Raw genomic sequence first — 56,223 nt, forward strand, 5'->3', positions numbered from 1 at the left:
TACGTCCACACCTTTTTGAATTAAATCTTCAACATCGTTCGTTTGCTTTGCTGCATCGTTTTGTGCATCAACAGCAATCAATTCAATGCCACTATCTTTCGCTTTCTTTTCTGCACCTTTTTTCAAAGTCACGAAAAATGGATTGTTTAAAGTTGAAACAGAGAATCCAACTTTAATAGTTTTATTTCGACCTTTATCGCTAGAATCCTTTGCCCATTCTGGTGGTTCCATTGAACAACCAGCAGTAATGACCATAATACATGCAACGAGTATAAGTAACCATTTCTTCATGAACTGCCCCTCCATTACGCTTCTTTTCGACGATCAATTAATACAGCTAGTAAGATTACAAGTCCTTTTACAACTTGTTGGAAGAAAGAAGATACACCTAATAAATTTAAACCGTTATTTAGTACACCGATAATAAGTACACCGATGAATGTACCAACAATCCATCCTCTTCCTCCAGAAAGACTTGTCCCTCCTAATACAACTGCTGCAATTGCATCTAATTCGTAAGAAGTACCCGCAGTCGGCTGTGCTGAATCTAATCGTGATGTTAAGACAATACCTGCAAGCGCTGCCAAGATTCCGGAAAGACCGTAAATCATTACTTTAATTCTCGTAACATTAATACCTGATAGTGCTGCTGCTTCTTCATTTCCACCAATTGCAAATGTACGGCGACCAAATGTCGTTTTCTTCAAAATGAAGTACAGCACTGCGAAAGCGATCATCATTGTAACAGCTGGTACCGGAATACCAAGAAAATAACCGCGGCCAAACATTTGGAACATTAAATGATCACCAAGACCAGTGATCGGACGTCCGTCCATATAAACAAGCGTCAACCCACGAAAAATAGTCATTGTTGCTAAAGTCGCAATAAATGGAGCTACTTTTCCTTTCGCAATGATGATACCGTTTACAATTCCCATTACAAGACCAGCAAGTAGTCCAACTGCCATTGCAAGGAACGGGTCCATGCCACTTGCCATCATTCCAGCAACAAGTGCACTTGATAATGCTAAAATAGAACCTACCGATAAGTCAATACCCCCTGTTAAAATTACAAAGGTCATTCCGAATGCAATAAGCGCATTAATCGATACTTGACGCAGTATATTAAATAAATTTGGAATTTCAATAAATGCTGGATTTAAAGCTGTAATTACGACAATAATTAATACTAAACCGATTAAAGAACCGAGTTGTTGTAATACATTCCCCTTCTTAGCCATCCTTACTCTCCCCCTGTAGCTAGTGCCATTATAGACTCTTGTGATGCCTCATCTTTCCCTAAAATACCGCCGACTTTTCCTTCATGAATAACAAGAACTCGATCGCTCATCCCTAAAACTTCGGGAAGCTCAGATGATACCATAATAACGGCATCTCCTTGTTCAGTAAGCTTATTCATAATAGAGTAAATTTCTTTTTTCGCTCCAACATCCACACCTCTTGTTGGCTCATCTAAAATGAGTAACTGCGGATGAATACCTAACCATTTCGCAATTACAATCTTTTGCTGATTTCCACCAGAAAGAGATTTCACCGCTTGCTCTCCACTAGATGCTTTCACATTAAGAAGTTTCATCATGTCCTCTGTAAACTGTTGTTCTAGTTCGTTACTAAGGACACTTCCCTTTGAAAGACTTTCTAAATTCGGTAACGCTAAATTTTCTCGAATTGAGAAATCTAACACTAATCCTTCAGACTTTCTATCCTCTGTAATGAAAGCAATTCTTTGTCTAATTGCATCTATCGGACTATCAATCTTTACTTCTTGTCCGTTTATAAAAATTTGTCCAGAGTCTAAAGGTTCATATCCAAATATCGCTTTCATAATATCTGTGCGACCAGCTCCCATCAAGCCAGCTACACCAAGAATTTCACCTTTTCTAACTTGAAACGAAACATTTTCAAATTTCCCCTTTTTCGTTCCGTTACGCATTTCAAAAATTACTTCACCAATTTGACTATTTCGCTCTGGGTAACGTTCACCAATGCTGCGCCCCACCATCATACTCACTACTTCATCAAATGACGTTTCCGGAATTAATCTTTTCCCTACATATTCTCCATCACGCAAAATTGTAATAGCATCACATATTGAGAATATTTCTTCCATGCGGTGTGAAATGTAAACGAATGAAACCCCTTCTTTACGTAACTTATTTATAACTGTAAAGAGCGTTTCAATTTCACGATCCGTCAGTGCCGCAGTTGGTTCATCCATAATAATAACGCTTGCGCTTGTCATCAATGCTTTCGCAATTTCAATAATTTGCTGTTGTCCAACTGATAGCTCTCCTGCTAACATAGCACCTTTTACATGTAATCCTAGCTCCGCCAATTGCTGCTGCGCAATCGCGTTCATTTGACGAGTACGTAAAATACCTGTTTTCCCATACATTAACTCTTTACCGAGAAACATATTTTCAGCTACTGTTAAATTTGGCAATATGTTCAGTTCTTGATGTATAAATGCAATGCCGTACTCTTCCGCTTCTTTCGCATTTTTAAAAGTGCGTTCTTGCCCATCAATCGTGACTGTTCCACCATCTTTTGTATATACACCTGTTAAAATCTTCATGAGCGTCGATTTACCCGCTCCATTTTCCCCCATCAATGCATGGACTTCTCCTGCTTCAATCATAAACTGTGCATTCTTCAAAACAGGATTTCCACTGAACGCCTTTGAAATGTTTTTCATTTCAATACGCATTCTCATCACTTCCTTTTATTAAAAAATCACGCCTGCATGCAAAATTACATTGGCATAAGGCGTAGCCTCTCCTGTACGGATAATTGCCTTCGCTTTTTTTGTATTTTCTTTAAATTGTTCATGTGATACATATTCAAATGCTGGTTCTTTTAATTGCAGCTCAATCTCTTTATTTACTTCCGCATTATTGATAATGACTTCTTCTGCTAACGTCACTTTTTCAATTGCCATATCATCAGCTACAACTTGTAATACATCTAAAAAACTCGGCTTTCCAAGTTCAACAGCTAAATCAATTCGCTTTACTCCATCAGGAATCGGTAATCCGCAATCAGCAATTACAAGAGTATCTGTATGTCCGAGTGAAGCCAGGACTGCCGCAATCTCACTGTTTAATACACCGTGCTTTTTCATCCGACAATCACCTGCACTTCACGTACTCTATCTCTCGTCGGCATACCGCCTTGTGCCCCAAGTTTTGTTACAGAAAGGCCTCCAGCAATATTCGCAAAACGAATTGCTTTTTGAAGCGTTTCTCCTTCAGAAAGTGCAACTGCTAACGCACCATTAAATGTATCACCAGCTCCAGTCGTATCCACTACATCAACAGCAATGCTAGGAATATGTAGAATCTCCGTACCATTATGGAAACGAACACCGTTAGAACCTTCTGTCATCAATAGTTTATTTGGATATTTCGCCAGTAAATCTTCAATTGGTGATGTAAAATCATCTAATACAATGCGGCACTCATGTTCATTTGGCGTAATATACGTTGCCTTTTCTAATATGTCTTCTGATAACACTTGTGCTGGCGCTGGATTCAACATAACTGGAATTTTATGTTCTTCGCAAATAGATAGAACATACTTTACTGTTTCAAGCGGAATCTCTAATTGTAGAACAACCATATCAGCTTTTACGAGAAGATCTTTTGAACGATCTACAACCGATTCATTCACAAGAGCATTTGCTCCTTGTACGACAACAATACTGTTATCCTCTTCTGCTAAAACGATATGAGCAATTCCTGTCGTTCTATCTGTAACCGGTACCACATAGTCGATAAAAACACGTTCGTTCTCTAAATTTTTTCTAACTACTGTTCCGTAATCATCATTTCCTACTGCTCCAACCATTGCTACATTGGCACCTAATCTAGCTGCAGCAACTGCTTGGTTCGCCCCTTTCCCTCCTGGGATCGTATGAAATGCTTCACCAATTACTGTTTCTCCTGCTTTCGGCCGTTTCTTTGAAACAGCCACTAAGTCCATTGAAATACTACCTACTACTGCAATATTTGGCATCTGTTTCATCTCCTTACTTCGTTGTATTTCTTTCTATAATTTTAATCGGTAAACGATAGTGTTTCTCTTCCAATGCATTTCCTTCCATTTGCTCTAACAACAACTCTGTTGCAATTTTCCCCATCTCATATATTGGCTGTGCAACAGTTGTAATAGATGGATACATCATTTCTGTTAAAGAAATTCCATCGAATCCGATAATTTGTAAATCGTCAGGAATAGCCATTCCTTTTTGAAGTGCAGCCTTTACAATACCAATTGCAATTAAATCATTCCCAGCAACAATACCATCAATATGCGGGTATTCTTCTAATAATTCCATTGCTACACGCTCACTATTTGCTGGGTCAAATGTACTCTCTGCAATCATATATGAAAGATTATTTTGCGTAATGATATCTACAAAACCTTCAAAACGCTCATTCGCTGTACTTACATCACGTGGTCCACGAATATATGCAATATGTTTGCATCCTTTATCTATTAACAACCTTGTCGCATCCTGACTTCCTGCATAGTTATCAGCATATACAGTAGGAATACGCTCATTAAACATACGGTCAATCGCAACGACTGGAACTGATAAATTCATGTAATTTATACTATTTTGTGGATTCGTTGCTACAATAAATCCATCTACATTATTTTGTCTAAGTACATCAATGTATTGTTTCTCTTTTTCTAAACTTTCATCAGAGTTACAAAGGACAACTGTGTAACCTTGTTTATGTGCTACATCTTCTACGGCACGTGCAACTTCTGGAAAGAATGGATTCACGATATTTGGAACTACTAACCCAATTAAACGAGATTTTTTATTATATAAAGAACGCGCTACTGTACTAGGTTTATAATCTAGCATTTCAATTGCTCGTTCTACTTTCTTTAACGTATCCTCATGAACATATCCATTTTTATTTAACACTCTGGAAACGGTCGCAACAGATACTCCCGCTAATTTCGCAACGTCTTTAATCGTACTCATTCTCTTTTCTCCTCATTTCATGTAACCGTTTACAGAAAATAATATAACGCATTTATAAAAATACGTCAATCATTTCTCACAAAAAAGCTTTTAAGGTTATACTCAAAAAAGCATCGCCTAATGGCGATGCTTTTTCATTACGAATATGATACAGTTTTTTCTTGTTCTTCTACAGCAGGCTCTTCAGCATCTTTTTTACGATCCGACAGTTTAATTTTCTGTAAGAAAATCGTAAAGATAGCGCCTACTATGATAAATACTAATCCTGTTAAGAATACAGTATGAAGTGAGTCTACTAAAGAATTTTTCAAAATTGGTACGATACTGTTAGCAAATGCTTCTGGCATTTGTTTTAATGCCTCTGGACTAAATAGCATCGAATATAAACCTTGTGGGTCTGTATGAATCATATCTTTAAATTTTGTTACCATTTGTCCCGCTTCTTTCGGGAATGTATCTAATACAGGTACTAACTTATTTGTTAATGTTGTACCTGACGTGTTATTCATAATTGATCCTAAAATTGTAATACCGAATGTCCCACCGATTTGACGGAAAAACTGACTTGATGATGTTACGACACCAAGGTCTTTTTTCGGGAAGCTTTCTTGTAACGCTAATGTTAAAGTCGGCATTACAAGACCCATGCCTAAACCGATAACCATCATATAAGAAGTTGCAGTCAGTTTAGTTGTGTGCATATCCATCGTTGTTAATAACCAGAAACCACCAGCCATAATGAGCATACCTGCGATAATTTGTGGTTTTACACCGACTTTTAATACAAGTTGCCCACCAATAATACTCATAACAATCATTGTAATCATCATCGGTGTCATAATCGTTCCCGATTCAGCAGCACTTACTCCTACAATACCTTGCATGAAGAATGGTACGAACATAATCGCACCGAACATTCCGATACTCATAAAGAATCCAATCGCATTAAGTATTGTAAACGTACGGTTTTTAAAGAAATGCATCGGTAAAATTGGTTCTTCAGCTTTCGTTTCAACGATAACGAAACTAACGATACCAATTACAGCTAGTGCAAATAAACCGATAATTTGCCAAGAATCCCATGCGTAATCTTTTCCGCCAAACGTTAACGCAAGTAATAAACTTACAACACCGAGAATCATCGTAAAGATTCCAGCGATATCAATTTTAATTGGTCCCGTTTGTTTATGTGATTTTAATCCCATTGCGATAAAGACTGTTGCTAAAATACCAACTGGTAAATTAATGTAGAATACCCATCTCCAGTTCACTGCGTCTACAATCCAACCACCAACTTGTGGTCCAATTACAGAAGCAAGACCGTATAACGCACCAAAAATACCTTGCCATTTCGCACGTTCTTTTCCCGTGAACATGTCTCCAATAATAATCATAGCCATCGGCATCATAATACCGCCACCAAGACCTTGGATACCACGGAAAATAATTAATTCTGTCATACCATTTGCCATACCACATAACGCTGAACCAATCATAAAAATAACTAGCCCTGTTATATATACGTTACGACGCCCAAGTAAATCCGCTAATTTACCTGCAATTGGTACGACTGTCGTTGATGTTAACATATAAGCTGTTGTTAACCATGTCATTAAGCTTAGTCCGCCAAGTTCACCAACGATACGCGGCATCGCTGTACCAACGATTGTTCCGTCTAACGCAGCAAATAGCATCGCAATTACTAAACCAATTAACAACAACTTTCTATTTGTATTGCCTTGTTGCTCCATGTAATCTCCTCAATTCCTCTTATTTATTCTCTTTTTTCTCTTGTGTCCCGCAAATAATGGTTTCTAACTTTTCAAAGAGGCGCAACAAATCTTCTCGTTCTTGTAATTCTAATTGTGAAAAGTATTTTGCGATATGCTCATTACGAGCTGCCATCGCCTCTTTTACTGTATTTTTCCCCTTTTTCGTTAGCTCAATGACAACAACACGGCGATCATTATCATCGTGATAACGCTCTACTAACTCATGATCAATTAAACGGTCGATCATTACTGTAATGGCGCTCGGTTTTACGTACATTTTCTCCGCCAATTGTGTCGCTCTTGAAGCTCCGTAATGATCTAAAATCTTTAAAATATAAAATTGCGGTGGTGTAAGTCCTGATGCTTGCATTTGTTCCAATAGCTCTGTTTGCATTTTCTTTCCTATAGCGAATGTAAGAGCTTGAATCTTATCAATATGAGTCATATCATTTGGCATGTTATCCACCTCTTATTTAAACAATAAAATATTTAACGTATTTAAATATTAATCCCACGAACAAAATCCGTCAATACCTTTTATTCATAAAAACGTTTACATTTTTGTCACAAAGTTGTATAATTTTCGTCGAAGTTAATATTGACAGTCACGGAGAATCGGAGTATACGGCTATGAATCATAAAAAAGGGAACTTTTTTATATTTCATGGCCTTTTTATATTCTCTCTGTCTTAAACGCTTCCAATTAATTAGGGGAGGATTTTCATTTTATGTTTTTCACACAATTATTTAAACCTGCGCCCCATGCAGAACGCTTACCAGCTGATCGCATTGATAGCGAATACCGTAAATTACGTTTACAAGTATTTTTAGGTATCTTCATCGGTTATGCAGGTTACTACTTTGTTCGAAAAAACTTTTCACTAGCAATGCCATACTTAATTGAACAAGGCTTTAGTAAAGGGGAACTTGGGGTTATCCTTTCAGCAGTATCTATCGCTTACGGATTAAGTAAATTTCTTATGGGTATCGTATCCGACCGTTGTAATCCTCGCTACTTTTTAGCAGCTGGGCTATTTTTATCAGGTATCATTAATATTATTTTCGGCTCATTTTCTTTCATTACAACGAGCATTATACTTATGTTTGTACTTCAGTTTTTAAATGGATGGGTACAAGGGATGGGATGGCCTCCTTGTGGTCGTACGATGGTTCACTGGTTCTCTATTAGTGAACGTGGTACAAAAATGTCTATTTGGAACGTCGCTCATAACGTCGGCGGCGCACTTATGCCTTCTCTCGTTACATTAGGCTTATACTTCTTTGCAAATGACTGGAAAAGTATATTTTACTTCCCAGGTATTCTTTCAATTTTAGTTGGTATTTATGTATTAATTACGATGAGAGATACACCCCAATCTTGTGGATTACCGTCTATTGAGGAACATACTGGCGAATATCCATCAGGTGAAAAAGTGAAAGATCGCGAACGCGAACTTTCGGTAAAAGAAATTTTATTTAAATACGTACTAAACAATAAATTTTTATGGTACATCGCTATCGCGAACGTTTTCGTATATTTCGTACGTTACGGCGTTGTAGACTGGGCTCCTACTTATTTAGTAGAGGAAAAAAGCTTTACTCATAGTAGCTCACGTACAGCTTACGCTCTATATGAATGGGCTGGTATTCCAGGTACACTTCTTTGCGGATGGATGAGTGATAAACTATTTAAAGGACGCCGCGCACCTGCTGGTATTTTATTTATGGTCGGTGTATTCATTGCCGTTCTTGTTTACTGGCTAAATCCTGCTGGTCACCCAATCATTGATAGTATCGCACTTGTTTCCATTGGATTTTTAATTTACGGACCTGTTATGCTAATTGGTCTTCACGCACTTGACTTAGCACCAAAGAAAGCTGCTGGAACTGCAGCAGGCCTAACTGGTTTCTTTGGTTACCTAGGCGGAGCTACTTTTGCTAGCGCAGCTATGGGCTTTATTGTAGATGCATTCGGATGGGATGGCGGATTCATTTTATTACTTGTATCTTGCGTACTTGCAATGTTCTTCCTTGCCCTTACTTTAAATACAGGATCTGCAAAGTCAAAACAAGCTTAAACAAAATATAAATATGTAAACAAACATAAAAATAGCTCTTAGCGTTTATTCTATACGCTAAGAGCTATTCTTTATTTACAGCACTTTTCTTACTAGCTATAACAATCAATTCCTTCCCTACTATAAAATTAAAAAATTTGATGAAATACCTTTATTAATACAGCTAACGTAACAGATGCAGCAAATCCCCCTAAACAAATTAAGCTTACCCCTTGACTATATGATAAATTTTGAAATGATTTCATACCTTCCATCCTCCCTATCTCCCCTTTGATACTTTTATTTTACCAATGGGAAAATTTTCATAACATCGATTTTCCTAACAACAAACTTACAAATTTGTAAGTTAACATCTTTTCAACTTATATATCTAGTATTTCCACAAAAGGATGTCATTTATACATAAAAAAAGACCTCGGGTATCCCAAAGTCTTAGTTACGTGCTATTTCATTTTATTTTATAATCATTACTGGACATTTCACTCGTTTTGCTATTTTATGACTTACGCTACCAAGCATCATTTCTTGTAATGTATTTAATCCTCTGCTCCCAGCAATAACAAGATCTATATCCCCTGTATTTACATATTGAACGAGCGTATCACCAGGATCACCATGCAGAATCGTAAATTTATAAGAAATCTTCTCTTCCTTTAATAATCCTTCAATCTCTTTTAATTTATCTTTCCGACTAGCTGATATTGTTTCAAAATCTGTTTGTCCGTGTATAATATCTGATTTTGCTGTTCTATTATCTACGACATATACAATTTCAACATTTGCTTCTTCACTACATTTCGCAATATGTATTGCATGCTCCGCTGCCCGAAGTGCATGTTCAGAACCATCACATGCTAATATGATTTGTTTGTACATATGCTGAATCCCCTTTTCATTATCTTACTCGTATTATAATACAAAAGCCCCTTTTTTGTTTTTTAAAAGGGGCTAATAAATAGTATAAGATTAAAAAATCATAGTCCTTTAGCCAGCAATCCTTTTATTATAAGCCGCTAAATTTGTAACGAGCTTCGAACTACGTTCATTTAATCCCGTTATACTTACTTTTACACCAATCTGTTCATACTTTATGATAACTTTATCAATTGCGGCCACTGCTGAATCATCCCATACGTGTGCATGAGTAAAGTTCATTTCAATTTCTTTTACATCTTCATTAAATGAAAAAGCATTTATAAAATCTGCCGTAGATGCGAAGAATAGTTGGCCATGAATTTCGTATATTTTCTTATTTTCAATATATAAATGTTTCACGTGAATCTTTGCCATGTTGAATGCAAATAAAACAGCACTAATTACTGTCCCAATAATCACGCCTAATCCTAGATTGTGGGTGATAAGAACAACGAAAACCGTTACGATCATGACGAACGCATTTCCTTTTGGCACTTTATGAATCGTCGCTACAGAGTTCCAATCAAATGTTCCAATTGAAACCATAATCATAACTGCAACTAAAGCTGCCATCGGAATATGAACAACATAATCACCTAAAACAAATAGTAATACGATTAAAAATCCGCCCGCTACAAATGTTGATAAACGCCCTCGTCCACCTGACTTAATGTTAATAACAGATTGGCCAATCATTGCACATCCTGCCATTCCTCCGAAAAATCCAGCAACAATGTTCGCAATCCCTTGTCCACGTGCCTCTTTATGTTTATTACTTTCTGTATGTGTCATATCATCTAAAACCGAAGCAGTTAATAAAGACTCTAGTAAGCCAATAATTGCAAGCATAACTGCGTATGGCAAAATAATACCTAATGTCTCAAGTGTAAACGGAACATCAGGAATACTAAAGAACGGTAATTCTTTCGGTAAGCTTCCCATATCCCCTACTGTTTTCAACTGTAATCCACTCATAAGCGCAATGCTTGTCACAATAATAATTGAAATAAGTGTAGACGGCACAGCCGTTGTAATACGTGGAAATAAATATATAATTGCAAGTCCTAATGCGACAAGCGCATACATTTGCCAAGTTGCATTTTTAAACTGCGGCAATTGCGCTGTAAAAACTAAAATTCCAAGTGCATTTAAAAAACCACTCATAACAGATTTCGGAACAAACTTCATAAATGAGCTCAGTTTGAACACACCAAAAATAATTTGGACAATACCTGTTAATATTGTCGCAGCAAATAAATATTGCAAACCGTGATCTTTAACGAGCGTCACCATTAATAATGCCATTGCACCTGTTGCAGCTGAAATCATCCCAGTTCTTCCACCAACAAACGACATGGTAACCGCAATACAAAAGGCTGCGTATAATCCAACAGTCGGATCCACGCCTGCAATAACAGAGAAAGCAATCGCTTCAGGAATTAACGCTAAAGCAACAACAATTCCTGATAGCACATCCCCTTTCACGTTGGAGAACCAATCATTTTTTATCGTTTGAAACAAAATACCCCTCCTCTACTCTTCTATCATTTGATTTTCTCCATAAGAAAATCATGCCGACTGCACGAAGGCTATTATATAACGAGTAAAGGATATTGCGCTATGTAAAAGTTTCCTAAAAAAAGACGCTATCTTCGTAGCGTCTTTTCTCGTTTCATTAATGTCCACCGTGACCTTGACCACTTTCTTGAACAATCTCTAATCTCTCATCTAATATTCCTTGTGTTTCAAATGAAATATTACTCGTACTGCCTAAAAGGAAACCATGGTTATATGGTCCCAGTGTTGGGTCAGCTTTAAACTTTGGCTGAATACTAGCAAGGAAGTCATACACTGGTTGTGAAGCTTTACCTTCTTCTAATAATACAACAGGTGCGTGTTTACCCATATGTGAAAACGGTGCTCCTGCAATTGCTAAGTCTGGTGTTTCGCTTGAAACAAATGACAAACCGTGACCTGGTTTTGTGAATCCCCAGCCGAACTTTGTTTTTTCATCTTTAAACTTCGCAAATGCGATAGAATTTTCTAGTGGAGTCTCTCCACTAATACGCGTTACTTTCCCATATTTACTTAACTCTCGTTCTACTTCTTTTGAAACGATTTTCTCTGGTCCTAACACATATATATTCGCTTTATCTTTTCTCATCTTTAACGCCTCAATTGTCGCTTCTGGCACTTTATTCTTTTCTGTATAGAGTAGTGGCTCTGGCATATGAGAAATCCAGTTTACAGCTGGTGTTGTATACAAACGTCCTTCTTCTTCAGACGAACCGACAATAACGCTATTTGGATAGCTTCCTGTTATATCGGCATATTCTTTATCAACATCTTTAGCAAATATAGCTGGATCTGTTTCTTTTATTTGCTTTACTTTATATTCTTTTAATTGCTCAAGGATAGATGCACTTACATCCCCCATCACCATAATTTGTGTTCCATCTTTCGTTCCGAGCGGATTTAATCGTTTTATTTCTTTTAACGTCATTTCAGGTACCTTTTCTTTTTCTATAAATAAAATCGGCCCATTATTCGGATGGTGAATAAGATCCGCACTCGCAATACTTAATTGCCACTCATTTACTGGTACTAAAATAATAGCGCCTGGCTGATTCTCTTTATGCGTTGCTGGCCATATCGTTTGCGAAGTTAGTACTGCCATTTGCAATGGATCATTTGTATTTAATCTCGTTACGTTTTTTAAACTTGTCGTTAATAAATCATTCGATGCCCCTTTATTCATTTCTTTCGGCGCAGTTACCTCTTGATTCATTTTCATTTCCTTTTGCTCTGTTTTCTTCTCTTTTGTAGATTCATGGTTTTTATGGTCTGTATTCGTTTGTCCGCATGCAGCAAGACCAACTGCTGTAATTATTGTTATCCCAAAAATTCGGGTCATTTTTTTCACTATACCGCCTCCGTATTAATCATTTTTGAGCCAATATGATTACCTAAAATGTAATTTCAACTCCATAATAACAAGCAATTCTGAAGAAATTATGCAGACACATCATAATCTGCACCATTTCTTCATGATTTTGCATTACACTTTAAGTAACGATTATAAATATGGAGGGCTCTCTATGATTGATATACTACTCGTAGACGATGAACCGAGAATGCTTGAATTATTAACGCTTTATCTTACTCCAATCGGATATAACTGCGTATGTGCGACGTCAGGAGAAGAAGCTATTTTACATATAGAAAACCGAAACTTTAAATTTGTTTTACTGGATATTATGATGCCAAAGATGGACGGATGGGACACGTGCAAAAAAATCCGCTCATTTAGTAACGTTCCTATTATTATGGTTACCGCTCGTGATCAAACAGTTGATGTCGTCCAAGGATTAAAACTCGGAGCGGATGATTACGTAACGAAACCTTTCCATGAAGAGGAACTTTTCGCAAGAATTGAAGCTGTTTTAAGGCGCACAAATGAACATAAACAAATCCAATATCACGGCATTCTATGGGATGAGGCGAAGCACTTTGCTTCTGTATATAATGAAGAACTTCTTCTCACACCAATCGAATTCTCTTTACTCGGATTATTTTTACGCCATGTAAATTATGTATTAAGCCGTGATCAGCTCATTGAACGAATTTGGGGATTAAACACAAATACCGAAGATCGCACAGTCGATTCACATATTCGTAATTTGCGTGATAAATTGCGAAAAGCAAATTTCCCTATTGATCATCATTTAAAAACTGTGTACGGGGTAGGTTACAGGTGGGTTGATACCGAATATTTAGGAGCGAAACGATGAAGCGAATTTCTATTCAATTCGGATTTTATTTTTTAATTGTTACACTTTTAATCGAAAGCGTCCTCTTTGTTTTGCTCTATTATAGTCTGGTAAACAATAGAGTGAATGAAGAAATGACTGCTCTATTAAAACGAGGAAATAGTCATCGAGATGTACTTGAAAAATATTATGATAAACAAACAATCTCTCACGTTGCATTAATGGAGTCTGAAGCTGAAACTACTGTTGTTATTACAAATGCAAATAAAGCAGTACTAGCTAAATCTAACGAAATAAACACGACTATAAAAAATCATATTAGTGGAATGCAAACTCGAACCGACCATAACGGAGCTATTATAGAAAATCATTGGAAAACATCTAATTATATTTGTACAGTTAGCCCCATTGTAGTGGGTGGAAAACATGAGGGCTATGTGTACATGTTTCTTGGAACTGAATCAATTGAAGAGATGGTTAATAGGCTAACAAAACAATTCATTATTGCCGGTATCATCACATTTCTACTAACAGCCATCACCATTTTTCTATTATCCCGTTTATTAACAAAGCCATTGTTACACATGAAACATGCCACTGAAAAAATGAGTAAAGGTGATTTATCCGTTTCATTAACGACTACTCGAAATGATGAAATTGGTGAACTCGCACAATCTATTCAAACGCTCGCAAATGATTTACATTATATGAAAACGGAAAGAAGTGAATTTCTAGCAAGTGTTGCTCACGAATTACGTACACCTTTAACATACGTAAGAGGTTACGCTGACATTGCCTTAAAAGACAGCACACCTCCTGAACAACGTTTACGATATTTATCTATAATAAAAGATGAGTCTGATTATATTACGAACTTAGTTCAAGATTTATTTTCACTCGCTCAAATGGAACAACATAACTTTTCTATTCAAGTAAAGGAAGTACATTTACACACTTTCCTTACTCGCATAGCCGAAAAAGTAAACGCCATGTATAAAGAAAGACACATTAAAGTTTCTTTCACTTGTCCTCCTACACTGTTAGTCAACTTAGATGAACAGCGATTCGAACAAGTGATAGTGAACATTTTAAATAACGCTTATAGACATTCAAAAGAGCATTCTCATATCAACATTTCTGTTACAGAAGAATATAAGCATATTTCCATCACCATTGAGGACGACGGTGAAGGTATTCCCCCTGAAGACCTCCCTCACATTTTCGACCGCTTTTATCGTGTTGATAAAGCAAGAACACGATCTACAGGCGGAACTGGTTTAGGGCTATCTATCGTAAAAGAAATTGTAGAACTACACGGCGGAAATATTATTGTAACGAGCGAAGTCGATTACGGGTCTTGCTTTATAATTTCATTACCATCTATAAAGAAACAAGACTACCATCAATAGTCGTGTTTTTTTATCACTTTACTTTATAATATAAATTTACAAATTGCCCAAAACGTTTCGTATCTGTTAAAGTTAAATTGATTTCCGGGTTCTTGTCTTGAAATAACGGAACTCCAGAACCTAATATATGCGGTGTAATCGTGACAACATATTCATCAATTAGATTATTCTTAAAGAACTCTCTTAATAAACTCCCTCCACCAACCATCCATATTTTAGATCCTTCCTGCTCTTTCAACCTTTTCGTAAACTCCACTACATCTTCATTTACAAACTCCACGTGTTCGTTTGAACCTTTTTCCGAGTTAGAAAAAACATAACATTTTTTATCTACATACGGGAATGTTTCCGTATGCTCTACTACATAATCGTACGTTCTTTTTCCCATAATTATTGTATCAATCGTTTCGTACATTTCTGTATAACCGTTGTCTCCCTCTCCTTCCGTTTCCATTAACCACTGTAAATCGTCATCTTCTTTCGCAATAAATCCATCTAAGCTCGCCGCAATAAATAAAACAATTTCACGTGACATATTTTTTCCTCCTTACGTTTCATCTTGATAAAATTATGATGTAAGCAATATACTAACAGTAAAACATGACAATTAATGTCATATTAAAAAGAAACAGGTGGTATATTTGTCAAAAGCTAAACGCTTATTAGATATTCTTATATTTGCTTCTGCGAAAAAAACATTTACAGCGCAAGAAATAGCTGATGAATTTAATATTTCCGTTCGTACTGTTCATAGATACATTTTAGATTTAAGTGATATGGGGTTGCCTATTTATGCTGAACAAGGTCGTAACGGAGGATATAAAGTATTAACGAATAGGGTCATTCCGCCTATTTTATTTACCGAAGAAGAAGCCGTATCCATCTTTTTTGCTTTTCAATCTTTAAGCTACTATCGAGACTTGCCTTTCAATACAGAAATCAATTCTGTTACTCATAAACTGTATAGCTCTCTTCAAAACGATGCGAAAGCGAAAGTTGATAAAATCCGCTCTTATATCGCCTTTTGGAATCCTAAGAGAACAATTGATACACCACTTTTAAAAGAAGTGTTAACAGCGGCTATTGAAAATAAAAATTTACACTTTCAATACGAATCTAAATCAGGGATAAAAACAAAACACGTTCACCCTATCGGTGTATATGCTCACGATAGTTTATGGTATTTGCCATCCTATGACTTTAGCAGGCAGAAAGTATTACTGTATCGTGTTGATCGTATTCTTTCTATACTATCCACGGAAGAAAACGAAGATACTTTTATGAATTTAGAAGAATGGTTTGCCTCTAACTCTAACGTAATAAACATTCCTACTCAGTTACATGTTTTACTCACAACCGAAGGCGTACGCCAATGTAAAAGCGTTCCTTACCTTGAAGAGTTCATTGAAGTAAACGAAGATGGGACGGGGTATATACATTCAACAATTGATAAAGGTGAAATTCATTTTATTACGCCTTTATTTTATAGACTAGGAAAAGATGCAAGAGTTTTAGAACCAAAGGAATTAATAGATGGTCTACGTATACGTGCGAAAGAAATTTTAAATATGTATGAAAATTAAAAAGCTGCTAAATATAAGCAGCTTTTTAGTCTAGTTATTCCTATTGTTTTATTATTGGCGAATATCGAACCACCAACGATTTTTCGCATTCATATTCTCCGTCCCACTAAACCCACTGTAACGGAAAGCATCAAGGAAAATTGAATCTAGCTTATCCTCATCTACAAAATAACCTAAGTTAACTTTTACCGTTTGTCCTGGTCGGATACTGCCAATATTGTAAAAGCTTTTCCCTTCTCCGTGAGGTTCTAAATAATCAACTTCGCCTGTCATAATATTTTTTTCCGCAATTCCATCTCTTTCAGCGTAGTTCCATGCATTACCTTCAGATTTAAGCAACTTTATGGATGGATGCATATAAATTTCTTCTGTCGACTTTTTCCCAATATTTTTCACTTTTGTTGTTAAGTAAACAAATTTAGGATTAACTAATTTTGATTCTACTAGTTTATCAATTGAATCTTTACCATTTCCGAGTTTATATTCATCCCGTCTGTATGGTAGCAATTCTCCTATCTGATTTAAAGCCTTATTCTTGCTTAGTATTTCTAAGCCAAGTTCATTAAAGTTTTCTTGTTTAAAATCTTTGATTGAATCGAAGACTTCAACTTTTTCTATCACATATTCAATTTGGCTGTTATCCATGATTATAGTTACTGGAGCCTTTTGCCCTATATGAAATAGTCGTTTGCTATCTTTTTTCAAAGGAATCACCTTAGTTTTTTTAGGTTCATCTGCTTTGCTAAAACGATTTTCATCATATTCTACTATATGTGATGCCTTTTCTTTTGACGTAGGCTCAAGTGAAATGCTCCCTAACACTTCCATCATTTGTTCTTCGTTTATATCGGATCCAATATAACTCTCTAACATAATCCCTTCTTTCTCAAAAAAGAGAAAGACCTTTCTGTCAAACATTACATTGTTGTTTCCTGTTTCTTTATGGACAATTACTGCTTTCCTACCATTTATCTCTTTTTCTTCGTAACTTTTCGAATACAGAGTTTGAAAATCTGTATTTTCCCCTACCCTCCGAAGAGCGAATGAAAATCCCCCCATTGCGTAGTTATCTTTAAATGAATATTTCATAGCACTGTCATCAATTGCTTCCATATTTTCTGGCAATTTACCAATCTTTAACTTATACCACTTATCACTCTTTTTCGAATCCTTATTTGTTACTGAAACATTTACTTCATAATTTTGTTTTTGGACAATCATATTATAGACTTTCACTGCACCAAAAACGGTTGTCGGCATACCAATCAATAAGCAGGCAGCAGCGATTAACATACGGTGTCTTTTACGCTTTTTCTGCGATTGTCCATCTTTCAGCTTCATTTCCTCCATAAACAATTTCTTTTTGCGCGTATATGTATGTGAAAATTCATGTTGTTCTTCGAGTTTATCAAAATCATCTAAAGCAATCTTTTCAGCAAGTTCATATATTTCTTTGGAGTTCTTTGAATTCGTCATGTTGTATACCTCCTATCATATTTTGAACTCGTTTTCGAGCGCGTTCAAACTGCTTACGGACATTGGCCTCCGTTATCCCCATGACACTTGAAATTTCTTGATACGTTAAGTTATAGAAGACTTTGTACTTAAACACCTGTCTGTTCGATTCATTTAACTCTTTTAGCAATGTATCAATTTGAACCTCGGACATTAGACGTTTTTCCCACTCTTCAATATTTTCATCTACTGCTTCTATTGATTCTCTTTCATATTCTTCTAAAAATGTTTCATGTCGTTTATTTTTCCGGTAACTATCAATCGCCTTATTTTTCGCGACCCTCAAAGTGTAGCTTTTAAGCTCTTGAGTGTTCAAGCTATGGAGCTTTTCCAAGTTCTTATAAAGAGTAATAAACGTCTCTTGAACTGCATCTTCAGCCTGCTGAATATTATTTAAAATAGAATACGCTACATAATAAACTTTTTGTTCGTACAACTCGTATAGCTCTTCCATCTTTTCATAATCGTTGTTTGTAACTTTCATATAATTCCTCCTCTCATTCTATATAACGAATGAGCGATATACTTTGTGACACTGCAGCATTCTTTAATAGATAAAATTTAATAATAGAATAAACAAAAGCCCAATTTCTCTATTTTAACTGAGAAATCGGGCTTTTGTTTATTAGAATTTTCCTGACTGTCCCCTTAAGAATATCACTCTTACGCCTTTTCGGGATGCAGTATGTTCTCTATCGCTTCTTTTAACAATGTCTTTGTTTCTTCAAAGTTATGATTCTGTTTTTCTCCAGGTTGTACCGTATAAAACTCGGCAAACGAGCGCTCTTTATATCTCGGTACGACATGCATATGGTAATGCGTTAACTCATTAAAGATTCCACCATTTTGACAAATTGTAACTCCATCTGGTTTATATAATGACTTAATCGCTTTTACAATAAGCTTAGAAGCATCCATAATCGATTTTGCTACAACATCATCTAATTCGTCCACTTCTACAACATGATGCTTTGGCACAATTAAAATATGTCCTGGATAGAAAGGGGCATGATCTAAAAAACATGTTACATATTCATTTTCATATACTTTATATATTTTTTCCTCTTTGTTTGCTAATTTACACCCTAAACATTCCATTAAATTTCTCCTCTTTCTAAAACATAAAAACGTGAGAGCCGTAGTCTCACGTTTTTATGTTTCACTTGATTAGTTCAATCGTTTCCGTAACCTTTATACTATCTTTTACAGATTGAACAATCGTACAATTTTTCACTGCAAGCTGTAACGCCTTGTCCAACTGCTCTTCTGTAATGTTTTCTGCTTTAATTTTATAATGTAAATGAACACTTTCAACTGGTTTTGATAATGCTTCACTTCTACCAATGTCAGTCTCAATTGTAAACGTATCATATGTAATACGTTTCTTTTCTAAAATTGTTCGAAAGACAATTGCACTACACCCTGCGATAGAAGAAACGAGTAATTGTAACGGTGAATACCCGTTTTCTTTTCCAATCGCTAATTGACCATATGATAAATCTGCCTCTATATCATCGTGTTTGATTGTTAGTTTCATTTGTATTTTCCATCTCCACTTTCATCGGTTTCTGCCGTTTCTTACTCATATAATAATATATGTAGCAGAAAATGATAAATGGAATACCACAGTATAACGCCATTCTTTGTTCAGGAATAAACGCTAAACTAATAACAACGATGCTATTTGTAATTAAAGCTAAAATTGGAACAATCGGGTATAGTGGTGTTCTATACTTTAAGTCCTCTAACTTTCCTCCACCTTTTATATACTGACTTCTAAAGCGAAGTTGCGATAGAGCAATAATGATCCAACTTGAAACAGCCGATAAACCAGCTATCGATAATAAGTACATGTACACTGTATCTTCTGCAAGGAAACTTGTGAATAGAGATAATCCAGCTACCGCAATCGTTACGACTAGCGCTGTAATTGGAATACCACGTTTATTTACTTTTTTGAAAGGAGTTGGTGCCATTCCTTCATTTGCAAGTGACCATAATATACGCGTTGCTGCATATAATCCTGAATTCGCTACAGATAATAAAGCAGTAATAATAACGAAGTTCATAATATCAGCTGCATACGGAATACCGATTTTATCAAATACAACTACGAATGGACTTTCAATTACGCCTGCTTCTTTCCAAGAAATTAATCCTACTAAAATCGTCATTGTTAAAATGAAGAATAACATAATGCGCCATACTGTATTACGAATTGCGCGTGGAATTGTTTTTTCTGGATCTTTACTTTCTCCTGCTGCAATCCCGATTAACTCTGTTCCTTGGAATGAGAAGTTAACCGTAATCATTGTAAGTAATACGGCAGCTAGTCCATTCGGGAATAACCCGCCATCGCTTACGAAGTTAGAGAAAAGAGGTGCCGCTTCTTTTCCATCGTATGGTAAAAATCCTAGTAATGCACTACCACCAAGTAGAACGAATGCAATAATTGTAACTACTTTAATACTAGAGAACCAAAACTCTAATTCAGCGTAACTTTTCGCTGAGATAGCGTTTGAAGCATATAAAATAACTCCGAATACGAGACACCATACCCAAACATCAACAGTTGGAAACCATCTTTTCATCATTAAACCGATCGATGTTAATTCCAGTCCTACTGTTACTGCCCAGCCAAGCCAATATAGCCAGCCGATCATAAAGCCTGTTCCTGGTCCAATAAACTTCGTCGCATACTTTTGGAAAGACCCTGAAACTGGCATTGCTACCGTTAGTTCTCCAAGACAAAGCATTGTTAAATACATAATAAATCCGCCCACTAAATATGAAAGGATGGCACCCCCTGGTCCAGCCTGATTAATAGTGTAACCTGAACCTAGAAAAAAGCCAGTTCCGATTACACCACCAAGTGCGATCATAAATAAATGTCTACTCTTCATCGTACGATGTAATTTCTCATTTGTTGGTTGCTGCATCTTAATCCTCCCCCTACAAGTACCCCTATCTCTTTTTAAAATTTTCTGATAATAAAAATATACACGAAAGCGATTACAATTTCTATATAAAATTAACACTTTTCTGATAAAATAATATAAAAAATCGAATTATTGCAAGATTTAGATACTATTTAGAGGAAAATAAGGAGAAACAAGGAAAAAACCCTTACATATATTGTAAGAGTTAACGAAGCTCTAATCTTCTCGATAAAATTGATAAACTATAATTCACTATAAAATACATACAAGCCACTACTATAAAAGTCGGAATCATATAATTTACATTTTGCCCGCTAATAATTTGAGCATTATGCATAAGCTCTGGCAATGATATAACAACTGCGAGCGACGTATCTTTTAGCAATGAAATAAACTGACTAACAAGCGGGGGGACCATTCTTCTTAATGCTTGCGGCAAAATAATATGCCAAAGCGCTTGCACATACGTTAACCCTGAAGACCTTGCAGCCTCAATCTGCCCTTTTTCGATAGATAATAGACCGCTTCGAACAATTTCAGATATCATTGCCGCTTCAAATATTGTTAAAGCAACAATTGTAGCTGTTATAATTTCTAACTTCAATCCCGCTTCTGGAAGTGCAAAATACGTAAAAAATATAATTAAAAGTAGCGGTAAATTTCGAATCACTTCCACGATAACTCCTAATATTTGTGAAACGACAGGTATTTTCGTATAGCGCAATATTCCTATTACACTACCAATAATAAAGCTAAGTACAATTGCTACGAGCGCTACCTCTAACGTTATAAGTAATCCTTTTAACAAAAAGAGGATATGATCACCTGTTATTGCTCCTTTAAAATCCATTTATACCGCCTCCTTTGCCAAGCGTTTTTCTAAATAACGCACTAGCATACTGAGCGGAATTGTTAATATTAAATAAAACATCCCGACAAATATATACACATCGAACGTAACAAATGTCTTCGTTGAAATTAAATCTCCTTGATACATTAAATCAGCACCAGCAATAATTCCAAGTATTGAGGAGTTTTTAACTAAATTGAGAAATTGGTTTCCTAAAGGGGGGATTACAATTTTCATAGCTTGGGGTAAGACGATATAATACATTCCTTGCACATACGTTAATCCTGAAGAACGCGCAGCCTCCATTTGCCCTTTTGCCACTGATAAAATGCCAGCGCGAATTACTTCCGCAATAAACGCTGCAGTATATACGGTAAGCGTAAGTGTTCCTGCTACAAAACCATTTAAAGTAATTCCTATTACAGGTAAAGCGAAATAAAATATAAATGCAATTAATACGAGTGGAATATTTCTTACAAACTCTACAAAAGCGGACCCCACCCAATTTAAAATACGAATCGGTGCAATACGCATTACCGCCAAAATTACCCCTAAAATAAAACTACCTATTAATGCGATTACACTAGACATAACCGTATATTTAAATCCTTCTAAATACATATCAATGTTATTCGTTAATATAGAAAAATCAGGCACATATTCTCCCCTCTTTCTTTACAAGAAGAGGATGAGTACTCTCATCCTCTCACTCTTACTATTTATCACGAGAAATAAAGTTTCACTTTACTTCTCTTGTTTTTGACCGATCCATTTTTCATATAATTTGTCGTACTCTCCACTCGTCTTCATATCTTTTAGTAAGTTATTAATCTCTTTCGTTAAATCATCTGCACCTTTTTGTACTGCAATTCCGTACGGTTCATCCGTAAAAATTTTCCCTACAACTTCATAATTAGCATCTTGTTTTGCCATTCCGTAAAGAATCGCATTATCTGTCGTTAAAACATCGCCTTTACCTGCTTTTAACGCTGTAAATGCCTCACTATAATTTTCAAATTCTAATACAGTCGCTTCTGGTGACTTTTGACGAATGTTATTTGTAGATGTTGAACCTTTTACCGCTAACACTTTAACGCCTTGTTTTATATCATCAATGCTCTTAATATTACTTCCTTTTTTCACAAGTAACGATTGTCCCGCTTTAAAATATACATCTGAGAAATCCACTTCTTTTTTGCGTTCTTCCGTAATAGTCATTGTTGCGATAATTGCATCAATGTCACCATTTTTCAGTAGTGGAATACGCGTTTTAGACGTTACTTCTTTTAATTCTAGTTTCTTTTCATCTCCGAGGATTTTTTTCGCAAGCGCCTTTGCAACATCAACATCAAATCCTTCTACCTGCCCTGTTGAAGGGTTTTTCAATCCAAATAAATTCGTATCATTCTTCACCCCAACTACTAATTTCCCACGCTTCTTAATTTGCTCTATGGCCCCGCCTTGCTTCGTATTCGTTTCTTTCGCCTCATCTTTTTTACTCCCGCACCCGGCAACGACAAGTACGAATAAACATGAGAATACGATTAAGGTAAACAACTTTTTCATTTTAAGCATAAAATTCCTCCTCTAATGATTTAACACTCGGCTTAAAAATAGACGCGCCCTTTCTTGTTCTGGGTTTGCAAAAAATGCTGCTGGTGTTGTATCCTCAATAATTTGGCCCTCATCCATAAATAAAATCCTATCTGCTACTTCTCGCGCAAATCCCATCTCATGCGTGACGACGACCATCGTCATTCCTTCTTTAGCTAGCGTTTTCATAACGTCAAGCACTTCTCCAATCATCTCCGGATCAAGAGCAGACGTAGGCTCATCAAACAGCATAATTTCAGGCTGCATCGCAAGTCCCCTAGCAATCGCTACCCTTTGCTGTTGACCTCCGGATAATTGATGCGGGTATACATTAGCCTTTTCCGGGATTCCTACTTTCTCTAAATAAAACATCGCTGTTTTCTCAGCTTCCTCTTTTGAAACTTTATTTACTTTAATAGGCGCTAGTGTAATATTTTGAAGAACCGTTCTATGTGGATATAAATAAAAATGTTGAAAGACCATCCCGATATCTCGGCGTAATTCATTCATATCCGTTTTCTTATTGTGTACCTCTGTATTTTGTACAATTAATTCCCCATCTGTAATTGTCTCTAATTGATTTATACAACGAAGCAATGTACTTTTCCCTGACCCTGAAGGTCCAACAACTACTACCACTTCACCCTTTTGTACTTGCAGATTAATATCTTTTAAAACTTGGAAGTCACCATAATATTTATTTACATTACGAAACTCAATCACCATACTCCCCCCTTCCTCTAACAAAGCATGTACATTCTTTTTATATTCAAAAATAGGCAAAAAAATAACTTTCAGCTTCATTTTGTCCATAAAAAAAAGAGCAAAGGTCGTTCCCTTTGCTCCTTCGTTCCTATCCTATTAAGATACTTCTTCTTTTTTATCTTTCCCATATTCATGCTCCCAGAAATCAGCATTTTTAATTCCTAATTCCTGCGGATCAAATACTGGATCTTTCCCTTCTTTTTTCTGCTTTTCATAGTCTTTTAAGGCGATCAATGCTGGTTTTTGTAGTAGTAAAATCGCGATAATGTTAACCCATGCCATAATTCCTACACCGATGTCACCTAAAGCCCACGCTGTTGCAGCTGTTTTTACACAACCATAGAATACGACTCCTAAGAATACAAACTTTAGTACGATGGACATCCAAGGACGGTCTTTATCACGATTTAAGTATGCAATATTCGTTTCTGCAATGTAGTAATACGCCATAATTGTTGTAAATGCAAAGAATAATAGCGAGATTGCGACGAAACCGTTTCCAAATCCAGGTAAAACAGATTCTACTGCTGCCTGTGTATAACCAGGACCCGGCTGTGCACCGTTTAATTTATTGACGATAAAGTTTTTTCCGCTTGCATCAAATACGTTATACATGCCTGTAATAATCATCATAAATGCTGTTGCTGAACAGACGAATAATGTATCAATGTAAACGGAAAATGCTTGTACTAACCCTTGTTTAGCTGGGTGTGATACTTCAGCAGCTGCCGCCGCATGTGCCCCAGTTCCTTGCCCTGCTTCATTGGAATAAATACCACGTTTTACTCCCCAAGAGATTGCTAAACCAATAATCCCACCAAAAGCTGCTTCTAATGCAAATGCACTTTTTAAAATTAACATGAAAGCATCTGGTAACTTTTCAATATTCATAGCTACAATTACACAAGCTACTAAAATATAACCAAGCGCCATAAACGGCACTACAACTTGTGCTACGTTAACAATTCGCTTAACTCCACCAAAAATAATAAGCGCTAATGCCGCTACTAATACCGCTCCAGATACAGAAATATTAATACCGAAAGCTGTTTCCAAACTTACAGCAATGCTATTTGCCTGAACACCCGGTAACAGCATCCCCGTTGCAAGAATTGTTGCCGCAACGAATACTAATGCATACCATTTAACTCCTAGCCCTTTTTCAATGTAATAAGCCGGACCACCACGGAATTGCCCTTGATGCTTCGTCTTATATATTTGTGCAAGTGTTGATTCTACATAAGCAGAACCTGCTCCTAGAAAAGCTACCGCCCACATCCAAAAGACAGCTCCTGGACCACCAAATGCAACAGCCGTTGCAACACCCGCAATATTTCCTGTTCCAACGCGCCCTGATAATGAAAGTGCTAACGCCTGGAACGAAGAAACACCAGCATCCGATTTTTCTCCTTGAAATGTAAGCTTCACCATTTCTCCTACATGCCTTACTTGTAAAAACCTCGTTCGAATAGAAAAATATAAACCTGCTCCTAAACATAAATAAACAAGTGCTGGACTCCAAACAATATTATTGATCCAACTTACGATTGCTTCCAACATTCCCCCTCCTCATTTATAAAGAATATTCAGAATATAAATAAAATTATACGTGCATACCGAATCTATAACAATATTATTTTAATAAAATAAACATATTTTTGTATAAAAAAACAAAGTATATATTTATTTTATATACTTTGTTTTAACATGAATGTATTATATATTCACAATCGCTTCTCTTTTTATAATTCTTTCATAGAGTTGTTCAGCTAATTCTCTGAAATGATCTGGCATATCTTTCCCTTTAAATTTCTTTTGGAGCGTGCCATACAAACCTATATCACGTAAACGTAAAAATAAAGGTAACGATTCATACCAACTATCCGCCAGCCTGTGCTCATATTCGTACCCTTTTCTTAACACTTGTAACTGTTTACGAGCGAATGTCGTCTTTTCTTCCACTGTCCACGGTGTAAAAAGAACAGAGTAATAAAGAACCATTGCCAAATCATGAATGAAGTAATTATAGGCCGCATCATCAAAATCAAAGATTGTTAACTCTTTTCCATCATAGTGAAAATTGCCTGGATGAATATCACCATGCATAAGGCCGAATGTTTCTCTTTCAATTGGAAGAGCATTTATTTCCTCCATTAATACAGCTGCAATTTCTTTCACGTTCTCATCTTCTAATTCATTAACAATACTACTTTCATCCTCTTCCCACGTATCACGGTAGTCAGTTTTAGGGTAATTCATTGTAAGGCGGTGCAATTGTCCAATCGCTTTTCCCCACGCTTCAAAGTAAGCATTTCCCCAATATGGCGATCCTTCTCCTTTTACTTGCTCACCTTTTGCGTATGTAAATAAGGAAGCAAAAAAGAAAGTTCCATCCTCTACTACAATTTCTTCTACAAGATTTTGAGATGTTGAGTAAAGAGGTCCCGCTACCTTTGCACCGTTCTCCGCAACATATCGTAAAAAATCTAGTTCAGCCTCTACCTCTTTTTTAGAACGATGGGAAGAATGCGTTAAACGTAATACGTAATCTTCATCACTATCACCCTTCGCCTTAAAAATGTAATTTTCAAAATCTCCAAGTGGCTTTTCTTCCACCGTTACATGAAACAAACTTGCAGCTCTTGTTAAAATCTCTTTTGTAAAAACTCGTTCTACAGCTATTTCCATATGTATCCCTCCTATATATCTTCTTAATTCGACATAAATGTTAGAAGTACTGCTATGAATGTGAAAAGTACCGTTATGCCTACTATAAAAATGCAATCTCTACACATAAAGAAATCTAAAAACAAAAAAGGCTGATTCACTAAATCAACCTTTACACTATTAAAAATACTATTTCTTAATTCTTCATCAATTCATTCTTATATATAACATTTACCTTTATTTCTCTTCACCGTTTGTCTGCATTGAATTGAAGGTCCAATTTAATTTCAATGAATCTCCTTGAAATACATTTTGTTCTTCATCATTATCTACAAATGTGAACATTACATAGAAAGTATCATCATCACCAGGAGCAAGTCCATTTCCTTCTCGGTCTACAACACCTTTTTGTACAAGATCAGGAATACTTCCATTTTGCGTAGCTACCTTTAACTCAGATAATGTAGTAGACCAAATTGGAACCTCATTTTTATCCAAATTCCATAAGAAATCAACACGGATATAATCACCAAAATCAGCATTTCCATTATCTCCTTTAGCATCAATAACACTATAATCTGTAAGAAGTTTCACGTCTCCTATCGCTAAGGTTCCTTTGTTAACTAATTGAAAACCGCGCTCCATTTCATCACCCGGTTTAATATTGTCGACATTAATAACAACTTCAGGATTAACACTCAAATCTAAAGTACCCGCTGCAAACGCGTTTTGTGATACTTCTTTATCACTAAAATACGCATATGTTCCCCCACCAATTAAAGATAGACCAAGCGCTGCAGTTACAACACCCATACCAAGTTTTTTCTTAATACTCATTTCACAAGCCCCCCTATTTTAAAGTTCAAACAACAACCTTATTTTCATCCCACAAACAATATTAATTAAGCAACTACCTTGTCCCATAACGAAAGCAAACTAGCTTTAAACTATTTTCTTCATGTACTCAAATAGCTATTTTTTAAATAACCGGTAATGTTACAGTGAATCATTACCGGTTCGTTGTTAGCAAAAACCATTTTTTCTGTGTTCATTGCTTTATCGTTTAGTTTCCCTTAGAAGTATATCCCCTTATTTTTTTGGCTCTAAACCAATCGAGCGTAAGATTTTCTCTAACGTCACTGGCCCTACATTTTCTTTCGGTTTCTGATTTTCTTTAGCATCTGGACCCTTTTTCAAGAAGTTTTTCTCGATAAAACGAATATCTGTTTCATCTACAACACCATCTTGATTTATATCTCCATCTTTTACAGATACTTTTCCTTTTCCATACGATAAAGCTGCTATTCTAGCATCTTGAATATCTACCATTTTATCGCCGTTTACATCACCTGCAAGGTTATCATCCATATCAGCTCTAAAGTTTTGTCCCACTAATTCTCCGTCTTGCATTTTCCCTATTTTGGTTGTCAGTTTACTATTTAAATGACCTGGCATTTCTACGAAAATATCGTATTCTTTATCGCTTACTGGAACACTATGAATCTCAAATTGCCCATTTTCATTAATCGTTCCTGTATATTTCTTTCCATCCTTGCCAACTGCGTACACTTTTGCTCCTAGTTTTGTATAGTCTTTCTTACCTAAATACCCCTCTTCATTCAAGAAAGCTTCCGGGCCAATATATCCTGTAACCGTTGAATGTTTCGAAACAATAGCAAAAGATTTATCTTTAAACGCAGGAATCTCAATGCCTTCAGATGCACCAGCTTTTGTATAAGAGAACTTATCTACTCCAAATGCAGTTAAATCATTAAAGTATTCATCGTTCGCCATCTCGAATGTAACATCTAAAAATGGTGTATCTCCATCTAATCCTTTAAATTCTTTTCCTTCCAATAATGCGCCAACTTTCACCTTGTTTTCCCAAGCTCCTTCTTCACTTATCTTCGGATCTTCTAATTTAAGGTTCAGTCCATGTTGTTTTACATATTCCGTAAGTGCTGGATTTGGTTTCACATCTGTAAATTTAAATAGCTGCTTGTAATAAGGAATTTCAAATGTACCTGACATAAGCTGTTTTACATTATTAAGATTCAAAGTTAACGTAATTTTCTCTCCTAATTTGATTTTATCTTTGTCATAACTTGGAACAGCGTATTCTGTCCCTTCCTTTACAAAGACGTAATCTTTATATCCAGTTGCCATATTCCCCGCAGTTGCAAGATCATATCCAAATAATTTTAGATTTAACGGCTCGTTTATTTCCTCTGGAAGTACTCCAAATTTAAAATCACCATTTGCTTGAATTGTATTCAGCCAACCTGATGGAAAGGCTGAGTTTTGATAATATACAATTTGGTTCGCTTTTTGATCATACTGCAAGCCTTTTGCCTTTAATGCATCTACTGTAGAATCATAAATATTACCATGCACCCATAATGCACGCTGGCCGTCTTCTTCTTTAAACATAGAATCATTGACTTCGTGTATACCAGGTTGTACATCCTTAAATTTCATTTCAGGTATTACATTATCAATGATAATGCTATCGCCTTTTGTATAAGATTTTCCTTCTTTATCATATCCAACGAAGTTCAATTCGTAATCTCCATCAGGCAACATAACAGGTTTATCCGCAATTGGATGAGCTGGATCTCCTGTGAATGGAAGTACATACCCTCCCATACCAGAAAACATCATATATTCAACATTCGGTGTTAGACTACTTGCATTAAGTGTACCAACGACTCCTAATGCCTTCCCTGTCTTTCGGTCCTTCACAACTGCATCAATGGTTTCAAGAGGACTATTTAATTTAAATGTCAACGGCGAACTTGGTCTTTCCATAAATGGATGGAATTTAGAAGCATCTGTTGCCATTGCATCTCTCAGTAAATCTACAGACGCAATCCCTTTTTCTGTGAATTTAACTGCAAATGGTACTTGATATACTTCTTTTTCATTGTTTTTATTTGAAATATGAATATAGCCCTCATATCTACCAAATTCAGCGTTTTCTGGAATGATAATTTCAGGACTAATTTCCTCTGATGCACCAGGAGCTACTTTAATAGAATCTGGTACGTTTAGCTTCACACCATTCTTCGCTGCATCTTGCACACCTACACTTGTAGGTGAAAATTCCACCTCTAATTTAAACTCTTTCCCATCTGTTTTACTGCTGTTCTTAATTAAAACTTTTCGACTATCTTTAATAGGCCCATTTTCAATTTGATTTTTATACCCAAATGCAATAGAACCTGTTTTTTCTTCAATTTCTACTTCTTCATCACCTACAACGTTTGATGTTTTATCAACAACCTCGATAGATGTATCTGCATGAACTGCACGATATGCATCAATTCGCCCTGAGCCCACCTCAAATACAGAACGCTCTTCTTTTAAGTCAACTGCGGTATTCATGAGTGCTTCTTTTACTTCAAATGGACTATAGTTTGGATGTTCTTGTAAAATGAGTGCCGCTACCCCTGCAGTATGAGGAGTTGCCATAGAGGTACCTGACATACGTCCATACGCTACCGGATAATTTTCTCCATCTTTTGGATCATTAATATATTCAGGAACAGTTGAGAAAATAGACACACCTGGTGCTACAATATCTGGCTTAATATCATCTGTCTTAGTTGCAGGACCACGGGAGCTGAAATCAGCTAAGTGATCTCCCTCTGTTTTTATATTACTTAGTTCCCCAAACGCTAACGACACATCTCCTTGTACAGCTTTTGCTTGTAATTTCTCACCATCTACTTTTGTTAGGCGGAACGATGGAATAGATGAAGTACTTTCCCCAAGATAACTTGTAATTTCACCATCTACATTGTTATATACGATTACCGCCTTTGCGCCTGCTTCCTTAGCATGCTTAATTTTCTCATCAAATGTAATCTCACCGCGTTGGATAAGAGCTAATTTTCCTTTTACATCTTTTCCTGTAAAATCATCTGATTTCCCGAGCCCTGCATATACAACTGATACGGATTGACCTTTCAAATCTTCAATCTTATCAGTAAAGCTTTTTCCAAGTAGCATCATCTTATCCACATGTAAATCACCTGCATCGACGGAAAACGTTGGGATCTTCATTGCAGCGTCACTGGCTCCAACTGTAATTGGAAGTGCCGCTGCACTAGGTGATCCAATGGTACCTTCTTCCGGACCACTATTACCTGCCGCTACTACTGTAACAACACCAGCTAACATCGCATTGTTTACTGCCACAGAAGTAGGATATAAAGGATCATTAATAGACGCACCTAGTGATAAATTGATAACATCCATATCGTCTTTTACTGCTTTATCAATCGCAGCAAGAATACCGCTTGTTTGTCCGCTTCCATACGGACCTAATACGCGATATGAATATAAGTCTACATCTGGAGCGACTCCCGTAACCGCGTAATCAACATTATTCTTTTTGTCTGCAGCGATTGTCCCAGCTACATGAGTTCCATGGGATGTATAATATGCACTTCCATCATAAATTTCAGGATATCCCCCAGAATTTTGCCAATCCTTATACGTTGTCTCCATTGGATCAGCATCATTATTAACAAAATCCCATCCTTTTATTGAGTTCGGATCTATTTTACTTGAATCTTCACCTTGTTTTGCACGATATCCTTTATATGCATCTTTCAAATCCGGGTGGTTGTAATCAATACCTGTGTCCAGTACACCCACCTTAATTCCTTTACCTGTTATTTTTTCAGCATGCAGCTTGTCCACACCAATTTGTGGTACGCTATCTGCCATTTTTGGTTCAACAGCCGCCTTAGCTGTTTCTTTCGGTAAATCAATTTTAACCTCATGATCTTCCCATACGCGCTTAACAATACCAGTGCGAACTAAGTCTTCAATCATATTCGCAGGCAACGAAATCGCCACACCATTAAAAGCACTCTTATATTCTCTTGTTATTTTGGCAGATTTAAAATTCTTCCCTTTATCTTTATTCTTTTGAAGCTGTTCAAGCTCTGCTTTAAATCCTTTATGGGATGCCTCTACCTTTTGTTCCGCATTTGAAAGAGCTAACTTTTTCCCTTTAGCCGCTTGTTTTAACACCTCAATCTTACTAGGTGCTTGCTTAAATTCTATAATCACATTCACATTATTAGGACTTGCTGTATTGATACCTGGTGAAATAACAAAACCCGGTTTTGTATCTAACGTTTTCAAAGCATTACGTTGTTCCTTTGTAAGACCTTTCAAGATAGCATTTACATCATCAATTCCAGTTAAATTAGATGTATTTACCTCTTCAGCTAATACGTTATATGGAATTCCTTGGGACAATAACATTCCAACTGTTAGTGTTCCAATAAGAACCTTTCCAAATTTCCCTCGTTTCATATTGCATCTCCCCACTATTAAAATTATTTTTCTAACCAAATTGCTTCTTAAGCTCCCATTTAGCATTGAAAATTCTATTAATCTTAAACTTTTATTTTGCATCATTAAGAATTTTCAACACTACTACCATCCCTATATAGCTAATCACTTACTTTACTCTCTCTATAAAAGCCCCCCATCATTTATTTTCAATAAAAGATTTTCACAAAATGAATTATTAATAGGATTAAAATATAATTCTATATTTATTATTTCACGTTCTGACTTTTCTGAAAATTGAACAAAAGGAGTATCTTTTTTCTAATGATTCTATACCTACATAGTACAAAAGAACTATCTTGCTCTTTATTCTTTGTAATAAAGAATAAATAAACATGATAGTTCTTTTAAACATTTCTTATTTAATCCAACGGAACCAATTGATTTCGAACAGCATAAATCACCGCTTGCGATCGACTTTTCACATTTAGTTTTTTAAAAATTTTATTGATGTGAATTTTAACTGTTTTATCACTAATATATAGAGCTTCAGCGATTTCTTTATTACTAAGTCCCTTTACTAATTCAAAAAGAATTTCCTTTTCACGTTCCGTCAGTTCATTTTCATTTGATTCTAATTTCATTTTTTGCTGATGATATGTAATTAATTTTTTAGTCATACGCGGATGAATAACTGAATCCCCTCGATATAACATCCGAATTGCTGCTACTACCTGCTCCGATGATGAATCTTTCAATAAATAACCATCAGCACCAGCCTGGAGTGCATCCATTAAATATTCATCATGCTCATACATTGTAAACACAAGTACTCGGCAATTCGGATAATTTTTTTTCACCAACTCAGTAGCTTCAATCCCATTTTTCCCCGGAAGATTAATATCCATCAAAATACAATCTGGTCTGCATTCTTCTACTTTTCCCAATACTCCGTCCCCAGAGCTAGCTTCTCCAACCACTTTCATATCAGATTCATCCTCTAGTATGTTCCGAATTGCGTCTCGTAAAAAAGCATGATCATCCACTACTAATATTTTAATCATTTTACGCACCCCTTGTTTGTGAATCTGGAATTAATAGTGTAATTTTTGTCCCTTTCCCTACAGAACTATCAATCTGTAAAGTAGCCCCTAATTGTTCAGCTTGTTCATTCATATGTAATATACCATAATGTGGCTCATTCTTCGTTTTAACCATAGACTCAAATAGTGAAAAACCAACCCCATTATCCTTAACCCTTAAAAGCACGTGCTCACTTTGATAGCTAAGTAAAACATCAGTCTTGTCTGCTTGTGCATGTTTTACAATGTTTTGCAAACTCTCTTGTAATGTATCAAAAATAGCTCTTTCTTTTGAAAAGCTAAGCGCACGTGCATGACCTCTTTCATGATATGTAATATCTAGTTCATATTCTTGTTTTAAAGACTTTATTTTACTTGCTATCGCCTGCTTTAGCCCTAATTGTTGTGTCGGATATGGTTTTAAAGCATAAATAGAATAGCGAACTTCTCCTAAGCTTCCTCTTAAATCTTTTATACTTTTCTCTACTATTTGTTGCATATCTATTGGTTTATCACGATATTTTTTCTGCGCGGATTCTAGTTGATATATCACCCCTGCCAATGTTTGCGCAATACCATCGTGAATTTCGCGTGCGATTCTATTTCTTTCTTCTAAAATCATTCTTTTTTCCTGTTCAGAAATCAATATCCTTGTTTTAACTACGTTAGCTAATTGATTAGAAAACGTAGCTAAAGACTGTACATCTTCCGGGAAAAAACCCGCAGTTCTACTTTTCCCTGCAACAAACATTCCGACTAGTTCATCATTTACAATAAGAGGAAAATATACAAGGGAGCGTATGACACTATCAAATATTTCATCCCCAGGAGCCGTACCAGTTTTCCAATCATTAAACACAAGATTTTTAGAGATTTCTTCAAATGACTCAAACTTATCTGAATGATCAGAAATATCTAGGTGAACTTTCCCATCTTTCAATAGGAGATTCCAATTTCCATCATCTTTTGTCCATATTACATATGCTTGTATTCCAAAAAAACCTTTAAGTGCTTGTTTAATATGTTTTAAGTTTCCTCCGGTTAATCCACGACTAATTTCTGTCGTAATAAGAAACAGCTCATATAATCGTTCCTTCTCCATCCTTATCCGTACAGAAAAAGAGCTAATAACTGAAATTGCTACAAGTGGAAAAAAGAAAAACAGTACTGTAATCTCATTTACTTCCACACTATATGTACTAATTAATACATGCATCAAGGCCGCATAAGAGAAACCAAAAGTTTCGCAAAGGAATACCGTTACAGTTTTTTTATACCACTGATAGATTGAATATGGCTGTGGAAGGAGTATCATTAACAAATCGTAAAAGCGGTTGTTGAAAAAACAAAAAAACACGCAAAATAATAACAAAGATATTAAATTTTCATACAGAACTGACATATCTATATTGTTAATTAATAAGTGCATACATTTATTTGAAAACCATTCGGCCAAGATCAAACTAAGCGCATGCTGAGTACTATTAAATAACATTCTTTGTATTGGTGAACGACGATGCAGGTGAATAATTAACGTTACGAGTACAATAGCAATAATAGTTATATGGATTCCAAACTGCCAACTCATAGCGTAAATTATGGGAAAGGTAAGCGAGCTCGTTCCTCTCCAAAATCGTACAGGAAAATACTCTGCAATCCCCATAAATATTAATAACAATATTAGTATTGTTGAATGAGAAGGGATTTTAATTTCAAGTAAAGATATAGTTATAGTAATCAAACCAAGAAAAGAAATAAAATAAAGATAAGAACTAGCAATCTTTTCTCTTATAAAAATAGAATTTACATCCTTCAAAACAACCCCTTCTTTCTTTATAAAACTTCATTTTCTCTATTATCCAATAAAAAACCGGCACTGGCAAAATGGAAGAACCTCCACTAGCCAATCACCGGCTGTGTACTGCACCTAAAAAGGCAAGACACAATACTATTATTATAAATCGATTTTCTTAAATTTCCTATTCATCGAATGATGTAATTATATGTGCCGCTAGGTTTACCCTCCTATAGTACAAAAGATTTATATCAACACCGCTAATCTAATATATACTTTCTTTCCATCCCCTACTTTTCATTTTCTTTAGTATAAAAGATGACGTAACATAACTTTCAAGCTACTTATTTTCAAATAATCCAAGCATAAATTTCTCACAAAAAGCAAAAATTAACAGAAGCGACTTTATTCTAAAAGAGGTGGAAATTATGACAGAGCAAAAAGAACAGCAAAAGAGTGAAAATCAAAAGCATATGTTTCCATCGCTTCCGGAAAATATTAATTACATTGAAAATAAACTCTGTCATTCAGATGATATAAAAAAATTAGATATCCCTTTTCAAAACGGAAAAGGAACGATTATATATATCGAATCTTTAGCAGACCCAAATTTAATTCATCAATTAGCTCTTGAGCCATTATTAACTCGATCGGATCTGTCTTTAGATAAAGCTTTTGCCACATTAAATATGAAAAAAGAAACAAATTTAAATTATAGTGTGCAGCTTTTATTACAAGGTAAATCTTTATATTTTCATGAACACGTCGACAGTTTTTGTATTTTCGAAACAGCTCTATCTTTAAAGAGAGATATAACAGAACCTGATAATGAAGGGATTGTCCGTGGACCGCATACTGGTTTAGTAGAAGATTTAGCAACCAATTTAGCTTCTATTCGTAAACTCATAAAAAGTCCACATGTCGTCGTTAAATATTTCACACTCGGTGAAGAAATGCATACGAAAGTGGCAATTGCTTATATGCAAAACATAGCTAATGACGATCTAGTTACAGAAGTAAAAAGAAGGTTAGAAACGATTAAGACAGATGCACTTATGCCTCCAGGATATATACAAGAATTTATAGAGGATACGTCTTTCTCACCCTTTCCGCAACAATTAAATACAGAGCGTCCAGATAGAGTCGCAGCAAATTTAATGGAAGGACGAGTCGCTGTTTTATCTGATGGAGATCCAACTGCACTTATCGTTCCTGTTACGTTATTTGCTTTCTATCAATCACCAGATGATTATAATAACCGCTGGATTGTCGGTTCTTTCATCCGAATGATTCGCTTAGTCAGTTTCTTGATTGCCTTTCTCTTACCCGCTATATATATCGCAACAGTTGCTTTTCATCCTGATGTGTTGCCGCTCGAACTTGTTTATACGATTAAAGCTTCATTAGAAAAAGTGCCACTTCCTCCTATTTTTGAAGCTCTCTTAATGGAATTAATCTTTGAATTATTACGGGAAGCTGGTATTCGCTTGCCAAGCCGAGTTGGACAAACAATCGGTATTGTAGGTGGTTTAGTAATTGGTGATGCAATTGTAAAAGCCGGTCTCGTTTCTTATACAATGATTATCGTTGTAGCTTTAACTGCAATCTCATCTTTTCTTGTTCCATCAAATGATATGAGTTCCGCAGTTCGGATTCTTCGTTTTCCGTTAATGCTCCTTGCTGCCATATTCGGCTATGTAGGAATATCATTTGGTCTCATTATAACTTTCGTTCATTTATGCCAGTTACATTCATTTCATACCCCCTATCTTTCTCCTGTTGCTCCGATGCGGATAAAAGATATGAAAGACTCTTTTGTACGACTACCAATTTGGTCGTTTTGGGAACGACCACATGATTCAAAACCGAAAAAAATGCAACGACAACATGTAACGAGAGAGGATGAGAACGGTGACAAACACGCAAAGTAAAATTTCACTTGTTCAATTTACCTTTTTCGTTATTCAATGCCAAATCGGAGTTGGTATACTTTCTCTACCAAACCGTCTTCACCCAATAGCGAAAGGTGGCGGATGGATTTCTGCTCTCATCGCTGGTCTTGCAATTCAACTTATTATTTTACTTATGTGGCTTTTCTTAAAACGATTTCCTGATGCAGATATGTATGAAAGTGTTTGTATGCTATTTGGGAATAAGTTTGGAAAACTATTAGGTTTTGCTTATGTTTTTTATTTTACCCTTATCGGTATGACGGTTATGTTAAATGCTTGTAATGTCATTAAAGTTTGGATATTACAAGCAACTCCTTGGTATGCCACCCTCATGCTATTTACAATAGCTTGTTGTTACATAGCTTATAATACGTTCAAAGTCATCGTACGGTTTTACGTCATGGCTTCTATTCTCATTTTACCAATGGCTCTTTTAATTGCCCTAGGGCTTACACGAGCTGATTTTTCTTACATTCTTCCAATTACAGAAGCCGGATGGTGGAATATTATTCAAGCATCAAAAGAAACCATTACAGCTATGTATGGTTTTGAGATTATTCTTATCGCTTTCCCAAAAGTAAACGGGAGTTCTGTGGCAAAACTGAAAGCAATTTCTATCGCTAATGGATTTGTAACTCTTTTTTATACTTTTACTGTTTGGATTTGCTTTGTCGTATTTAGTCCAAAACAAGTTGAACTTATTCCAGAGCCAGTTGCTTACTTATTGCGTTCTCTGCATATTGGGATTATAGACCGCACCGATTTACTATTCATCCCAATATGGATGATAACTGTTGTAGCTTCTATTGCTAGTTATTACTGTGCTGCTTCTATAGGAATTGGACATATCTTCAATCTGGCTAATCATAAAAAGGCTGTTCCAATCGTTGGTATTATTGCTTTTAGTGTAGCCCTATTTATAGATACACCTGAAGAATTAAAAGTAATTGCAACTTTTACTGATAAGTTCACGTATATTTTCATAGTTGTCCTCCCTCTTTTATTTCTACTTTATTCAGTAATAAGAAATAAGAAAGGAGAACAGTATGTTCCAAAAAAGAGTTAAATTACTTTTTATATTATGTACTAGTGCATTCCTTTCTGGCTGTTGGGATCAAGAACCATTAAGAGAAGCGAGATTAGCTTATAGCATTGGATATGATATTACGGAAGAAAATAAACTTCAGCAAACGCTTGAACTCGTAAAAAGTTCAAGCGGAGAGCAATCTTCATTCGAGAATGAAATACATTCAGCAAACGGGCATAACATAAGGGATACAAGCGACGCCCTAAAAAAAAATGTGACTGGGAATATTCGCTATTTTAAATATGGTGTTCAATTACTAGGAACCAAAATTCTAAAAAAAGGTATACTCCCCTATTTAGATGTCAGCTTTCGGGACCCAACAAACCCAACTGCTTTAGTAAAACTTATTGCAGTAGATGGTGAAACATCCGAGATACTAGAAAAAAAGAAGGTAGGAAATTTACTAATTGGAGATTTTCTAAAGAAAAAAGTGAAAAGCTTAGAAGATATGAGTGTATTTCCAAAAGAAACTTTAGAAACAGCTGCTACAAAAATGTTAGATCCCGGTAAAGACTTTACCCTCCCTTCTATAAAAATAAAAGGAAAAGAAGTAATTACAAACGGGTTAGCTTTATTTAACAATGATAAATTAACTGGGCATTTACCTTTGAAACAATCTGTTTTATTCGTATTATTAACCGGAAAAATGGGAACTAGTGCCCGTATAACCCAAAAACTTACTAGCGATGAATCAGAGAAGACATCTGATTATTTAACAATGGAAGTTAGTAATCGAAAGTTAAAGCGAGACTTAAAAATAACAACAGATAAAAAAGGAAATGTATATGCTCACATTAAGCTTCAACTAAAAGTTATAGCCCTTGAGGCTCCAAGAGATAATATTTATAAAATGGGAGAACGAAAAAAACTAAATAAAGACTTATCGAAACAACTTACGAAAGAAGCGAAAAAAATAACAAACAAACTACAAAAAGCAAATTGTGATGCTTTCGGTATCGGAAGACATCTTATCGCATATCATCCTGAATTATGGAAGAAAAAAAATTGGAATAAAGATTATGCAAAAGTAAAATTCAAACCAGAAGTAGACGTAAATATTTTGTATAGTGGTGTCTTAAAATAAAAGGTTGTATGCCGCGTGGGCATACAACCTTTTATTTCGTATATCGATATATAATTGATTCATATGGTCTTAAGTTAAGTTTTGTAATATCCTTGCTGGAATCTTTATAATTCGACAGTAGTACTTCTTGTTTCATTCCATCTAATTGAACATGGGCTGGTACAGAATACGTTATTTCTTCTCCATAGAAGTTATTAATAATAAGTAATACTTCATTATTTACAGTACGTGTATATGCCCAAATCTTAGGGTGATTTTCATCTAAAATAGCATATTCTCCTTCTGTAATAACATCGTAAGTTTTTCTAAGTTCAATTAACTTTTTATAATGATAAAATACAGACTCCTTATCTTGTAATGCTTTCTCTACGTTTATTTCTTTAAAGGTTTCAGCTACTGAAATCCAAGGAGCACTTGTTGTAAAACCACTATTCACCTCTTCATTCCACTGCATCGGAGTACGAGAATTGTCACGAGATTTTTGTTTTAAAATCCCTATAATCTCTTCTTTTAATAAGCCTTCTTCCTGCTTTATATCATATATATTTAACGATTCCACATCCCGATACTGCTCGATGGATTCGAATTTAGGATTCGTCATACCTATTTCTTCTCCTTGATAAATGTAAGGCGTTCCTTGCAGCATGTGCATAGCTGTCGCTAACATTTTCGCAGATTCATTTCGGTACTTCACATCATCACCGAAGCGTGACACGATGCGAGGCTGGTCATGGTTACACCAGAATAATGCATTCCATCCCCCGCCCTTTTGCATTTCAATTTGCCAGTTAGACATAATTTCTTTTAATTTAATAAAATCAAAATCAGCTTTCGTCCACTTATCACCATTCGGATAATCTACTTTCAAATGATGGAAACTAAACGTCATACTCAGTTCATTGCGCTCAGGGTTTGAGTATTTAATGCAATTATCAATTGTCGTCGATGACATTTCTCCAACTGTAATTACCTCTTTCCCTTCAAATACATTTCGATTCATCTCTTGTAAATATTCATGAACACGCGGACCATCCGTATAATATTTACGTCCATCACTTGTCGCAGTACTTCCGTCATCGCTTAAGAAACGTTGGTCTTTTGAAATTAAGTTAATAACATCAAGGCGGAATCCAGTTACCCCTTTACCAAGCCAAAAGTGCATCATATCATAAACTTCTTCACGAAGCTTTTCATTTTCCCAATTTAAATCTGCTTGTGTCTCATCAAATAGATGTAAAAAATATTGCTTAGTCTTTTCATCGTACTTCCAAGCCGATCCACCAAACTTAGACTGCCAATTATTTTTTTCATCACGCCAAATGTAATAATTGCGATATGGACTATTTTTATCTTCTTTCGCTTCTTTAAACCACTTATGCTCCGTCGAACTATGGTTTACAACGATATCAAGCATAATTTCAATGTTACGTTCTTTCGCTTTTTCTAGAAGCTCTTCAAACTCTTCCATCGTTCCGTAAGATGGATCAATGCTATAATAATCACTTACATCATACCCATTATCATTTTGTGGTGATTGGTATATCGGTGTTAACCAAATATAATCCACTCCGAGTTCTTTTAAATAATCTAGTTTCTCTGTAACTCCTTTTATATCACCGGTTTCTTTATTGTAATAACTATTAAAGCTCTTCGGATAAATTTGATAGACTACACTTTTATGCCAATCCTTCATGTTTAACTTCCTCCTACTTCTGTTTAACTCTTTTCGCAAATAACCATGTTAACGTAAATGGGATTACAACTGCGATAATCATTCCTACAATAAACATTGGAATCGATTTCGGAATGATCGAAATAAATGCTGGCAATCCGCCAATTCCGATAGCCGGTGCTAATACACCATTTAATGTAATGAATATTGCTGCCACAGCAGATCCTATAATTGCTGCATAAAACGGGAATTTATTTCGTAAGTTAACACCAAACATCGCTGGCTCTGTAATCCCAAAGTACGCGGAAATTGCTGATGTCGATGCCATACTTTTATCATTTTGATTTTTAGAAATCCAGAACATTGCAAGTGCCGCACTACCTTGCGCAATGTTAGAAAGAGCAATCATCGGCCAAATAAATGTACCGCCGTGCTGTGCAATTAATTGTAGATCAATTGCAATAAACATATGGTGCATACCTGTAATTACAAGCGGTGCATATAATGCTCCAAATAATACTGCTCCAACTACTGGTACTGTTTCATATACGCCTACTAATCCAGCTGTTAATAAATCTCCAATATGACGTGTAACTGGACCGATAATTCCTAATGCTAATACACCTGTTACAACGATTGTTGTAATTGGTACGACTAATAATTGAATTGCATTTGGTACATGTTTCTTTAAGAAAATCTCTACTTTACTCAATACAAATGCTGCTACTAACACCGGTAAAATTTGACCTTGATATCCTACCTTTTCAATTTGGAACAATCCTAAAATATTGAAGTACTCAATATTTTGACCCTCTAAGCCAGTCGCTGCTTTTCCATAATCCCAGGCGTTTAATAAGGCCGGATGCACAAGCATTAAGCCCATAACAATACCTAGTATTGGACTACCACCAAAACGCTTCGTTGCTGACCAACCGACAAGTGCTGGTAAGAATACGAATGCTGTATTGGCCATCATATTAATTAAATCCCAAAGCCCACCTAAATTCGGATAAACATCTAATAAATTTTTACCATCAAAAAATAAGTCCTTTGCCCCTAATAAATTGTTAATCCCCATTAGTAAACCAGCTGTTACGATTGCTGGTAATATCGGCATAAATACATCTGAAAATACTTTTACAAACTTTTGAGCTGGATTTAACTTTTGATTTCCAGAATCTTTCACGTCAGCCACTGTCGCTTCCTTCATACCTGCAAGCGTTATCAATTCAGCGTAAACACGATCTACATCCCCTGGACCAATTACAATTTGAAATATCCCAGCATTATGAAACGCTCCCTTTACTAATGAAACAGACTGTAATTTATCATTATCTATTTTACTTTCATCTTTTAAAGCGATACGGAGCCTCGTTACACAGTGCGCAGCTTGTTCAATATTGTCTTTCCCACCAATATACTGCAACACTTCCTCTGCTGTTTTTCGATAGTCTTTCCCCATATTCCCGTCCCTCTTTTCTTTTTTTGATACCGTTTACACTTACATATTAACTCGTATACATAAGTTAGTCAACACTCGTATATACGAGTTGCTGTTTTTTTTATAAAAAAAAGATGAAACATTATTTCGTTTCACCTCTTTACTTTCTTCGCGCCACATCCGAAAAGTGAAAAATATCTAAGCGGTGACGTGATTCCGTATATTCGAACTGACTCCCATCATATAAATGAGTAAAGTTTTTCACAACGACAACATAATCTGTGCCATTTAAATCTAAATACTTTCGGTCATCATCTGTACACGGCTGCACTTCAATTACCCTTTGCGAATAACTAATATGTAGCCCTAATTCTTTCTCAATGTATTTATAAATTGATGCCGTTGCAATTTCTCTCGTTAATCCTGGAATAAACTCAGATACAAAATGATTTATATCTAAAATTACTTTTTCTCCATCAATATTTCGTACACGTTTAATATGATCTATTTCTGTTTTTTCTTTCACATTTAATAATTTTGCAACCTCTTTTGTCGCTTCTTCTTTCTCCATTTCCACGACTTCTGTAATACAATGACGTCCTAGACGCTCATTTTCTTCTTGAAAACTTACAATGCCACCGAAGTTAAACTCAATATTTTTTCGCTTTAATACAAAAACACCTTTTCCATGAATTTTTTGCACATATCCACGCTCTTGCAATAAATCTACTGCTTTTCTTACAGTACCTCGGCTTGCCTCATACTGCTTCATTAATTCTGTTTCTGATGGGATTTTGCATCCCTCTTTTAATTGCTTATTATCAATAGACTTACTGATTTCTATATAAATTTGCTCATACTTACTCATCATCTACAATAGCCCCTTGTCACCTTCTAATTCTATATGTATTATACCATGCTACACTCTTCTGCCAATCTCTCACTTATTTTCCAGTCCAAGAAAAATATAGGTAAATATTTAATCTCTAAAACGTATTTTTATAAAAATTTTTATATTTTTCTTTTCATTCAAAAAAACATGTAGTATACTAACTTCAAAATCAGAGGAGAAAGGGAGCAAAGAACTATGCTTACTTATACAACAATTGTAGTTACATTTGCACAAAAACATCATCATCATACGTAACCCTTGAAACCTAGCGGAAAAATTACGCGTAGGTACAAGGGTTATTCCCGTTGTACCTACGCTTTGGCGAAGAGCCATGTAGGTATTTTTTATCTACATGGCTCTTTTTTTATTGCCAAAAAGCTAGTAAAAAATGATGTTTAAGCAAATCTTACTACAAAGGAGTTAACAAAAATGGAAACGAAAAAATGGGGATTATGGGTTTTAACAGCTTTTGTTATCGGGAATATGGTTGGCGGTGGCGTATTTATGCTCCCAGCAAATTTAGCACAAGTATCAGGTCCAATGGGTTCTACACTCGCATGGAGTATTACAGGACTTGGCGTATTTATGATTGCACTCGTATTTGGAAATTTAGCAATTCGAAAACCAGAATTAAAAGCAGGACCACAAAGTTACGCTCAAGCGATGTTTCCTTCAAAAAAAGCAGGTAAAGTTGCAGGTTATAGTATGGCGTGGGGATATTGGGCTGCGAACTGGGCTGCAACAGCATCTGTTATTATTTCTTTTGCTGGATATTTATCAACATTTTTTCCAGTTTTACAAAGTAAGCAAATTCTCTTTTCAATAAATGGATTTTCACTAGAACTAGGAAAAGGGTTAACTTTTCTAGTATGTAGCCTTATGTTATGGGGAATTCAATATATTCTTTCTCAAAATATTGATCGAGCTGGAAATATGAATCTTCTTGCTACCATTGCAAAAATTATCGGATTTACAATGTTTATTGTGATTACATTATTCATTTTCAACGCCTCTAATTTCGGAGACGGTCAAACATTTATGAATGAAGCTGGACAATCCATCTCGTTAGGTGGACAAATCAATTCAGCTGCTATTGCAACACTTTGGGCGTTTATCGGCATCGAATCAGCAGTTATGCTTTCTAACCGCGCAAAATCACAGCGTGATGTAAAAAAAGCTACAATTTTCGGCCTAATTATTGCTCTTATTATTTACATGTCAATTACTTTACTTACAATGGGAGCTCTCTCGCAAGAAGCTTTAAAAGAGTCTCAAAAACCATTAGTAGACGCATTAAATTTAGCAATCGGCAATAAAGGCGCATATATAATGGCGTTACTAGCACTTGTATCTTTATTTGGATCTACTGTTGGCTGGATTGTTGTTAGTTCAGAAGTACCTTACCAGGCTGCCAAAAATGGACTTTTCCCTAAGTTTTTCAGTAAAACAAATAAAAAGGGTAGTCCTTCAAAATCATTATTTATTACAAATGTGATGACACAAATCTTCTTATTCTCAACGATTTCTGGCACTGTTTCAGAAGCATATAATTTCGCTATCGTTGTAGCAACATTAGCTTATTTAATTCCATACCTTGTTTCTACTCTGTACCAATTTAAATTGGTTATTACAGGAGAAACATATGATATAATGCCAGGATCTCGAATAAAAGACGGGGTTATTACTACATTAGCATTTGTATACTCTATTTGGGTTATCAAAACGGGAACTGCTGATTTAAAAACGTTCTTCTTAGGAATTGGATTGTTTATATTAGGTCTTATTCTTTACCCCGTATTAATGAAAAACTCACAAAAAACGAATTAAAAAAAGAGAAGCTTTTAGCTTCTCTTTTCTATTAAAAATCCGTAATTAACTTTTCTTTTAACTCTCCTACGGATAAAGGTTTTGCATAATAAAATCCTTGTACATAGTCACAGCCCATGGATTGTAATAAACTTTCTTGTTCTACCGTTTCTACCCCTTCAGCAACTACTGCTAAATTTAAACTATGGGCAATTTCAATAACAGATTTTACAATCGTTCTTTCTGGCTGTGCATGATCATAATGAAATTCACGAATAAAATTACGATCAATTTTTACGATATCAAGTGGCAATTGTTTTAAATAATACAATGAGGAATAGCCAGTTCCAAAATCGTCTAAAGCAATTAATACGCCCATACTTCTTAATTCTTGTAATGTAGCGATAATATAATCAAAATGGCGAACAGCAATACTTTCCGTTATTTCTAAAATTAAACGATTCGGAGGAAAACCAGTTCTCCTTAAGATGCTACGTACAGACAAAATAAAACGCTTCTGCATTAATTGTTGTATGGATAAATTCACAGATAACCTTAATCCTTCTTGGTAATCCGGTAATGTTTTAAACAGGCGACACGATTTTTCTAATACCCAATCTCCTAATTTTATAATAAGTCCAGATTCTTCAGCTACTGGAATAAATTCGCTTGGTGAAATAGGCCCTTCTTCTGTCATACAGCGCACTAAAGCCTCAATGCCAGTATATTTCTTCGTTTTCAAATCAATGATAGGTTGTAATACTACATCTAATTCTTCATCACGAATTGCCTTTTGCAAAGCAAACTCGATTTTCATTCTACGATTTATTTTTGCACGTAACTCATCTGTAAAGAAACACGCCGCATTTCTTCCCTGTTCTTTCGCACTATACATAGCTAAATCCGAATTTTTCAATAGTGTTTCCACGTCTTGTCCATCTTGTGGATATGAACAAAGTCCTAGACTAGCTGAAATGTATACTTCATGACCTTCAAGCATAAATGGTGCCTGAAAACATGACAATACCGATGTCGCTAACTGCCGCATCTCATCTTGTGTATGTTCATTTGTTAACAGCACAAATTCGTCGCCACCTAGCCTAGCCAGAACATCTTTCTCTCCTAACACATAATGCAACCGTGAAGCAACTTCGCTTAAAAGTAAATCTCCTATCATATGACCTAACGTATCATTTACTAATTTAAAACGATCTAAGTCAAAGTATATTATGCCAAATTCCTTTTTCCCTGCAATCAGCTCATTAACAGTCGTTATTAGCTGTAATCGGTTCGGTAAACTCGTTAAAGCATCATGATATGCAAGTTCCCTATAACGGCTTTCACTCAATCGTAATCTCTGTTCTGCTTCTTTTCTACTACTAATATCATTTCGAATCGCGATAAATTGATACGGCTCTCCTTTTTCGTTTAAAAATGGAACAATTGTGGTTTTAACCCAATAATATGTACCATCTTTTGCTTGATTTTGGATTTCACCTCTCCATACTTTCCCATTCAAAATACGCTTCCATAAGTTTTGAAAAAAAGTTTTCGGATGATATCCTGAATTTAAAATACGATGATCTTTTCCTATTAACTCTTCTCTTGTATATTTGGAGATTTCACAAAACTTATCATTTACATATGTAATAAGACCTTTTCGGTCTGTAATTGCAACAATTGAAGACTCATCTAATGCTAACTTTAAATCTCGCAATGAAGAGTCATATAATGCATGACCTCTTTGTTCTAGCATGCTCATCTCTCCTTGCTTCCTATCTAACTAAAACACAACTTGTTTCTTTTCATAGAAATAGAGATATTTCATTTTCTAATAATAACCCTTTACATACATCACATTTTGAATTATGCCGATTAAAATAACATAATATTATTTGTAAAAAAAAGCAATATAATACCGTTCCAATTATAATTAGTAGCTTCTCATCTCCCTAATTAGCTTGCCTTATTATACCGCATTCCTTTAACTTGCTCTATGCAACCCTTGTTTCCTACTCATTCCACTCGCGTCTAACCTCTATGCTTTTTAATAGCAAAATAGACATTAGAACATACTATATAACTATTCACGAATAATAATATAAAAGTTTAAATTGGTATATATGTTTTTGAATTACAATAATAAAATATTAACATATTTTTACCTTTATTTTGGAAGTATTTCATAAATAAATATAGTATTAAACAAAAAAGAGGATAACCTCTTTTTTGTTTAATACTGATATGGTATTTGCTGATAACCTGGGTATGGGGCTGGATATGTTACTGGGTACGGTGCTGGATAATAACCTCCACTTGCTGCACCCGTTAATGCACCTGCTGTAAGCCCACCTAACATACCTCCCGCAAAACTTCCTGGGAAAAATCCGCCGCCCCATGAGCCGCCTCCACCCCAGCCCCATCCACCACCGTGATGATGATGGTGATGATCATAATGGTTGTGTCCTCCATGATGATTATGTCCGCCATTATGATGGTGTCCTCCATGATGATTGCGATAATACACTCCGTTATTTTCTATATAATTCATTATTCACCTCTCCCTTTCAATTTCCTCACTTTAATATTGTATGAATAATACGGATCTTGTTGGTAATCTGGATAATAAGCATAATTCGAGTAATATGGATAACCATATCCGCCATGACCAAATCCTCCAATTGGACGACCATACATTTTATTCATCCTTTTGCTATATAAAGTGAAATTTTAATCGGCGCGGGCTTTGTCCCTCCCCACTGATTATTAGCCCAAATCAATCGGGCATTTATGGACAATCATTTCCCGCCTAACTTCCTTGCACTCGTCGAATTTTGAGATGGGATTTTTACTACCCAGCAAATAGCGGGATAACAACGTAACAATATACTGTATGTAGGACAAATGCGGAAAGTATAGGACAAATGTCTATATTTTGTAAAAAAAACAAAACACTTTATAATAAGGATGTCAGATTATATCTTCTATTTAAGAAGTCTATATTTAAGAAAGATTAGAGGAATTATATAGAAATGAAGAAACCTATCGTTCAATTATTATTAATATTTACAATCGTATCTATCGTTCTTTTCCTATTAAATACATCGGTTATTTCGTTATATACGTTTGTCGGTGCTCTATGGTCCATCACAATCGTAGGGATTTCATTCGTTATTTTTATAGAAAATAGATCTCCCCAAAGTACTTTAGCTTGGTTTTTAGTATTAGCACTTCTTCCCGTTGTAGGTGTACTTTTATACTCTATTTTCGGGCGTAGCCGTTGGAGAAGAAAAAAACATCTCCATCGTTCAGAAGAACAAAGAAAATTATTCCGCGAAATATTAGAAGGAAGACGACTAGAATTATCACTCACAGTCCCATTACATGAACGTTCCATACATTTAACAGAAGTCGTACAAAAATTTGGAGGCGGGCCTGCCGCAGATAGAACGACGACAAAACTTTTAACAAACGGCGATCAAACCTTTTCAGAAATTTTGCAAGCAATCGAGAATGCAAAACATCACATACATATTCAATACTATATTTATAAATCTGATGAGATTGGTACAAAAGTACGAGATGCTTTAATACAAAAGGCAAACGAGGGTGTTATTGTACGCTTCCTTTATGATGGACTCGGAAGTAATACGTTAAGACGACGATTTTTACAACCTATGAAAAAAGCTGGAATTGAAATTGTCGAATTTGACCCTATTTTTTCAGCTTGGTTACTGGAGACAGTTAATTATCGTAATCATCGTAAAATCGTCATTGTAGATGGAGAAATTGGTTTTACCGGAGGGCTTAACGTAGGTGATGAATATCTTGGTCGCTCGAAAAAATTCCCTATTTGGCGTGATAGTCATTTAAAAATAGAAGGAAAAGCATTGTATAAATTACAAGCCATCTTTCTAGAAGATTGGCTTTATGCGTCTAGTGGATTGAATACTTATTCTTGGGATCAATTTATGAATAGACAATACTTCCCAGGAAAAGAAATTCTGGATGCAACAGGTGCGGTGCAAATTGTAGCAAGTGGACCAAGCTCAGATGATAAAAGCATTCGTAATACATTACTAGCTGTTATGGGCTCAGCCAAAAAATCTATTTGGATCGCTACACCATACTTTATTCCGGATCAAGAAACTTTAACATTATTACGCTTAAGTGCAATATCTGGCATAGATGTACGCATTTTATATCCTGGTAAGAGTGATAGTATTATTAGCGATCAAGCATCTCAATCTTATTTCACTCCACTTTTAAAAGCCGGTGCTTCTATTTACAGTTATAAAGATGGATTTATGCACGCAAAGATTGTACTCGTTGACGATAAAATTGCAACAATCGGAACAGCAAATATGGATGTACGTAGCTTTGAATTAAATTATGAAATTATTAGCGTACTCTATGAATCAGAAACCGTTCATGATATTAAACGCGATTTTGAAGAAGACTTTAAACACTCTACTGAAATTAAATGGAACTCATTCCAAAAAAGAAGTATCAAAAAAAGAATATTAGAGTCCTTTATGCGACTGATTTCTCCTTTACTATAAGCAATCAATGTGATATTGATTGCTTTTTCTTTTATATTTCCCCCTTCTCCTTTTCTTTGCATACCATATTAAAACAAGTTATCATAAGATGTATTACTTTATGAAAATAATGTTAGGTGGGAAATACATGTTAGAACAATTTCATATACATTCTGATTTAAAACAGCAGCTTTCTACAATTCATGAAAAGAATAAACAAGAAGCTGGTGAAAATGCTCATTTAATCGGTACTAAAATATATAAAGCATCTGATAACAGCATTATCGAAGATGCTATTACGGCACTTCTTCTTGGCAAAAATATTCTATTAAAAGGACCAACTGGTAGTGGTAAAACGGTACTAGCGGAAACTCTTTCTTCTTTATTCCAAAAACCAATGCATAGCATTAACTGTTCTGTCGATTTAGATGTGGAAGGTATTTTAGGATACAACACATTACAAACGAAAGACGGAGCATCTGAAGTTACTTTCGTTAACGGTCCTCTTATGAAAGCAATGAAGAACGGTCACTTCCTATATATTGATGAAATCAATATGGCAAAACCTGAAACGTTACCACTTCTTCACGGTGCACTAGATTACCGTAAAATGATTACAAACCCATTTACACAAGAAGTTGTATACGGTGATGACGAATATCGCGTAATTGCTGCGATTAACGAAGGTTATGTTGGGACAAGTGAACTAAACGAAGCATTGAAAAACCGTTTTGTTATTATTGAAGTTCCTTATATTCAAGGTGACACATTAAAAGAACTATTACTATCTGAATCAAAATTAACTGATGTTGCAACAATTGAAAAGTTCGTTGCATTTGCAAGCGACCTTATGCCTTTAGCTCGTGATGGGCGTGTAAGTGAAGAAGCAGCAAGTATTCGTGGTATTATCGACGCATGCGATTTAGGTGTATATATTCCTGTTATGCGCGCTATTGAGCGAAGCATTATTGCGAAATTAAATGATGAAACAGAACAAATGACTGTCCGTGAATTAGCAGAAAGTTATTTCTTTGAGGGATAATTCATGAGACAAATTTTTAGTGACAAAAAAATTGATGCGTCGCTGTTTCTACAAATGGAAAACTTAATGTATGCCCTTCTAAAAGAAGACGATGCCTATCTTGAATATGGCTATAAAGCATACTACGACGAAATTGAAAAAAAGGTTGTCATTAGTCACTTTTGGGATGATCGAAAAGAAGAAGATACAGTAATCGGATTAAAAAGCGAAGTGTTCTTAAAAGCACTTGGTAATAAACATTACTCGGACATGGCTTTAATTCGTTCTTACGCGATTGAATTACAAGAATCGCCCCTAAAGAAGTTCTTAACACAATTATTTGTTCTATTAGAAGATTTACGTGTCGAGGAAATCGTAAAAAACTTACGACCTGGCACGAAACATATTTTTAAACGCCGAAAAGAAATGTACCGCAATTACTTCGGCTCACAAAATGAAATAAACCGCGTTCGTAACTATCACGGTGATCGTCTATTTTGTCTATGTTACCTTTCATTAACGAGCGATAAATATGAAATGTTTACTAATGAATATTTCGAGCAAATTGAAGTAATTTTGCATGAGACATTCCAAGCCCGTAATACCGAAGATATTATGTATATCGTTGAGAAAATTCGCTACCGCTTAGAGGAGCTTCTTGAAAATGATATGCTTAACAATTATTTCGGACATGCTCCGCTTTATTTATCTGTCATTGCAGATGAAAAGAACTGCCGCGTTGAAGATTTAGCAAATGATGATACGCAGCTCATAGATGACGATGACAATAAAAACAAAATGGATGAAAGCTTCTCCACATGGCATCGTGAAAATAAAAATAACGAAAACGAGAACTTTTTACGCTTTGAATTAGAAAGCGGAACAAAAACAAACATGATGGGTGATACTGCTCGTGAATCAGAAGATGGCGATCAAGCACTTGGTTCTGTACAAGGTACTTCTCAAAAAAGTACACAATCCAACTTTGATGGTGCTGATACAGAAGAAGCAAGAGCTTCACACGCTTCTAGCCAAAGCGAGGGTGCATATGGTAAGTATAATGTAGGTGCCTCTCATACATTTAAAGAAGCTCGCAAATCAAATCCTGACGAGAAAAAAGATTACCAAGCTATCAAATCAGTCGTTAATAAAGATGTAAAAGAATTAAAGAAAATTATCGAAAAAACGATTGAAAATAAAACGAATGCAAATAGTGATAAATACTACGGAAGACTTCGGAAGAAATTCCTTCGTATTTATACTGAAAAGCAGCCGCGCATGTTTTATAAAAAAGGACAAGAATCGCAAGAGCTCGACGTTGCATTCCAACTATTAGTGGATTGTTCTGGTTCTATGTATAACAAAATGGAAGAAACGAAGAAGAGTGTTGTCTTATTCCATGAAGCGTTGAAATCTTTAAAAATCCCGCACGCTATTAGCGGATTTTGGGAAGATGCTTCTAGTGCTAAACCTGAAGATAAACCGAACGTTATCCATGAGGTTGTAAATTACAAAAACTCAACGTTACCAAACGTTGGTCCAGAAATTATGCAACTTCGTGAAGAAGAAGATAACCGCGACGGATATATTATTCGTATCGTTTCTGAAAAGCTTGCGAAAAGACCAGAAAAACATAAATTTCTATTAGTCTTCACAGACGGTGAACCTTCTGCCCTAGACTATCAACAAGACGGAATTTTAGATACGCATGAAGCTGTGAAACTCGCTCGTAAAAGTGGTATGGAAGTAATCGGTATCTTCATCGAAGAAGGCGAAGCGAAAGAAGCGACTTATCAATTAATGAAAAACATTTATAATCATCACTTCTTAGTTGCAAATCATGCTGAAGATTTACGATTGAAGATTAAACCATTGCTGAAAAAACTATTACTGAAGACGATTGAATAGAAAAAAGGAGCCTTTTGGCTCCTTTTTCTCGTTCAATTACTTTTTTTCTGGTTGAAACTTGTATGGAATGGCTACTTCTAACAATGACTCGAATCCTCCATCGTAGAATGGGAATCGTTCATTTGCAATTGTTCGCTCCACCCACTCTATCGCAGAAATTTCTCCCTCATCTTCTGCATGTAGCTCGCCCGTTAGTACTTTCGCTCGAAATGTAAAAAGTAGTGCGTGATTCCCGGATTCTTCAAAGAATTTTTCATTGATTGCAACAAGTCCACCTGCCATAGCAGTTAAACCTGTCTCTTCTTTTACTTCCCTTACTAGAGCTTCCTCTAACGTTTCACCCTTTTCAACAGCCCCGCCTGGCAATGACCAAACGTTTTGTTCTACATTATGTACCATTAATATTTTATCTGTTTCTTCGTCATGTATTAGTGCATATATGACATCAACTCTTTGCATGTTATTTTCCCCCTCTCAAAAAGAATGAAGAGCCGATTCCTAAGAATCGACCCTTCCTATTAGTTCATCACTAACTCAGCTGTGAGCTTTTTTTTTAACTTAGCCAACATGTCCGTTGTCATTTTGTCTAAATCGTATTCTGCTTTAAAGCCCCACTCTTTCATTGCTGCTGTTGCATCAATAGAGTTTGGCCAGCTATCAGCGATTGTTTGACGAGCTGGATCTACTGCGTAATCCATTGTAAACGTCGGAATGTGTTTACGAATTGATGCTGCAATTTGCTCTGGCTCGAAGCTCATTGCTGTAATGTTGAACGCATTTCTATGCACTAGCTTACTTGAATCAGCTTCCATTAATGAAATGATCGCTTGTAAAGCATCTGGCATATACATCATATCCATGTACGTTCCTTCAGCAATGTATGAGGTGTATGCACCTTTTTTAATCGCCTCATAATAAATTTCAACTGCATAGTCAGTTGTTCCGCCTCCTGGAGGAGCTACGTAAGAAATTAAGCCTGGGAAACGTACACCGCGCGTATCAACGCCAAACTTTTGATGATAATAATCACATAGTAATTCTCCTGCTACTTTGTTTACCCCATACATCGTAGTAGGACGCTGAATTGTATCTTGTGGCGTATTATCTTTCGGCGTTGATGGACCGAATGCACCGATAGAACTTGGCGTGAAAAACTTACAGTTTAATTCACGAGCTGCTTCTAATGCATTTACAAGTCCACCCATATTTAAATTCCAAGCAAATAACGGATTTTTTTCTGCTGTTGCTGAAAGTAAAGCTGCTAAATGAATAATTGTATCTACTTCATTACGCTTTGCAATATCATGTAGTTTTTGCCCATCTGTTACATCTAACGTTTCAAATGGACCAGACGTTACTACTTCACTATCTGTTTCACGAATATCTGTTGCAATAACGTTTGATGCGCCGTATACATCACGAAGTTTCATTACTAGTTCAGAACCAATTTGCCCTAAAGAACCGGTTACTAGAATTTTTTTCATTTTCCCCACTCCTCATTTGCAAGCTATTCAAAAGATGTCGTTACTTAAATGATGCCCATTTCTTTCCCTACTTTTTCATATTTAAGAATTGCTTCATCTAGCATTTCCTTCGTATGAGCTGCTGTAGGCATATTACGAACGCGTCCTGTTCCTTTAGCTACAGTTGGGAACACGATAGATTTTGCGTATACACCTTCTTCATTTAGACGTCTACTAAATTCTTGTGTTAATACTTCATCACCAATAATACAAGGTGTAATTGGCGTTTCACTTTCTCCGATGTTAAAGCCAAGTTCTTTTAACCCTTGTTTTAAATAGCGACCATTTTCCCATAAACGATCGTGTAACTCTGTGCTTTCCATTAAGATCTCAATTGATCTCATGCAAGCTGCTGCATCAGCTGGTGTTAATGCTGTAGAGAATAAGAATGGACGTGAACGAACTTTTAACCAATCAATTAAGTTTTGTTTCCCTGCTACATATCCACCAATTACCCCAATTGCTTTTGATAATGTACCAATTTGGAAATCAACTCTATCAGAAAGACCGAAGTGCTTCACAGTACCTGCACCTTTTCCAAGTACCCCTGAACCATGTGCATCATCTACATATGTCATTAAATCTAGCTCTTCTGCAATCTCAACAATTTCTGGTAATTTTGCAATATCTCCATCCATTGAGAAAACACCGTCTGTAATAACCATTAATTTATTGTAAAGACCTGATTCTTTCGCCGCGATTGCTTTTTGGCGTAAATCTTCCATATCAGAATGTTTATAAACGATGATTTTCGCTCTTGATAGACGACTACCATCAATAATAGATGCATGATTTAATTCATCTGAAAGAATCGCATCATTTTTATCCATAACAGCTGAAATCGCTGCCATATTACAATTAAATCCTGATTGATAAGCAATTGCTGCTTCTGTATGTTTAAACTTTGCAATTGTTTCTTCTAATTTAATATGCAAATCTAAAGTACCGTTAATTGTACGAACAGCTCCTGCCCCAACACCGTACTTATGAATTGCACCAATCGCTGCTTCTTGTAAGCGATTATCAGTCGCTAATCCAAGATAGTTGTTTGAAGATAAGTTAATATATTCTTTGCCGCCAATTGTAATAATCGGTCCATTTGGACTTTCAAGCGGATCAATTACGTTATAAAGCCCCTTTGATTTTAAATCCTCTAAATTTTCTTCTAAAAATTTCGCAAGTGTTTTACTAGACATCGTGAAGCCTCCCATCGTTCATGTAAGCGGATTATTGTCTTAATAGTTCTAATAATCCCTCTACTAGCTTAACACGTTTTCAGAATTTATTATAGAAAAATAGTTTAAAGAAACCGCTTACAAATTTTAATTATATATGATTCATTACAAGAAATCTATCATTTACATTCCATATTTGATAGAATTAAAAAAATATTTAGGGAGGCTTCAAACATGGCATTTACAGAATCTGATGTATATAATAACGAAGCGTTTTTTGAGCAATATATGAAACGAAGATACCGCGAAAATAGCCCCAATGAATCCATTGAAAAGCCAGCATTCTTTCAACTCATTGGTGATGTAAAAGGAAAACAAATTCTCGATTTAGGTTGTGGCGATGCTAAGTTTGGCGAGGAATTATTAGAAAACGGATGCCACTCTTACACTGGCATTGAAGGCTCTCAGCTTATGTATGAAAAAGCTAAAAAACAACTAGAAAATAAAAATGGATCTGTTCATTTGATAAACCTCAAAGATTATACATACTCCCCATCCACTTTTGATTTAGTCACATCTAGACTCGCTTTACATTATATTGAACATCTTCATATCATTTTTCAAAATGTGTACAAAACTTTAAAAACAAATGGAACCTTCATCTTTAGCGTTCAACATCCTGTTATTACCTCTTCATTTGAAAGCTTGCAAACGAGTGGTAAAAGAACGAGCTGGTTCGTCGATGATTATTTTAAACTAGGCAAACGGGTTGAAGCATGGATTGACCAAGAAGTTATTAAATATCATCGTACAACGGAAGAGTATTTCACATTATTACAGCAAGCCGGATTTACCATTATAAATCTAAAAGAAGCTACACCAAATCAAACCTATTTTCAAAGTGAAGAGGAATATGAACGACGTTTACGAATTCCCCTCTTTCTATTATTTTCTTGCAAAAAATAAAAAGACGATGAATCCCCTGGTCTTATCCCTGTCAAGTAGACAGTATTAAAAAGACTAAGCAGCCATCGAGATTCGATATTCTATCGGAGCTC

General features: G+C 35.6%; 49 protein-coding genes (1 of these 49 cut by a window edge). 12 read left to right on the plus strand and 37 right to left on the minus strand.

Annotation, left to right across the window (positions count from 1 at the left end):
• The 8 genes from rbsB to G9F74_RS20020 form a co-directional block, all read right to left on the minus strand.
• A protein-coding gene (gene rbsB / locus G9F74_RS19985) for a ribose ABC transporter substrate-binding protein RbsB (RefSeq protein WP_000758982.1) crosses the window boundary here: on the minus strand, window positions 1–291 show its 5' portion. The gene continues 636 nt to the left of window position 1, outside the view; only the first 291 of its 927 coding nucleotides appear in the window; it begins with the start codon at window positions 289–291; its stop codon lies beyond the left edge, outside the window.
• 14 nt (window positions 292–305) lie between these two features.
• Complete coding sequence (locus tag G9F74_RS19990) at window positions 306–1,241, minus strand: ABC transporter permease subunit (protein WP_001074641.1); 936 nt, start codon at window positions 1,239–1,241, stop codon at window positions 306–308.
• A gap of 2 nt (window positions 1,242–1,243) precedes the next feature.
• Window positions 1,244–2,728 carry a ribose ABC transporter ATP-binding protein RbsA gene (rbsA, locus tag G9F74_RS19995; RefSeq protein ID WP_016107544.1) on the minus strand — a complete coding sequence of 495 codons (1,485 nt, stop codon included), beginning with the start codon at window positions 2,726–2,728 and terminating at the stop codon, window positions 1,244–1,246.
• Between the two features lie 18 nt (window positions 2,729–2,746).
• Window positions 2,747–3,142, minus strand: a complete 396-nt coding sequence (gene rbsD, locus G9F74_RS20000) for a D-ribose pyranase (RefSeq protein WP_000716145.1) — start codon at window positions 3,140–3,142, stop codon at window positions 2,747–2,749.
• The gene (gene rbsK / locus G9F74_RS20005) at window positions 3,139–4,035 is read right to left on the minus strand and encodes a ribokinase (RefSeq protein ID WP_001132872.1); all 897 of its coding nucleotides are present in this window, start codon (window positions 4,033–4,035) and stop codon (window positions 3,139–3,141) included. Before rbsK ends, rbsD begins: the two co-directional genes overlap by 4 nt.
• Before the next feature lie 13 nt (window positions 4,036–4,048).
• Window positions 4,049–5,020, minus strand: a complete 972-nt coding sequence (rbsR, locus tag G9F74_RS20010; protein WP_016107543.1) for a ribose operon transcriptional repressor RbsR — start codon at window positions 5,018–5,020, stop codon at window positions 4,049–4,051.
• 137 nt (window positions 5,021–5,157) lie between these two features.
• Complete coding sequence (locus G9F74_RS20015; RefSeq protein ID WP_000437662.1) at window positions 5,158–6,771, minus strand: MDR family MFS transporter; 1,614 nt, start codon at window positions 6,769–6,771, stop codon at window positions 5,158–5,160.
• A 19-nt stretch (window positions 6,772–6,790) separates the two neighbouring features.
• Window positions 6,791–7,249 carry a MarR family winged helix-turn-helix transcriptional regulator gene (locus tag G9F74_RS20020; protein ID WP_001132370.1) on the minus strand — a complete coding sequence of 153 codons (459 nt, stop codon included), beginning with the start codon at window positions 7,247–7,249 and terminating at the stop codon, window positions 6,791–6,793.
• A gap of 271 nt (window positions 7,250–7,520) precedes the next feature.
• Between G9F74_RS20020 and glpT the strand changes: the two genes are divergently transcribed.
• The gene (gene glpT / locus G9F74_RS20025) at window positions 7,521–8,870 is read left to right on the plus strand and encodes a glycerol-3-phosphate transporter (RefSeq protein ID WP_000466380.1); all 1,350 of its coding nucleotides are present in this window, start codon (window positions 7,521–7,523) and stop codon (window positions 8,868–8,870) included.
• Window positions 8,871–8,998: 128 nt separating this feature from the next.
• Here glpT and G9F74_RS20030 read toward each other — a convergent pair whose 3' ends face one another.
• The 4 genes from G9F74_RS20030 to G9F74_RS20045 form a co-directional block, all read right to left on the minus strand.
• Window positions 8,999–9,115 (minus strand): DUF4027 family protein, encoded by a 117-nt coding sequence (locus G9F74_RS20030; RefSeq protein WP_000834733.1) that lies wholly within the window; start codon window positions 9,113–9,115, stop codon window positions 8,999–9,001.
• A gap of 208 nt (window positions 9,116–9,323) precedes the next feature.
• Complete coding sequence (locus G9F74_RS20035; RefSeq protein ID WP_000277986.1) at window positions 9,324–9,746, minus strand: universal stress protein; 423 nt, start codon at window positions 9,744–9,746, stop codon at window positions 9,324–9,326.
• Window positions 9,747–9,854: 108 nt separating this feature from the next.
• Window positions 9,855–11,306 carry a SulP family inorganic anion transporter gene (locus G9F74_RS20040; protein WP_016107542.1) on the minus strand — a complete coding sequence of 484 codons (1,452 nt, stop codon included), beginning with the start codon at window positions 11,304–11,306 and terminating at the stop codon, window positions 9,855–9,857.
• Between the two features lie 154 nt (window positions 11,307–11,460).
• A complete protein-coding gene (locus G9F74_RS20045; protein ID WP_016107541.1) occupies window positions 11,461–12,708 on the minus strand; it encodes a cell wall-binding repeat-containing protein in 1,248 nt (415 codons plus the stop codon).
• Between the two features lie 175 nt (window positions 12,709–12,883).
• On the opposite strand from G9F74_RS20045, the gene G9F74_RS20050 reads away from it, so the two are divergent.
• The gene (locus G9F74_RS20050; RefSeq protein WP_016107540.1) at window positions 12,884–13,576 is read left to right on the plus strand and encodes a response regulator transcription factor; all 693 of its coding nucleotides are present in this window, start codon (window positions 12,884–12,886) and stop codon (window positions 13,574–13,576) included.
• Window positions 13,573–14,964, plus strand: coding sequence for a sensor histidine kinase (locus tag G9F74_RS20055; protein ID WP_016107539.1), 1,392 nt, complete (start codon window positions 13,573–13,575; stop codon window positions 14,962–14,964). Before G9F74_RS20050 ends, G9F74_RS20055 begins: the two co-directional genes overlap by 4 nt.
• A 13-nt stretch (window positions 14,965–14,977) precedes the next feature.
• On the opposite strand, the gene G9F74_RS20060 is transcribed toward G9F74_RS20055, so the two are convergent.
• Window positions 14,978–15,499 (minus strand): dihydrofolate reductase family protein, encoded by a 522-nt coding sequence (locus G9F74_RS20060; protein WP_016107538.1) that lies wholly within the window; start codon window positions 15,497–15,499, stop codon window positions 14,978–14,980.
• Between the two features lie 106 nt (window positions 15,500–15,605).
• On the opposite strand from G9F74_RS20060, the gene G9F74_RS20065 reads away from it, so the two are divergent.
• The gene (locus G9F74_RS20065; RefSeq protein WP_000030264.1) at window positions 15,606–16,547 is read left to right on the plus strand and encodes a helix-turn-helix transcriptional regulator; all 942 of its coding nucleotides are present in this window, start codon (window positions 15,606–15,608) and stop codon (window positions 16,545–16,547) included.
• A gap of 51 nt (window positions 16,548–16,598) precedes the next feature.
• Here the strand turns inward: G9F74_RS20065 and G9F74_RS20070 are convergent, their stop codons facing one another.
• The 15 genes from G9F74_RS20070 to G9F74_RS20140 form a co-directional block, all read right to left on the minus strand.
• Entirely contained in the window at window positions 16,599–18,023 is a 1,425-nt protein-coding gene (locus G9F74_RS20070; protein WP_016107537.1) for a DUF4367 domain-containing protein, read from the minus strand.
• Window positions 17,989–18,546, minus strand: coding sequence for an RNA polymerase sigma factor (locus G9F74_RS20075; protein ID WP_016107536.1), 558 nt, complete (start codon window positions 18,544–18,546; stop codon window positions 17,989–17,991). Before G9F74_RS20075 ends, G9F74_RS20070 begins: the two co-directional genes overlap by 35 nt.
• 179 nt (window positions 18,547–18,725) lie before the next feature.
• On the minus strand, window positions 18,726–19,160 hold the full coding sequence (locus tag G9F74_RS20080) for an HIT family protein (protein ID WP_000388979.1): 435 nt from the start codon (window positions 19,158–19,160) through the stop codon (window positions 18,726–18,728).
• A gap of 61 nt (window positions 19,161–19,221) precedes the next feature.
• Window positions 19,222–19,599 (minus strand): OsmC family protein, encoded by a 378-nt coding sequence (locus G9F74_RS20085; protein WP_016107535.1) that lies wholly within the window; start codon window positions 19,597–19,599, stop codon window positions 19,222–19,224.
• Window positions 19,574–21,001 (minus strand): amino acid permease, encoded by a 1,428-nt coding sequence (locus G9F74_RS20090; RefSeq protein WP_016107534.1) that lies wholly within the window; start codon window positions 20,999–21,001, stop codon window positions 19,574–19,576. The genes G9F74_RS20085 and G9F74_RS20090 overlap by 26 nt, the downstream gene beginning before the upstream one ends.
• A gap of 205 nt (window positions 21,002–21,206) precedes the next feature.
• A complete protein-coding gene (locus G9F74_RS20095) occupies window positions 21,207–21,851 on the minus strand; it encodes an amino acid ABC transporter permease (RefSeq protein ID WP_000345979.1) in 645 nt (214 codons plus the stop codon).
• Window positions 21,852–22,508, minus strand: a complete 657-nt coding sequence (locus G9F74_RS20100; RefSeq protein WP_016107533.1) for an amino acid ABC transporter permease — start codon at window positions 22,506–22,508, stop codon at window positions 21,852–21,854.
• 87 nt (window positions 22,509–22,595) lie between these two features.
• On the minus strand, window positions 22,596–23,426 hold the full coding sequence (gene glnH, locus G9F74_RS20105; RefSeq protein ID WP_016107532.1) for a glutamine ABC transporter substrate-binding protein GlnH: 831 nt from the start codon (window positions 23,424–23,426) through the stop codon (window positions 22,596–22,598).
• Window positions 23,427–23,438: 12 nt separating this feature from the next.
• Window positions 23,439–24,167, minus strand: a complete 729-nt coding sequence (locus tag G9F74_RS20110) for an amino acid ABC transporter ATP-binding protein (protein WP_165406238.1) — start codon at window positions 24,165–24,167, stop codon at window positions 23,439–23,441.
• A 138-nt stretch (window positions 24,168–24,305) separates the two neighbouring features.
• Window positions 24,306–25,766 (minus strand): alanine/glycine:cation symporter family protein, encoded by a 1,461-nt coding sequence (locus G9F74_RS20115; protein WP_033668288.1) that lies wholly within the window; start codon window positions 25,764–25,766, stop codon window positions 24,306–24,308.
• 159 nt (window positions 25,767–25,925) lie between these two features.
• On the minus strand, window positions 25,926–26,897 hold the full coding sequence (locus G9F74_RS20120; RefSeq protein ID WP_000401664.1) for a phosphotransferase enzyme family protein: 972 nt from the start codon (window positions 26,895–26,897) through the stop codon (window positions 25,926–25,928).
• Between the two features lie 216 nt (window positions 26,898–27,113).
• The gene (locus tag G9F74_RS20125) at window positions 27,114–27,713 is read right to left on the minus strand and encodes a TasA family protein (protein WP_016107529.1); all 600 of its coding nucleotides are present in this window, start codon (window positions 27,711–27,713) and stop codon (window positions 27,114–27,116) included.
• A gap of 252 nt (window positions 27,714–27,965) precedes the next feature.
• Complete coding sequence (locus G9F74_RS20130; RefSeq protein WP_016107528.1) at window positions 27,966–32,207, minus strand: S8 family serine peptidase; 4,242 nt, start codon at window positions 32,205–32,207, stop codon at window positions 27,966–27,968.
• Between the two features lie 401 nt (window positions 32,208–32,608).
• Window positions 32,609–33,250 carry a response regulator gene (locus G9F74_RS20135; protein ID WP_000590661.1) on the minus strand — a complete coding sequence of 214 codons (642 nt, stop codon included), beginning with the start codon at window positions 33,248–33,250 and terminating at the stop codon, window positions 32,609–32,611.
• Between the two features lies 1 nt (window position 33,251).
• Window positions 33,252–35,084 (minus strand): GAF domain-containing sensor histidine kinase, encoded by a 1,833-nt coding sequence (locus tag G9F74_RS20140; protein ID WP_016107527.1) that lies wholly within the window; start codon window positions 35,082–35,084, stop codon window positions 33,252–33,254.
• A 407-nt stretch (window positions 35,085–35,491) separates the two neighbouring features.
• Here G9F74_RS20140 and gerKA point away from each other — a divergent pair, with 407 nt between their 5' ends.
• From gerKA to gerKC, 3 genes are read left to right on the plus strand one after another with little or no spacing between them, the layout of a single operon-like run.
• Window positions 35,492–36,994 (plus strand): spore germination protein GerKA, encoded by a 1,503-nt coding sequence (gene gerKA, locus G9F74_RS20145; protein WP_016107526.1) that lies wholly within the window; start codon window positions 35,492–35,494, stop codon window positions 36,992–36,994.
• Window positions 36,975–38,081, plus strand: coding sequence for a GerAB/ArcD/ProY family transporter (locus tag G9F74_RS20150; protein WP_016107525.1), 1,107 nt, complete (start codon window positions 36,975–36,977; stop codon window positions 38,079–38,081). The genes gerKA and G9F74_RS20150 overlap by 20 nt, the downstream gene beginning before the upstream one ends.
• Window positions 38,062–39,186 (plus strand): spore germination protein GerKC, encoded by a 1,125-nt coding sequence (gene gerKC, locus G9F74_RS20155; RefSeq protein ID WP_016107524.1) that lies wholly within the window; start codon window positions 38,062–38,064, stop codon window positions 39,184–39,186. The genes G9F74_RS20150 and gerKC overlap by 20 nt, the downstream gene beginning before the upstream one ends.
• A 31-nt stretch (window positions 39,187–39,217) precedes the next feature.
• On the opposite strand, the gene treC is transcribed toward gerKC, so the two are convergent.
• The 3 genes from treC to treR all read right to left on the minus strand — a co-directional run bounded on the left by treC (window position 39,218) and on the right by treR (window position 43,170).
• On the minus strand, window positions 39,218–40,879 hold the full coding sequence (treC, locus tag G9F74_RS20160; RefSeq protein ID WP_016107523.1) for an alpha,alpha-phosphotrehalase: 1,662 nt from the start codon (window positions 40,877–40,879) through the stop codon (window positions 39,218–39,220).
• A gap of 13 nt (window positions 40,880–40,892) precedes the next feature.
• Window positions 40,893–42,320 carry a PTS system trehalose-specific EIIBC component gene (treP, locus tag G9F74_RS20165; RefSeq protein WP_165406239.1) on the minus strand — a complete coding sequence of 476 codons (1,428 nt, stop codon included), beginning with the start codon at window positions 42,318–42,320 and terminating at the stop codon, window positions 40,893–40,895.
• A gap of 139 nt (window positions 42,321–42,459) precedes the next feature.
• Window positions 42,460–43,170 (minus strand): trehalose operon repressor, encoded by a 711-nt coding sequence (gene treR / locus G9F74_RS20170; RefSeq protein ID WP_000987224.1) that lies wholly within the window; start codon window positions 43,168–43,170, stop codon window positions 42,460–42,462.
• 450 nt (window positions 43,171–43,620) lie between these two features.
• Here treR and G9F74_RS20175 point away from each other — a divergent pair, with 450 nt between their 5' ends.
• On the plus strand, window positions 43,621–45,018 hold the full coding sequence (locus G9F74_RS20175; RefSeq protein WP_000448439.1) for an amino acid permease: 1,398 nt from the start codon (window positions 43,621–43,623) through the stop codon (window positions 45,016–45,018).
• A 31-nt stretch (window positions 45,019–45,049) separates the two neighbouring features.
• Here G9F74_RS20175 and G9F74_RS20180 read toward each other — a convergent pair whose 3' ends face one another.
• From G9F74_RS20180 to G9F74_RS20190, 3 genes are all read right to left on the minus strand, one after another.
• Window positions 45,050–46,753 (minus strand): putative bifunctional diguanylate cyclase/phosphodiesterase, encoded by a 1,704-nt coding sequence (locus G9F74_RS20180; protein ID WP_016107522.1) that lies wholly within the window; start codon window positions 46,751–46,753, stop codon window positions 45,050–45,052.
• Window positions 46,754–47,230: 477 nt separating this feature from the next.
• A complete protein-coding gene (locus tag G9F74_RS20185; protein WP_016107521.1) occupies window positions 47,231–47,548 on the minus strand; it encodes a hypothetical protein in 318 nt (105 codons plus the stop codon).
• The gene (locus G9F74_RS20190) at window positions 47,548–47,694 is read right to left on the minus strand and encodes a hypothetical protein (protein WP_000274355.1); all 147 of its coding nucleotides are present in this window, start codon (window positions 47,692–47,694) and stop codon (window positions 47,548–47,550) included. The genes G9F74_RS20185 and G9F74_RS20190 overlap by 1 nt, the downstream gene beginning before the upstream one ends.
• Window positions 47,695–48,029: 335 nt before the next feature.
• Here G9F74_RS20190 and G9F74_RS20195 point away from each other — a divergent pair, with 335 nt between their 5' ends.
• The 3 genes from G9F74_RS20195 to G9F74_RS20205 all read left to right on the plus strand — a co-directional run bounded on the left by G9F74_RS20195 (window position 48,030) and on the right by G9F74_RS20205 (window position 52,467).
• Complete coding sequence (locus G9F74_RS20195; RefSeq protein WP_016107520.1) at window positions 48,030–49,559, plus strand: cardiolipin synthase; 1,530 nt, start codon at window positions 48,030–48,032, stop codon at window positions 49,557–49,559.
• A gap of 127 nt (window positions 49,560–49,686) precedes the next feature.
• Window positions 49,687–50,580, plus strand: a complete 894-nt coding sequence (locus G9F74_RS20200; protein WP_016107519.1) for an ATP-binding protein — start codon at window positions 49,687–49,689, stop codon at window positions 50,578–50,580.
• Between the two features lie 3 nt (window positions 50,581–50,583).
• Window positions 50,584–52,467 carry a vWA domain-containing protein gene (locus G9F74_RS20205; protein ID WP_001248839.1) on the plus strand — a complete coding sequence of 628 codons (1,884 nt, stop codon included), beginning with the start codon at window positions 50,584–50,586 and terminating at the stop codon, window positions 52,465–52,467.
• A 36-nt stretch (window positions 52,468–52,503) separates the two neighbouring features.
• On the opposite strand, the gene G9F74_RS20210 is transcribed toward G9F74_RS20205, so the two are convergent.
• Genes G9F74_RS20210 through G9F74_RS20220 form a run of 3 tightly spaced genes read right to left on the minus strand, consistent with a single transcriptional unit; the run spans window position 52,504 to window position 55,186 of the window.
• Window positions 52,504–52,926 carry an NUDIX hydrolase gene (locus G9F74_RS20210; RefSeq protein ID WP_016107518.1) on the minus strand — a complete coding sequence of 141 codons (423 nt, stop codon included), beginning with the start codon at window positions 52,924–52,926 and terminating at the stop codon, window positions 52,504–52,506.
• A gap of 59 nt (window positions 52,927–52,985) precedes the next feature.
• Window positions 52,986–53,951 carry an L-threonine 3-dehydrogenase gene (locus tag G9F74_RS20215; RefSeq protein ID WP_000723133.1) on the minus strand — a complete coding sequence of 322 codons (966 nt, stop codon included), beginning with the start codon at window positions 53,949–53,951 and terminating at the stop codon, window positions 52,986–52,988.
• A gap of 44 nt (window positions 53,952–53,995) precedes the next feature.
• Window positions 53,996–55,186, minus strand: a complete 1,191-nt coding sequence (locus G9F74_RS20220; RefSeq protein WP_000095899.1) for a glycine C-acetyltransferase — start codon at window positions 55,184–55,186, stop codon at window positions 53,996–53,998.
• Between the two features lie 213 nt (window positions 55,187–55,399).
• Between G9F74_RS20220 and G9F74_RS20225 the strand changes: the two genes are divergently transcribed.
• The gene (locus G9F74_RS20225) at window positions 55,400–56,131 is read left to right on the plus strand and encodes a class I SAM-dependent methyltransferase (protein ID WP_016107517.1); all 732 of its coding nucleotides are present in this window, start codon (window positions 55,400–55,402) and stop codon (window positions 56,129–56,131) included.
• Window positions 56,132–56,223 lie beyond the last annotated feature (92 nt).

It is taken from the genome of Bacillus sp. EKM202B, from assembly GCF_011066025.1.
In the GTDB taxonomy this organism is placed as follows: Bacteria; Bacillota; Bacilli; order Bacillales; family Bacillaceae_G; genus Bacillus_A; species Bacillus_A toyonensis.

Coding starts and splice junctions, on each gene's coding strand:
- G9F74_RS20020 (WP_001132370.1), bottom strand. CDS start 7,249: ATGCCAAATGATATGACTCATATTGATAAGATTCAAGCTCTTACATTC.
- rbsA (WP_016107544.1), bottom strand. CDS start 2,728: ATGCGTATTGAAATGAAAAACATTTCAAAGGCGTTCAGTGGAAATCCT.
- treC (WP_016107523.1), bottom strand. CDS start 40,879: ATGAAGGATTGGCATAAAAGTGTAGTCTATCAAATTTATCCGAAGAGC.
- G9F74_RS20195 (WP_016107520.1), top strand. CDS start 48,030: ATGAAGAAACCTATCGTTCAATTATTATTAATATTTACAATCGTATCT.
- G9F74_RS19990 (WP_001074641.1), bottom strand. CDS start 1,241: ATGGCTAAGAAGGGGAATGTATTACAACAACTCGGTTCTTTAATCGGT.
- gerKA (WP_016107526.1), top strand. CDS start 35,492: ATGACAGAGCAAAAAGAACAGCAAAAGAGTGAAAATCAAAAGCATATG.
- G9F74_RS20205 (WP_001248839.1), top strand. CDS start 50,584: ATGAGACAAATTTTTAGTGACAAAAAAATTGATGCGTCGCTGTTTCTA.
- G9F74_RS20200 (WP_016107519.1), top strand. CDS start 49,687: ATGTTAGAACAATTTCATATACATTCTGATTTAAAACAGCAGCTTTCT.
- G9F74_RS20015 (WP_000437662.1), bottom strand. CDS start 6,771: ATGGAGCAACAAGGCAATACAAATAGAAAGTTGTTGTTAATTGGTTTA.
- rbsD (WP_000716145.1), bottom strand. CDS start 3,142: ATGAAAAAGCACGGTGTATTAAACAGTGAGATTGCGGCAGTCCTGGCT.
- gerKC (WP_016107524.1), top strand. CDS start 38,062: ATGTTCCAAAAAAGAGTTAAATTACTTTTTATATTATGTACTAGTGCA.
- G9F74_RS20125 (WP_016107529.1), bottom strand. CDS start 27,713: ATGAGTATTAAGAAAAAACTTGGTATGGGTGTTGTAACTGCAGCGCTT.
- glpT (WP_000466380.1), top strand. CDS start 7,521: ATGTTTTTCACACAATTATTTAAACCTGCGCCCCATGCAGAACGCTTA.
- G9F74_RS20090 (WP_016107534.1), bottom strand. CDS start 21,001: ATGCAGCAACCAACAAATGAGAAATTACATCGTACGATGAAGAGTAGA.
- G9F74_RS20075 (WP_016107536.1), bottom strand. CDS start 18,546: ATGAAAGTTACAAACAACGATTATGAAAAGATGGAAGAGCTATACGAG.
- G9F74_RS20070 (WP_016107537.1), bottom strand. CDS start 18,023: ATGACGAATTCAAAGAACTCCAAAGAAATATATGAACTTGCTGAAAAG.
- G9F74_RS20180 (WP_016107522.1), bottom strand. CDS start 46,753: ATGCTAGAACAAAGAGGTCATGCATTATATGACTCTTCATTGCGAGAT.
- treR (WP_000987224.1), bottom strand. CDS start 43,170: ATGATGAGTAAGTATGAGCAAATTTATATAGAAATCAGTAAGTCTATT.
- G9F74_RS20030 (WP_000834733.1), bottom strand. CDS start 9,115: ATGAAATCATTTCAAAATTTATCATATAGTCAAGGGGTAAGCTTAATT.
- G9F74_RS20190 (WP_000274355.1), bottom strand. CDS start 47,694: ATGTATGGTCGTCCAATTGGAGGATTTGGTCATGGCGGATATGGTTAT.
- G9F74_RS20215 (WP_000723133.1), bottom strand. CDS start 53,951: ATGAAAAAAATTCTAGTAACCGGTTCTTTAGGGCAAATTGGTTCTGAA.
- rbsR (WP_016107543.1), bottom strand. CDS start 5,020: ATGAGTACGATTAAAGACGTTGCGAAATTAGCGGGAGTATCTGTTGCG.
- G9F74_RS20080 (WP_000388979.1), bottom strand. CDS start 19,160: ATGGAATGTTTAGGGTGTAAATTAGCAAACAAAGAGGAAAAAATATAT.
- G9F74_RS20095 (WP_000345979.1), bottom strand. CDS start 21,851: ATGGATTTTAAAGGAGCAATAACAGGTGATCATATCCTCTTTTTGTTA.
- G9F74_RS20220 (WP_000095899.1), bottom strand. CDS start 55,186: ATGTCTAGTAAAACACTTGCGAAATTTTTAGAAGAAAATTTAGAGGAT.
- G9F74_RS20120 (WP_000401664.1), bottom strand. CDS start 26,897: ATGGAAATAGCTGTAGAACGAGTTTTTACAAAAGAGATTTTAACAAGA.
- G9F74_RS20060 (WP_016107538.1), bottom strand. CDS start 15,499: ATGTCACGTGAAATTGTTTTATTTATTGCGGCGAGCTTAGATGGATTT.
- G9F74_RS20210 (WP_016107518.1), bottom strand. CDS start 52,926: ATGCAAAGAGTTGATGTCATATATGCACTAATACATGACGAAGAAACA.
- G9F74_RS20055 (WP_016107539.1), top strand. CDS start 13,573: ATGAAGCGAATTTCTATTCAATTCGGATTTTATTTTTTAATTGTTACA.
- G9F74_RS20085 (WP_016107535.1), bottom strand. CDS start 19,599: ATGAAACTAACAATCAAACACGATGATATAGAGGCAGATTTATCATAT.
- treP (WP_165406239.1), bottom strand. CDS start 42,320: ATGGGGAAAGACTATCGAAAAACAGCAGAGGAAGTGTTGCAGTATATT.
- rbsK (WP_001132872.1), bottom strand. CDS start 4,035: ATGCCAAATATTGCAGTAGTAGGTAGTATTTCAATGGACTTAGTGGCT.
- G9F74_RS20185 (WP_016107521.1), bottom strand. CDS start 47,548: ATGAATTATATAGAAAATAACGGAGTGTATTATCGCAATCATCATGGA.
- glnH (WP_016107532.1), bottom strand. CDS start 23,426: ATGCTTAAAATGAAAAAGTTGTTTACCTTAATCGTATTCTCATGTTTA.
- G9F74_RS20050 (WP_016107540.1), top strand. CDS start 12,884: ATGATTGATATACTACTCGTAGACGATGAACCGAGAATGCTTGAATTA.
- G9F74_RS20175 (WP_000448439.1), top strand. CDS start 43,621: ATGGAAACGAAAAAATGGGGATTATGGGTTTTAACAGCTTTTGTTATC.
- G9F74_RS20035 (WP_000277986.1), bottom strand. CDS start 9,746: ATGTACAAACAAATCATATTAGCATGTGATGGTTCTGAACATGCACTT.
- G9F74_RS20130 (WP_016107528.1), bottom strand. CDS start 32,207: ATGAAACGAGGGAAATTTGGAAAGGTTCTTATTGGAACACTAACAGTT.
- G9F74_RS20225 (WP_016107517.1), top strand. CDS start 55,400: ATGGCATTTACAGAATCTGATGTATATAATAACGAAGCGTTTTTTGAG.
- G9F74_RS20135 (WP_000590661.1), bottom strand. CDS start 33,250: ATGATTAAAATATTAGTAGTGGATGATCATGCTTTTTTACGAGACGCA.